Origin of the sequence: Pseudomonas sp. SD17-1 (genome assembly GCF_029201585.1) — a bacterium.
Classification (GTDB): domain Bacteria; phylum Pseudomonadota; class Gammaproteobacteria; order Pseudomonadales; family Pseudomonadaceae; genus Aquipseudomonas; species Aquipseudomonas palmensis.
Genome location: NZ_CP104044.1, coordinates 3,379,652 through 3,436,643 on the forward strand (window position 1 = coordinate 3,379,652; position 56,992 = coordinate 3,436,643).

Here is a 56,992-nt window from a genome sequence, read left to right on the forward strand (position 1 = left end):
TGAGCTGACGGGTGTCGAGTTCCTTTTCGTTCTCGTAGTACTTGATGCCCAGGCCGCCGCCGACGTCGACCATGCTCAGGTCCAGGTCGTAGCGAAGGGTGAGGTTGCGGTACAGGTCGAGGATGTAGCTGGCATTGTCATACACCGACTGGGCGTCGAGGATCTTGGTGCCGTTGTAGACGTGAATGCCCTTGATATGCAGATTGGGCAGCGCCAGGTACTGGCCGAAATTGGCCACTGCGGTGTCTTCCTCGATACCGAAATGGGTCGGGCGCCCGCCCATCTTCCAGGGCGAGCCCGAGGCCGAGAAATTGGGATTGATGCGAATGGCCACCGGTGCGGTACAGCCCAGCGAGCCGGCCAGGGCAGAAAGCGCGCGCAGTTCGGTTTCGGATTCGACGACGATGGCGAACACCCCCACTTCCAGCGCCCGGCGGTGTTCCTCGGGCTTCTTGTAGGGGCCCAGGAAAATGATGTCCTGGGGTGCAACGCCCGCCTTCAGGGCGATTTCCAGCTCGCCCAGCGAACAGACCTCGGTGTTGCCGCCGTACGAACGGATCAGCTTCACCAGCGACAGATTCGGATTGACCTTGAGCGCGTAGAAGATATCCACGCAGTCGGGCAAGGCGTCGCGCAGTTCATTGAAACTGCTGCGCAGCACCGCCTCGTCATACAGGTAGGTAGGCGTACCGAATGTCGCCTTTGCCTGGAGGACCAATTCTTTGGAAAGCTTCATCTGTTGCTCCCTTCGTTATTATATTTTCCGGTGCCGAATGCGTGCGCGGGATGCGCACCTGCGTCGTCCCGTTAGCCCTGGCGCGTTAAGTGTCGTATCGGATCGCGCAACGCCTGCAACAACGACAGAAAGCCCCTGCCTGCAAAACTTTGCGCGCAAAGTTTGTGAAATTCTCTACTGCGTTTCGCGGTGATGTCAAGATAATTCCAATGAACCCTGGCTGCGGCCGATGGTCACCCCGTTGACGGCGATTTAGGCCGCATAACAGCGTTCAAATGTCGCACCTGTTACAGATCAGTAGCGCTTTTTCCCAATGAATACAGGGCTTTTATCTGATCCGTATATAAGGCCTGTTTCTGAGTCTGTTTTGTCTGCGGCAGGCTTTCTAGAGTCAGCGCCTGTGCTCGTCCCGTCGGGGGGTGGGCTAGGAAGGAAACGCGGATAAACAGCCATGAGTACTCATCAACAGGCACAGGCCTACAACTACAAGGTGGTCCGGCAGTTCGTGGTCATGACGGTGGTGTGGGGCATCGTCGGCATGGCCATGGGCGTATGGATCGCCTCGCAACTGGTCTGGCCGGAGCTCAACCTGGACCTGCCCTGGACCACCTTCGGCCGCCTGCGCCCCCTGCACACCAGCCTGGTGATCTTCGGTTTCGCCGGCAGCGCGCAGTTTGCCGCCAGCTACTACGCGGTGCAGCGCACCTGCCAGGTACGCCTTTACAGCGACTGGCTGACGGCCTTCACCTTCTGGGGCTGGCAGGCAACCATCGTGATCATGCTGCTGAGCCTGCCCCTGGGCCTTACCACCACCAAGGAATACGCCGAGATCGAATTCACCGGCGCGGTGTGGATGGCGATCGTGTGGGTGGCCTATGGCGTGGTGTTCTTCGGCACCCTGCTGCGCCGCAAGGGCACGCACATCTATGTCGGCAACTGGTTCTTCGGGGCCTTCATCGTGGTCATCGCGATGCTGCACGTGGTCAACCACCTGTCGATTCCGGTCAGCTGGTTCAAGTCCTACCCGGTGTACGCGGGGGCCACCGATGCGATGGTGCAGTGGTGGTACGGCCACAACGCGGTGGGCTTCTTCCTGACCACCGGCTTCCTGGGGATGATGTACTACTTCGTGCCCAAGCAGGTCGGCAAGCCGGTGTATTCCTACCGCCTGTCGATCGTGCACTTCTGGGCGCTGATCACCCTGTACATCTGGGCAGGCCCGCACCACCTGCACTACACCGCCCTGCCCGACTGGGCGCAGTCGCTGGGCATGGCGATGTCGATCATCCTGCTGGCCCCGAGCTGGGGCGGCATGATCAACGGCATGATGACCCTCTCGGGCGCCTGGCATAAGCTGCGCAGCGACCCGATCCTGCGTTTCCTGGTGCTGTCGCTGGCGTTCTACGGCATGTCGACCTTCGAAGGCCCGATGATGGCGATCAAGACCGTCAACGCCCTGTCGCACTACACCGACTGGACCATCGGCCACGTGCATGCGGGTGCGCTGGGCTGGGTGGCGATGATCACCTTCGGCGCGCTGTACCACATGATTCCCAAGGTGTTCGGCCGCGAGAAGATGTACAGCATCGGGCTGATCAACCTGCACTTCTGGCTGGCCACCATCGGTACCGTGCTGTACATCGCCTCGATGTGGGTCAACGGCATCACCCAGGGCCTGATGTGGCGCGCGATCAACGACGACGGCACCCTCACCTACTCGTTCGTGGAGGCACTGGTGGCCAGCCACCCTGGCTTCATCGTGCGCTTCGTCGGTGGCGTGTGCTTCCTGAGCGGGATGCTGCTGATGGCCTGGAACACCTGGCGCACGGTACGCGTGGCAGACCCGAAACTGGCACTGGACAACGCGCAGATGGCGTAAGGGGCAGCGAATGAACGGCTGGACATATGGGTTGTATTGCGTGACCGGACTGGTGTTCTTCTACCTGATCACCAGCGCCTGCCTGAGGCGCCATAGCGACCAGGTGGATGACCAGGCAAGCCTCATACCCTTTGCCGATGACCCGGTGGTGGCGCGCCGGGTCGAGCAGGCCATCGGGCGACCGGTGCCTGCCGAGGCACCGGAGGCCTTGCTGAAGGCTTGAGGGGGGTGCTGCACCGGCATGTCCGCAAGAGCGGGTTGATTCGCTCTTGCGGCTTGGCCTATTGATGACTGACCCAGTAAACCGCCGTCACGACCACCAGTACAATCAGGCAGAGTATCGCCCACGCATCGACACTGCTGTCCGGCTTGCTTGCCTTGCTTGGATTTCCCATTGCATTGCCTCTTGTTGTGGTTATGGGAATGCACTGCACCTGATGCAGTTAAGTCCAGCAATGCCCTTTGCTCAAGCAGGGTTTTTGTACAGCTCGTCGGTTAGTAGTCCATCGCGTCCTTCAGGAACGGGTATCGATACCCTGGCGCCTTGCCAACGGCGCTGAACCCCTTGAAATCCAGCCCATAGTCGCCCTGCTGTTCAAGCGTGAGCCAGCGCCGCGCCTTGACCGCATCGATCAGCTGAAGCACCGGCACCGGCCGCGGCCGGGCGAGCAACTGACCGATCGGCACGCCCTGCGCATCATCGTGCAGCAGCACCATGGCCCACCCGCCCAGAGAAAAGTGCCCGCCCATCAACACGCTCAATCGACCCTCGATTCGCGCCTGCAGGGCCTGCGGCGAACTGTTCACCGCACTGAACAGCACATCCCGGCCCGGCACCCGCCCGGCCTCCTCGAATGCCTGCATCGCGCCGAACGCCATCTCGTCATTGGCCGACCACACCAGCTGCGTACGCGGATAACGCGCACCCAGCAACTGCGCCTGCTCATAGGCGCGCTGGCGACTCCATTCCCCATACACCAGCTGGCGCAGGTGCACGCCGGGCAACTCGGCCAACGCCCGGTGCATGCCCTGCTCACGCAACTGCGCTGCCGGGGTGTGCTTCAACCCAGAGAACGCCAGCAGGTCCACGCCCTGCTCTAGGGCAGCGGGCGGCAACTGCTCGACCAGCGTCTTGAGCATGCGGTAGCCGGCCTCCTCGTCGTTGCCGGTCAGGGTGCCGAGGACCGGCGGATAACGGTCCGGATACTCGTGCACCTGGCGCGCCTGGTCGACCGTCAGGCCGTTGTTGACCAGAAACAGCCTGACCCCGCTGCCGCGCGACAGGCGGATGATCTCCGGCGCCACGTACTGCTCGTTGACCAGCACCAGGTAGTCCGGCCGCTGCGGCCCCTGGAGCGCCTGTCGCGCCTGATGCAACACACGCTGGCGATCACGCCCGCTGTACTCGACACGCAGGGACATGCCCAGGTTCTGCGCGGCGCCTTGCATGAAACGCGAGTAACTGACCCAGAAGGTCTCGTCGGCATTGCCCGGATTGAGAAACACCACCGAGGCCGCCTGGGCGCCACTCACCAGCGACAGGCCCAGCCACACCGACAGGCACAAGGCCTTGAGCATTCGAGTACGCTCCTGCAACGCAAAGCGCCGAGTATAACCGCGACGGCACGGGCAACGCTCAGGTGACAGCCAAACGCTAGCCAGTCTCACTTAGTCCATATAGTTCTTTTCATATGCAAAAACATCACTTTTGCGCATAAACGCAAACTGCTATCTTGCCTCGGCTCCGCCCCGGAGTGCGCGGCCGTGCGCGCGATTAGCTGCAAGCAGCCTGAGAACAGGACCCCTATGTACGTATACGACGAGTACGATCAGCGGATCATCGAGGACCGCGTCAAGCAGTTCCGAGACCAGACCCGACGCTACCTGGCCGGTGAGCTGAGCGAAGAAGAGTTCCGCCCCCTGCGCCTGCAAAATGGCCTCTATATTCAACGTTTTGCCCCGATGTTGCGGGTAGCCGTGCCCTACGGCCAGCTGACGTCGCGCCAGACCCGGATGCTGGCCAAAATCGCTCGCGACTACGACAAGGGCTACGCGCACATCAGTACCCGGCAGAACGTGCAGTACAACTGGCCTGCCCTGGAGGACATCCCCGAGATCCTCGCCGAGCTGGCCACGGTGCAGATGCACGCGATCCAGACCAGCGGCAACTGCCTGCGCAACGTCACCACCGACCAGTTCGCCGGCGTTGCCGCCGACGAAGTGATCGACCCGCGCCCATGGTGTGAAATCGTGCGTCAGTGGACCACCTTCCACCCCGAGTTCGCGTACCTGCCGCGCAAGTTCAAAATCGCCATCAATGGCTCGGCCAGCGACCGTGCGGCCATCGAAGTGCACGACATCGGCCTGGAGCCGGTGCACAACGCGGCCGGCGAACTGGGCTTTCGCGTGCTGGTCGGCGGCGGCCTGGGCCGTACCCCGGTGGTGGGCGCCTTCATCAACGAATTTCTGCCCTGGCAGGACCTGCTCAGCTACCTGGACGCGATCCTGCGCGTGTACAACCGTTACGGTCGCCGTGACAACAAGTACAAGGCGCGCATCAAGATCCTGGTCAAGGCCCTCACGCCGGAGGTGTTCGCCCAGAAGGTCGACGCCGAAATGGAGCACCTGCGCGGCGGCAGCACCACCCTGACCGATGCCGAAGTGCATCGCGTGGCCAAGCACTTCGTCGACCCCGACTACCTGGCGCTGGACAACCTCGACAGCCAGCTGGCCGAGCTCGACCAGCAGCACCCCGGCTTCGCCCGCTGGCGCACGCGCAATACCCTGGCGCACAAGAAGCCGGGTTATGTGGCCGTTACCCTGTCGCTCAAGCCGACCGGCGTGGCGCCGGGCGACCTGACCGACAAGCAGCTGGACGCGGTGGCCGACCTTGCCGAACGCTACAGCTTCGGCCAGTTGCGCACCTCCCACGAGCAGAACATCATCCTGGCCGACGTCGAGCAGCGCCAGCTGCACGCGCTGTGGCTGGAGCTGCGTGAAAACGGCTTCGCCACGCCGAACATCGGCCTGCTGACCGACATCATCTGCTGCCCGGGTGGCGACTTCTGCTCGCTGGCCAACGCCAAGTCGATCCCGATCGCCGAATCCATCCAGCGCCGCTTCGACGACCTGGACTACCTGTTCGACATCGGCGAACTGGACCTGAACATCTCCGGCTGCATGAACGCCTGCGGCCACCACCACGTCGGCCATATCGGCATTCTCGGGGTGGACAAGAAGGGCGAGGAGTTCTACCAGGTGTCCCTGGGGGGCAGCGCCAGCCGCGACGCCAGCCTGGGCAAGATCCTCGGCCCCTCGTTCGCCCAGGACGACATGCCGGACGTGATCGAGAAGCTGATCGATGTGTACGTCGAGAAACGTACTGAAGACGAGCGCTTCATCGACACCTACCAACGTATTGGCATCGACCCTTTCAAGGAGCGCGTCTATGCAGCGAATCATTAAGGGCAACCAGATCGTCGACGAAACCTGGCACCTGCTGCCCAAGGACGTCACCCTGGACGAACTGACCAACTGCGACGACTACATCGTGCCGCTGCACCTGTGGCGCGAGCACGCCCATGCCCTCAAGGCCCGCGACGGCGGCCTGGGCGTGTGGCTGGATGCCGACGAGGAAGCCGAGGAAATCGGCGATGACGTGGCCAGCTTCCAGGTCATCGCGTTGAACTTCCCGGCCTTCACCGACGGGCGCAACTACTCCAATGCGCGCCTGCTGCGTGACCGCTACAAGTTCACCGGCGAGCTGCGTGCCATCGGCGACGTGCTGCGCGACCAGCTGTTCTACATGAAGCGTTGCGGTTTCGACGCCTTCGCCCTGCGGGCCGACAAGGACCCGGTCCAAGCGCTGCAGAGCCTGCAGGACTTCTCGGTGACCTACCAGGCCGCCACCGACGAGCCGCAGCCGCTGTTCCGTCGACGCTGAACACCGCCCCATGAAAAAGGCCCCTTGCGGGGCCTTTTTTTGTGGCGTCGAATTTACAACCGGGTGACCTGGTCGGGCACGCTGTTCCAGATTTCCGCCGTCAGCGTCTCCAGCAACTTTTTCTCCTCCTTGGCCAGGTTGGCTTGCAGTACGTGGCTCTGGCGCAGGTACGCCGCTTCGGTGATGTGCCCGGCATCGGCATCTGCCTGCAAGGCCTCCATGCGGGCGTGCAGCGGCTTGGCGATGCGCTGGTAGCGCTCGGCATACTGCACCTTCAGGTAACTGACCCAGAAGTCGCGCTGGGCAATCGAAGCCTTGAGCACTGCCGGCGTCTCGCCCTCTTCGATCTCCTTCTGCGCAGCCTTGATATCGGCATCGGTGACCTGGGCAGTGGCTCGGTAGCGCATGGTGTTGGGCTGCCCCGGCAGTTCGAGCGGCTCGGTCAGCGCGGTACGGTAAGCCAGCCGCACTTCGACCTCGTCCACCACCGTGCCAGCACGCACACGTGCATCGATGACCCGCTGGGCAATCAGCTCGACCTGCTCCAGACGATACAGCCCGCGCGCCAGCTTCATCAGTGACCACTCGGCACCCAGCTGGGTACCCAGCGCCAGGGCCTGATTGATCAGCACCTGCACCTCAAGCTGGCTGAACACCAGGATCACCGCATCGCCACAGTTGCGCACGCTGTCCAGGGTCTGCAGTACCTCCTCGCGCAGCGCCGTGTTGGCGCTCACTGCCTTGATCAGCGCCCACACCCGCTGCTTGAGGTCGGCGTAGGTCTCGCGAAAATCGGACGTCTCCCCCAGGTCATCGAACAGCCGGAACAGTTCGCCGGTGCCCGGTTCGGCCTTGAGCGCATCCCACATCGCCTGCAGTTCGGCCGCCTGCACCGCATCTGCACCGGCAAGCCAGGCCGTGGCACCGGCAGCCATCGGCTCGGGCGCAAAATGGACGCGCAGGTTCGGCGTCACGCCAAAGCTGATACGCGTGCGCTGACGATAGACCGTCAGCCTGACCTGGCTGTCGGCATCGATCGGGTTGCCGTGCAGGCTGGTGACCCGATTGATCCTCAACACCCGATCGACACGCTCGGCTGCGGGCGCCAGCACGTCCTGCGGCACCACCTGAATGTTGTTGGCGCGCAGGTCGACCTCTTCGAGCATGTCAAGGTCCATCAGGCCGGTCGGCCAGGTACTGATGCCCGTGTTCTGCAGCCTGAGCCCGCGCAGGTCAGCCAGGGTCGAAACATCGGGCGCGGTTATCAAGGGGTTGTGGTCCAGGTTGAGGATTCTCAGGCGAACCAGTTTGGCCAGCACCGCATTGGCAGCAGCATCCATGACCAGGCTGTTGTAGCTGAACGTCAGCCGGGTGATGCGCGGTATGGCTTCCAGCGCGGCAGGCAGGGTGCTGAACAGGTTGTTGGAAAGGTTGAGCCAGCGCGTATTGGCAAACTGCTCGATAAAGGCCTCGGGCAACTCACTCAACTGCATGTCGCGCATGAACAGCGACGCCACATGGCTGAAATCGGCACTCAGAATCGGCAGACCGTCAAGGCGCGTCTCCGACAGGTTGAGGGTGTAGCCGACGGTTCGCCCTTCAACGGATATCACCGGGCTGGACTGGCGCCGCCAGCAACGCTCGATGCGATCGGCCGCCACCTCCCGGTGGCCACGGGCGGCGAAACTCACGGACTGATCGTTGCGCCAGGCGGTCAGCTCATCGATCAGCTTGAACAGTTCCTGGCGCCGCCCCTCAAGCTTGACCAGCAGCTCCTCCTCACTGAGCCCCTCGCCTAGCTCCTGCAAAAAGGCCTGCACCTCGTCCACGGTCAGGTCGGGGTACAGCGCCCGGGCCCGCTGCACCGGCGTCTGCGGCCTGCCGAACGGGCGCCGGCCACTGAGCGGATAACCGATCTGGCCATCGAGCATGCGCATTGGCGGCTTGAACCAGCGCGTGCGCGGACGCACGCCGATGCTGCTACGCACCGCAGCCGTATCCTTGGCGGCGTTCTCGGCCAACATCAGGCGCAACGCGTCGGCCTGGTTGATGTTCAGGCCCAGCAGCACGCGCTCGCTGTCGGGCAGCGCATGCAGCATGGCGGCGCACAACGGCTCCACCCCGCCCAGCGCGTTATGCTCGCTGTCATAGGCCTGATAGCCTTCGTCCAGCCGCGCGAGAATACGCTTGGTGCCGGTGGCCGTGCTGCGCCCGACCGCCTTGAGTTCATCGCCCCACGGGCTGCCTTCACGTACCTGCAACAGCACATCGCCAGACCAACCCGGCAAGGCCTGCAACTGGTCCATGGCAACCTTCAGGCAGTCCAGGCGATCGGTGTAGCCCAGGTAGAGGCCCTCACGGGCACGCACCACGCGCGCCTGCTCCACCAGCCAGCGGGCCTGTTCGGCCAGGCGCAACGGCACCCGCGGCGGGTTGGCGGTGAGCTGCGCTCGCTCGCTGACGCTGGCACTCTCGACCAGCTCTCTGGCCTGCCGCCACGCCAGCCCGGCAAACTGCTTGCGTACCACCGCCATGCCCGCCACCTCCTGCACCGGGTCGGCGCGGTAGAGGCTGTCGAACACCTGGCTGCGGTTGACGCTGGCGTAACGGGCATAGGCTTCACGCAATTGCGTCAGGCGACCAGCCTCGGTCCTGGCCAGGTAGGGGCCGAACAGGGCCTTCTCTTCCTGTTCGGTCAAGCCCTGCAGCAGCGTTGTCAGGAAGCGACCGTCGACCAGTTCCTGGCGCGTGATCGACAGGGTCCGGTTGTCGGCGCTCAGCGGCGTACCGTACTCCTTGACCAGCTGCCCGTCCTCCATCACCCGCACCAGCACGCCGGCCGGCCAACCCGGCATGCGTGTGAGCAAGGCCAGGGGCAAGGCATCGAGCTCGGTGGCCAGTGGTTGCCCGTCGCGCATGGCCGCAATCACATCCGTCACCCTGCGGCTCATCTGCCAGCGCACCAGGCTGTCGCCGAGCAACGCCGGCAAAGGCTCGTTGTTGCTGTGCAGGCGGCGCAGGCGTGCCTCGTCGATGCCGGTGATGGCGGCCATGTTCAGCAGGTCCTCGTCACCCATGCCGTCCACCAGATGGCCCAGGCGCCGCCACAACGTCAGGCCTTCCCACTGCTGCGGGTCTTCGGCCTCGAGGCGCCAGGCCCCGGCGCCGTTGTGCACCACCGGCGGCTGGTAGGCGTCATCGCGAGGATGGCGGACCTGGTACTGGCCCGCTTCGGTGCCGACCACCTCGTAGGCGCGGCCCTGCACACGAATGTAGGTCTTGTCGCCCACGCTGTAGCGCCCCTGAAGGTCCGGCACGACCCCCGACAGATCGACATCCGCGGCATAGGGCTCCAGCTGCGGCTTCCACAGCCGGTACTGCCCGTTGGCCAGCCTGATCTGGACTGTGCCTTCCAGCAACTCGCTGCCCGGCCCGACGGCCAACGGCTTGAGGGCAAGCCCCAGGCCCACGGCGAATGCAATGTTCAGTGCCACCGACTGCAGGTGCGCCATGGCCAGCTCGCGATCACCCACCTCCCAGTCTTCGATGCCCTCGACCACCTCCCCGATCAACTGGCCGGCCGCCACCACCGCCATCACCTCCCCCAGCCCGGGTACGAAGAAGGCGGCGCTGTTGAGCACGTTCAGACCGATGCTTTCCCAGTACGCCAGGCGCGCCTCGCGGGCCGCTTCGTCCGCGTCGGCACTGGGCACGGCCAGGTGCCGCGCATCAGCCTTGGCCTTCTCGATCAGGCGTCGATGCTGCAACTCAAACAGGTCTTCTTCCACCCGGTGTTCACGCAGGTACAGGTCCGCCTCCAGGTTGGGCTGGCGCTCCAGCAGCCCGTGCTGGCCATCGACCAGGTGAAACAGATTGCTTTCCAGCAGCCCGAAGAAGCGCTCTTCATCGGCCCGTGCCACACAACCGCGCATGGCCTGCTGATAGGCGGGCGAAATCAGGTTGATGCGCAGGTCGCGCTTGAACGCCTCGATGCTCGGGTATTCCTTGAGCGGGTACAGGGGCGCGCCAGGCACATACACCAGCACAGGCTCGGTCTGCTCGCTGAGCAGGCGGTCGGCACTGGCCACCCAGATACCGGACAAGCCAATGCCGAACATTTCCAGGGTGCTGAACACCAGCGGCTTGCCGTTGTACTGGGCGGCACCGGTGCCATCGAGCCAACCGAGCAAGGCGCTGCGGGCAGCCTCGCCAATCTCGCCCTTCATCGCCGCAATCCAGGTGCGCACGCGCAGGCGCGCCTTGTAGGCCTCGATGGACTGCCGGCGAACCCGATCATGGGTGGCCGGCGCCTCGTACACCGCAGCCAGGTGGTCCTGGTACTGCTTGCCCAGGTCCAGCTCATGGCACACGCGGGCAAAGTCGCGCGGGGCCACCGCCAGCTTGCTGCTGTAAACGTAGCGATAGCGCGGCGCGTGCTCGCTGCCAGGTACCAGCGTCATGGAAAATGCGCCCTTGGCCGCCAGGGCCGTACCGTCGTCGAATTCGGCATCCCGGGCAAAGTTCTGCAGCGCCGCCTGCAGCAGGCTCTGGCGCCTGGGCACCACGCGCACCAGCGCGCCCAGCAGTTCGGTGTCGTGGGTAACGTGCACGAATTCGTGGGTGTTGACGTCGTCGTCGCGCTGCAAGTCGCGCTTGAGCCTGGCCTTGAGCAGCGGCTCGGCGAACTCGACGATGCCTTTGAGGGGGCGCAGGGTACGCGCCAACGCGTCGGCGCAGGCGCGGGCGCGCTGCTGGCAGGCGAGCAGTGCCTGGCGCTGGTCCTCGCGGGCATTGCTGAACCAGGGCGCCGGCGCATCCCCTGCGCCCTGGTGCTGTTCGGCGCCCCAGGGCCGGCTCAGGGCCGCGAAACTTGCAGGGGTGGAGTGCTTGAGCCAGTCAGGCATGCGCTGATGGATGAAGGGGCCATGCGGCCCCGGGGTGACATAGGTGTGGGTGGAATCGGTGGGAGTGGTCATGATGGTCCTCGGGGTAGATTGAACCCCAAGCAGACCCCATCATGACGCAGGTGAAGTGCTACATATTGCTCAGCGCCAGCGGCCCAGACGGCTCCACAAGCCCACCAGGGTGTTCTCGATGGAGGCGCTGGCAGCCAGGCCAACGCGCTCCTGCAGGCTCTTGCGTTCGGCAAAATGCAGGTGATACAGGTTCGAATCGCGAGCGCGTTCGCTCAGGTATTCGTCACTGGTGCGCAGCTCGTCCACCAGTTGCTTGTTCAATGCCGCCACACCCAGCCAGACCTCGCCGGTGGCCACCTCATCGATGTGCAACTGCGGGCGGTAACGCGAGACGAAATCCTTGAACAGCTGATGAGTCACGTCCAGGTCTTCCTGGAACTTCTCGCGGCCCTTCTCGGTGTTTTCGCCAAACACGGTCACGGTGCGCTTGTACTCACCCGCCGTGAACACCTCGAAGTCTACATCGTGCTTTTTCAGCAGGCGGTTGACGTTGGGCAACTGCGCCACCACCCCGATGGAGCCCAGAATGGCGAAGGGCGCACTGACGATCCTGTCACCGATGCAGGCCATCATGTAGCCGCCGCTGGCCGCCACCTTGTCGATGCACACCGTCAACGGCACGCCGGCCTGGCGGATACGCGCCAGCTGCGAGGAGGCCAGGCCATAGCTGTGCACCATGCCGCCACCGCTTTCAAGGCGCAGTACCACTTCGTCCTTGGGCGTGGCGAGGGTCAGCAGCGCGGTGATTTCATTGCGCAGGCTCTCGGTGGCCGAGGCCTTGATGTCGCCGTCGAAATCCAGCACGAACACCCGCGGCTTGTCCTCGGGCTTTTTCTTCTGCTGCTTGTCGCGCTTGGCCTGCTGCTTGCGCAGGGCCTTGAGCTGGGCCTTGTCGAGCAGACCCGACTCCAGGCGCTCGCGCAGGTCCTTGTAGAAATCGTTGAGGCGAGTCACATGCAACTGCCCCCCGGCCTTGCGCCGGCCCTTGCCGCGCAACCCGGCAATGGCCGACAACACCACCAGGAGCGCGATCACCAGGGTCGCGGTCTTGGCCAGAAAGCTGGCGTATTCAGCAAGAAAATCCACAGTAGCTCCTTAACATGTCTGCGCCCGTACGGCGCCAAACGTGGCCCAAGCATACCGGCGCGGCCACGCCTCCACCAGCGTGGGCAACGCCCCGAAACGCAGTTCAAACGACCTTTTCAAACGCTTGTATGTTTTTTCGTTGACAGGCCGCCATCGGCCACCTACCCTCGCCAGAACCTTCACTCCAGGCATACGACGTGGGCAGCATCTACCTCATTCGACATGGCCAGGCCTCCTTTGGTGCCGACGACTACGACGTGTTGTCGCCGACCGGCATTGCCCAGAGCGAAGCACTGGGCGATCACCTCGCCCAGCTGGGCCTGCGCCTGGATCGCTGCGTGGCCGGCGACCTGCGCCGCCAGCAGCACACCGCACGCCTGGCCCTGGCCCGCCTGCAGGCTGCCGGCAGCGCGGTACCCAGCCTGGAAACCGACCCTGCCTTCAACGAATTCGACGCCGACGCCGTCATCCGCGCGCTGCTGCCCGGCCTGCTGCCGGACGAGCCCGAGGCGCTGCACATCCTGCGCAATGCCCGCGACAACCGCAGCGAGTTCCAGCGCCTGTTCGCCCTGCTGGTGCAGCGCTGGCACGGCGGCGAGCACGATGTCGACGGCCTGCAAAGCTGGCAGGGCTTCGTCGAGCAGGTGCACGACGGCCTGCAACGCCTGCTGCGCGAGGCCGGGCAAGGCGACAACATTGCCATCTTCACCTCCGGCGGCACCATCACCGCCCTGCTCCACCTGATCACCGGCATCACCCCCAGCCAGGCGTTCGCGCTGAACTGGCAGATCGTCAACACCTCGCTCAGCCAGCTGAAGTTTCGTGGCCGCGAGGTGGCGCTAGCTTCCTTCAACAACCAGGCCCACGTGCAGTTGCTGAGGGTGCCGGCGCTCATCACCTACCGATGAGCACCGGCCTGTTGCGGCCCCAGGGTCGCTTACATCACTTAATAAGGAATACACCATGACCGACGTAGCTAAAGCCGTTCAAGCCATGCAAGAGAAGTTCAACCCTGCCGCCGCTGCCGGCCTGGACCTGGTGTTCGGCTTCAACATCACCGACGAAGACAAGCACTTCTCGCTGATCGTCAAGGACGGCACCTGCGACCTGCAGGAAGGCGAAAATCCTGACGCCAACTGCACCCTGGTGCTGGACAGCGAAACCCTCAAGGGCATCGTCAGCGGCGAAACCGACGGCATGCAGGCCTTCATGGGCGGCAAGCTGCGCGTCGAAGGCGACATGATGCTGTCGATGAAACTCAGCGAGCTGTTCCCGGCCTGAGCCTTGCGCTGATGCCGACCAGAACCGAAGCCTTGTGCTTCGGTTTTTTTTCGCCCGGCATCAGGGGTGGTGATCGTGGTGCAACACGCTGGCCTATAACACAGTCAAACACTTGTTCGGTTTATCCACGAGAATTAGATTAAACAATAATCAGCGACTTTCAGAATAAGGGAAAAGCATGACGCTCACCGACCAGTCGACCCAGGTTCGCCCCGGCGAAGAACTCGATGCTGCCCTCATCGACCCTTATCTCAAGGCCAGCATTCCAGGCCTGAGCGGCACGCCGGTGATCAGCCAGTTCCCCGGTGGCGCGTCCAACCTCACCTACCTGCTCAGCTACCCGGACCGCGAGTTCGTGCTGCGCCGCCCGCCGTTCGGGCAAAAGGCCAGGTCGGCCCACGACATGGGCCGCGAGTTTCGCATCCTCAACCAGCTCAACAGCGGCTTCCCCTATTGCCCCAAGGCCTACGTGCACTGCACCGACGAATCGCTGATCGGCGGCGAGTTCTACGTGATGGACCGGGTCAAGGGCATCATCCTGCGCTCGGACCTGCCCCCCGAGCTGGGCCTGGACAGCCAGCGCACCGAAGCCCTGTGCAAGAGCTTCATCGACCGCCTGGTCGAGCTGCACCAGGTGGACTACACCGCCTGCGGCCTGGCCGACCTGGGCAAGCCCGAAGGCTATGTGCAGCGCCAGATCGAAGGCTGGAGCGCACGTTATGAAAAGGCCCTGACCCCGGATGCACCGCGCTGGGAAGCGGTGATCGCCTGGTTGCGCGAGAAGATGCCGGCCGACCACCCACGCCCCGCCATCGTGCACAACGACTACCGCTTCGACAACGTGATCCTCGACGCCGACAACCCCATGCGCATCATCGGCGTGCTGGACTGGGAAATGACCACCCTCGGCGACCCGCTGATGGACCTGGGCAATACCCTGGCCTACTGGATCGAAGCCGGCGACCCTGCGCCCGTGCAGCTGATGCGTCGCCAGCCGAGCAACGCACCGGGCATGCTCACCCGGCGCCAGTTCGTCGACTACTACGCCGAACGTGCCGGGCTGCAGATCGACAACTTCGACTTCTACTACACCTACGGCCTGTTCCGCCTGGCCGGCATCGTGCAGCAGATCTACTACCGCTTCTTCCATGGCCAGACCCAGGACAAGCGCTTCGCCCAGTTCGTGCACATGAACAAGCTGCTGGAGCACATGAGCCTGCAGGTCATCGGCAAATCCACGCTCTGACGCCCTACAACTACAAGGAACCCGCCCCATGTCCAAGACCCAGTTGTTCGACCTCGACGGCAAGATCGCCTTCGTGTCCGGCGCCAGCCGCGGCATCGGCGAGGCGATTGCCCACCTGCTGGCCCAGCAGGGTGCCCACGTGATCGTGTCCAGCCGCAAGCTCGACGGCTGCCAGCACGTGGCCGACGCGATCATCGCCGCCGGCGGCAAGGCCACGGCGGTGGCCTGCCACATTGGCGAGATGGAACAGATCGGCGCGGTGTTCGCCGGCATTCGCGAGCAGTTCGGGCGCCTGGACATCCTGGTCAACAACGCCGCCACCAACCCGCAGTTCTGCAACGTGCTGGACACCGACCTGAGCGCCTTCCAGAAGACCGTCGACGTGAACATCCGCGGCTATTTCTTCATGTCGGTCGAGGCCGGCAAGCTGATGCGCGAAAACGGCGGCGGCAGCATCATCAACGTGGCGTCGATCAATGGCGTATCGCCGGGGGTGTTCCAGGGGATCTACTCGGTGACCAAGGCGGCGGTGATCAACATGACCAAGGTGTTCGCCAAGGAATGCGCCCCCTTTGGCATCCGCTGCAATGCGCTGCTGCCGGGGCTGACCGACACCAGGTTCGCCTCGGCGCTGGTCAAGAACGAAGCGATCCTGAACACGGCGCTGCAGCAGATCCCGCTCAAGCGCGTGGCCGATCCGAAGGAGATGGCGGGCGCGGTGCTGTACCTGGCCAGCGATGCGTCCAGCTACACCACCGGTACGGCGTTGAATGTGGATGGGGGGTTCCTGTCCTGATACCGCAAAGCGGGTCAAGCCCGCTCCCACAAGGATCACCGCTATTTCTGTGGGAGCGGGCTTGACCCGCGATAGGGCCCTGACAGGCACGCACCATCTCCTTTACCATAGCGCCCCTCAGGCGCAGCTTTACCGTTCTGCGCCCCAGTCGAATAAGCCCAACACCATGCCCTTCGAACTCAGCGTAGATCTCACCACCCTAGCCATTCTTGCCGCCGTGGCCTTCGTGGCCGGGTTCATCGACGCCATCGCCGGCGGCGGCGGCCTGCTCACCACCCCCGCCCTGCTCACCGCCGGCATGCCGCCGCACCTGGTGCTGGGCACCAACAAGCTCAGCTCCACCTTCGGCTCGGCCACCGCCGGCTTCACCTACTACCGGCGCAAGCTGTTCCACCCCGCACAGTGGCGACATGCCCTGGTCGGTACCCTGGTAGGGGCCTTCATCGGCGCCATCGTTGCCCACTACCTGCCGGCCGAATGGCTGAACAAGATGCTCCCGGTGGTGGTGTTCGCCTGCGGTGTTTACCTGCTGTTCGGCGGCACGCCCAAGGCGCCGCTGGACGCCGATGCGCCGATCAAGAAGAAGTGGCAACTGCCCCAGGGCCTGACCCTGGGTTTCTATGACGGCGTGGCCGGCCCGGGCACAGGCGCGTTCTGGACCGTCAGCACCCTGCTGCTCTACCCCATCGACCTGGTCAAGGCCAGTGGCGTGGCGCGCAGCATGAACTTCGTGAGCAACGCCGCAGCACTGTCGGTGTTCATCTTCTCCGGCCAGGTAGACTGGGCGGTGGGCCTGGCCATGGGCTCGTCGCTGATGGTCGGCGCGTTCTTCGGCGCACGCACCGCCATCAGCGGCGGCAGCAAGTTCATCCGCCCGGTGTTCATCACCGTGGTGCTGGCCCTGACCGTGCGCCTAGCGTGGCAGCACTGGTTCGGCCAGGCCTAGGCGGCGCGCCACGTACAGGTCGATCAGGTAACGCGCAATCGAGCGGCCCGCCGGCAACGGCGGCAGCGCATGCACGCTGAACCACTGGGCATCCTCGATCTCGTCGGGCTGCATCACGATCTCGCCGCCGGCGTATTCGGCATGAAAGCCCAGCATCATCGAATGCGGGAACGGCCAGCACTGGCTGCCCACGTACTGGAGGTTCTTCACCTCCAGCGCCACCTCTTCACGCACCTCGCGCACCAGGCAGTCCTCGGCCGACTCGCCCGGCTCGGCAAACCCGGCCAGGGTGCTGTACACGCCGGTCACGAAGCGTGGCGAGCGCGCCAGCAGTATCTCGTCGCCACGGGTGATCAGCACGATCATGCTCGGCGAAATGCGCGGGTAGCTGCGCAGCTCGCAGCCGGCGCAGTACATCGCGCGCTCCCACTGGATCTGCACCATCGCCTGCCCGCAACTGCCGCAAAAGCGGTGCTCGCGGGCCCAGGTGGCGATCTGCGCGGCATAACCGAGGAGGGTGTAGGTATCGGAATCGCCTTCCAGCATGAACTGGCGCAGGCCGCGCCAGCTGCAGCCCTGCGGCGCCTGTGCCGAGCGCAGTTCGAGCAGAAACACCGGCTGGCCGTCGAAGTGGCCGATGCCGTGCTCGCACACCACGTCCAGGTCCTGGCGCCTGAGCCAGTCCCGCGGGAACAGCGCGCCGTTGGCGTCCACCAGAAAGCCCTCGGCACAGTGGGCGACGGCCAGGCCGCCGGGGGTGTTGGGGTCCAGTACTGCAGTGGTCCAGCGCGCTGACATGTTGCGTTCCTTGAGGGTTCGCGACCGGGCTCAGTCGTCGAACTGCGGTTTCTGTTTGCTCATGCTGGCGGCCATCGCCACCCGCAGGTCGGTGGATTGCAACATGGCAGCGTTCCAGGTGGCAATGTATTCCAGCCCGTCGTCGATGCGGTGATCGCGCATGTAGCTGAGCATCTCCTTGGTGCCGGCCACGGCAATCGGGGATTTGCCCGCGATCTCGGCGGCAATCGCAAAAACCCCGTCCAGCAGGCTGGCCTGATCGTCGAAGGTGCGGTTGACCAGGCCGATCTGGCGCGCCTCGTCGGCGCCGACAGTGCGCCCGGTGTAGGCCAGCTCGCGCAGCATGCCGTCGCCGATGATGCGTGGCAGGCGCTGCAGGGTGCCGACGTCGGCGGCCATGCCCATGTCGATTTCCTTGATCGAGAACTGCGCATCGGCAGCCGCGTAGCGCATGTCGCAGGCGGCGATCAGGTCGATCGCGCCGCCCAGGCAGTAGCCCTGGATGGCTGCCAGCACCGGCTTGCGGCAGGTATCCACGGCGTTGAACGAGGCCTGCATCTGCAGGATCTTGCGCCGCAGCAGGCGCGCGTTGCGGCCTACGTCCTTGCCCATTTCGTTGGCCACCGAGGCCAGCAGCATCAGGTCTATGCCGGAAGAAAAATGCTTGCCAGCGCCGCTGATCACCACCACGCGCACCGCGTCGGTCTCGTCGATCCACTGGAAGATCTCGACGATCTCGCTCCAGAACGCGGCATTCATGGCGTTGATCTTTTCCGGGCGGTTGATCTGGACGTGGGCGATGCTGTTCGACAGTTCGACCTTGAACGCGGTGTAGTCGGTCACGTGGCACTCCTTGGGCTGACGCGGGATGAGGTGGCTGGACTATATCGCAGACCGTAGGCGGCGCTTGTGCCAAAGGCTGGGCTGTTGCTCCTGCACTGCAGGAGCCGGCCTTGCCGGCGAAGCGGCCGCCGCAGTCACCCGCAGCGGGCCCTGTCGCGCACCGGACACTGCGCCCGGTGCAGGTTCAGCGCCGTGTTGATGATGCCGATATGGCTGAAGGCCTGCGGGAAATTGCCCAGCATGCGACCACCTTGCGGGTCGTACTGCTCGGCCAGCAGCCCCACATCGTTGCACAGCCCGCACAGGCGCTCGAACAACGCCTGGGCCTCTTGCTGACGCCCCAGCAGCACGTACACGTCCGCCAGCCAGAACGAGCACACCAGAAACGTACCCTCCCCCGGCGCCAGCCCATCGCAGCCGCTGTCGCTGTCGTAGCGGCGCACCAGCCCGTCATGCAGCAGGCGCTTCTCGATCTGCGCCAGGGTTGCCAGAAACCTCGGGTCGTCGGCAGGCAGAAAACCGGTCAGGGCAATCTGCAGCAGGCTCGCGTCCATCTCCTGCGAGCCATAGGCCTGCACAAAACAGCCCAGCTGCGCATCGACGCCCTGCTCGCACACCTGGCGATGGATCTGCGCGGCCACCTCGCGGTAGTGCGCAGCCTGGGCCTTGCCCTCCTCGGTCGGCTCGCTCAGGCTGGCCGCCCGATCGAACGCCACCCAGGCCATCACCTTGGAGTGGGTGAAATGCTGCTGCGGCCCGCGCACCTCCCAGATGCCCTCGTCGGGCTGGCGCCAGATGGTCTCCAGGTACGGCATGATCACCCGCCCGATCGCCGCACTGCGCGGCAAGCGCGGCAGGCCGCCACGCATCGCCTGGCACAGCGCATCGGCCACCTCGCCATAGATGTCCAGCTGGTGCTGCACCGCCGCGGCATTGCCCACCCGCACCGGCTGCGAACCGGCATAGCCGGCCAGCCAGGGCAACTCGTACTCCGGCAGCCGGCGCTCGCCGGCCAGGCCGTACATGATCTGCATCTGCTCGGGGTTGCCCGCCACCGAGCGCAGCAGCCATTCGCGCCAGGCCTGGGCCTCCTCGAAGTAGCCCAGGTTCATGAACGCCAGCAAGGTCATGGTGGCATCACGCAGCCAGCAGTAGCGGTAATCCCAATTGCGCTCGCCACCCAGGTGCTCCGGCAGCGAGGTGGTGGCCGCGGCCACGATGCCGCCGGTGGGTGCATAGGTCAGCGCCTTGAGGGTGATCAGCGAGCGCTTGACCCGCGCCGTGTGCTCGCCCACCTGCGGGCAGCGCGCAGCAAACTCGCGCCACTTGTGCGCGGTGTCCAGCAGCGCCTGCTCCGGCTCGAAGGCCGGCTGCAACGGCAGGTGCGATGGCTGGTGGCTCAGGCTGAAGGTATGGCGCTGCCCGGCCTTCACGCTGAAGCGGCTGCCGGTATGGTGATCGCGTGCGTGGGTGCTTACCGTGCTGCGCAGGGTCAGGCGGTCCGGCCCGGCCAGGCGGTCAGGGTCAGCGGGTCGAGCTTCTCGACCCAGGGCACGCTGCTGCCATAATCGAAGCGCATCACCAGGTCCATGTCGAAGGCCACCTCGCCCTCCAGCCCCTCGACGATGCGCAGCACGCTGTGGTGCGCGTCGTCCAGCGGCATGCAGTCGATCAGGCGCGCACGGCCGCTGGCAGTCACGAAGGTGGTGTGCAGGATCAGGGTGTCCTGCTGGTACTCGCGGGTTACCTCCAGCGGCGCTTCACGCGGCGCGATCTGCCAGCGCCCGTTTTCTTCGTCGCCCAGCAGCGCGGCAAAGCAGGCCGGCGAGTCGAAGCGTGGAAAGCACAGCCAGTCCAGCGAGCCGTCACGGCCCACCAGTGCTGCGCTGCGGCAATTGCCCAGTAGTGCGTAGTCTTCGATGGCGCCCGTCATGAACCTCCCGTCAACCAATGCTGTGCCAGACCCGCCGATCGCGGGCCAGCAGTTCGTCGGCCGCCTGCGGCCCGTCTTCCCCGGCCGCATACGGCTGCACCTCGCCGCCCTGCGCCCAGGCGTCCAGGAACGGCTGCACCGCACGCCAGCCGTTCTCGATGTTGTCGGCACGCTGGAACAGCGTCTGGTCGCCCGTCAGGCAGTCGTAGATCAGGGTCTCGTAGCCCGTGGAGGGCTGCATCTTGAAGAAGTCCTTGTAGGCAAAACCCAGCTCGACGTTCTCCATGGCCAGGGTCGGCCCCGGGCGCTTGGCCTGCAGGTCGAACCACATGCCTTCGTTGGGCTGGATCTGGATCTTCAGGTAGTTGGGCTTGGGCCGCTCGGCGTCGCTGTCGCGAAACTGCGCATAGGGCGCCGGCTTGAAGCAGATGGCGATCTCGGTGTCACGCACGCTCATGCGCTTGCCGGTGCGCAGGTAGAACGGCACGCCCACCCAGCGCCAGTTGTCGATCATCACCTTGAGCGCCACGTAGGTTTCGGTCTGGCTGTCGGGGTCGACCCGTGGCTCTTCGCGGTAGCCGGCCAGCTTCTTGCGCCCCTGCTTGCCGGCGGTGTACTGCCCGCGCACCGAGTTCTTCAGGGCCATGGCCTTGGACCACGGGCGAATCGCGCCGATCACCTTGGCCTTTTCACTGCGCACCGCGTCCGCGCCAAAGGCGGCGGGCGGCTCCATCGCCACCATCGCCAGCAGCTGGAACAGGTGGTTGGGCACCATGTCGCGCAGTGCCCCGGTGGTGTCGTAGAAGGCGCCACGGGTTTCCACGCCCACCGTCTCGGCAGCGGTGATCTGCACGTGATCGATGTAGTGGTTGTTCCAGAACGCCTCGAACAGGCCGTTGGAAAAACGGCTGACCAGGATGTTCTGTACCGTCTCCTTGCCCAGGTAGTGATCGATGCGGTAGATCTGCTTTTCGCTCATCACCTTGAGCAGGCAGGCGTTCAGCGCCTCGGCGCTGGCCAGGTCCGAACCGAAGGGCTTCTCCACCACCACCCGACGAAAGCCGTTGGCCTCGTCCAGCAGCCCGGCCGCCCCCAGTTGCTGCACCACGCCGCTGAAAAAACGCGGCGAGGTGGCCAGGTAGAAGATCGCGTTGCCGGTGCGCCCCTTGTCGATGCGCTCGGCGATGGCCTGGTAGGTGGAGGGCTCCATGAAGTCGCCGGTGAGGTAGCCGATGCCCTTGGCCAGGCGCTTCCACAGCTTGTCGTCCAGGCACCGGGTGGCGCCCTCGCCCTGGTCGCGTTCACGCATGAAGGTTTCCAGGCGCTCGGCGAATTCGCCGTCGGTGGCCGGGTTGTGGTCGACCCCGACGATGCGCATGCCTTTGTCCAGCAGGCCGTCGCGGTGCAGGTTGTACAGCGCCGGCATCAGCAGGCGTTTGACCAGGTCGCCATTGGCGCCAAACAGGAACAGGGTACAGGCTGGTGCCGCTTCGACGTCATGTTCACTCATTCGGGCTTCTCGACATGGCCACCAAAACCGAAGCGCATCGCCGACAGCAGCTTGTCACCGTAGGTGCCCTGCTGCTGGCGTGAACGAAAGCGCGCGAACAGTGCGCTGGACAACACCGGTACCGGCACCGCCTGCTCCACCGCCGCATCGATGGTCCAGCGCCCTTCGCCGCTGTCGGACACCGAGCCGCTGTAGCTGCCCAACTGCGGGTCGGCCACCAGTGCATCGGCGGTCAGGTCCAGCAGCCACGAGGTGACCACGCTGCCGCGGCGCCACACTTCGGCGATTTCGGGCAGGTTGAGGTCGAAGCGCTGGTCGGCCGGCAGGCTCTCGCTGGCCTTGGTCTTGAGAATGTCGAAGCCCTCGGCATAGGCCTGCATCAGGCCGTACTCGATGCCGTTGTGGATCATCTTGACGAAATGCCCGGCGCCGGGTGGCCCGGCATGGATATAGCCCTTTTCGGCGCGCTCGCTGGGGCCGGTTCGGCCACGGGTACGTGGAATGTCACCCTCACCCGGTGCCAGGGTGGCGAACAGCGGCTCGAGGCGTTCGAAAATCGCCTGCTCGCCGCCGATCATCATGCAGTAGCCGCGCTCAAGGCCCCACACGCCACCGGAGGTGCCGACGTCCACGTAGTGCAACTGGCGCTCGGCCAGGTGCTGGGCGCGGCGGATGTCGTCCTTGTAGAAGGTATTGCCGCCGTCGATGATCACATCGTCCGCTTCCAGCAGGTCGGCCAGTTGCGCGATGGTCTGCTCGGTGGCCTCGCCCGCCGGCAGCATCACCCAGACCGCGCGCGGCGCGTCCAGTTGCTGCACCAGTGCGGCCAGGTCGGCGGCGCCTGTGGCGCCCTCGGCCACCAGCGTATCGATGGCGGGCGCGTTGCGGTCATGCACCACGGTGTGGTGCCCCTCGCGCATCAGGCGCCTTGCAATATTGCCGCCCATGCGGCCCAGCCCCACGATTCCCAGTTGCATGTGCCGATGCTCCGTAAAGTGTAGAAAGCCTGCTCAGGCCTTCAAGGTTAGTCCAGGCAGGCCCGGGTTGGTTTCATCGACCAACGGCACGACAGCGATAAACAAAAAAGTTCCCATGACAGGAAAAAGAATTCAGAATCGCGGCCGATCGAGCGTCTACGCTCAAACCATGTACCAAACCAATTGCGAGGTGTGCAATGGGAACCTTGATGTCAGCGAGCCCACCCCAGACCCTTTACGTGAGCGTGCGCCGCGACGAACTGCGCCGCCTCAAGGAAGAACGCGACCAGTTGCAGCGTCAGGTGGCGCAGCTGAGCCTGCTGTTGCAACAGGCCCAGGGCAGCGACAAGGCTGTAGTCACCCTCTAGGCGGCCAGCAGCGCCCGCGCCGAATACACAGCGCCGGCCACCGCCACCAGCAACAGCACCAGCCCCGACAGCCGGGCCACCAGCGCCCGGTGCCGCTGCGCCAGGGCGCCGCGCATCAGCGCGATGTACAGCGCCAGCACCCCCAGGTCGACCACCAGCCACAACGCCGCCAGCACCCCGATGCTGGTGCCGAACGAGGCCGTGACGTGGATGAACTGCGGGAAGAACGCCACGAAGAACAGAATGTCCTTGGGGTTGGCGATACCCACCGCAAAGCCGTGCCACCAGCCACTTGCCCTGGGCGGCGGCGCATCCTCCACGGCTGGCGCACGCAGCGCCCCCAGCCCCAGCCAGGCCATGAACACGCACCCCACCAGCGCCACCGCATTGAGAACCATCGGGCTGAGTGCCAGGCTGCCGGCCAGGATCAGCGCAGCGGCGGCCACCAGCACCAGGGAGGCGGCATTGGCCCCCAGCGCCGTGCGTATGGCCGCCCCGGTGCCCGAACGCCCGCTGGTGCCGACCACCAGCGCCACCACCGGCCCAGGGGTGGCGATCAGAATGAGTACAGTGCCCAGGTAGGCTAACAGCAGCGTGGTGTTCAAAAGAGGCTCCTTTGTCGTCAATGCAGGTCAGGTGCAGAGTGTGCGCAGCTGCATGGCCCTTGAAAAACGCAAAATGCTCTGCCCTACTACGACAAATACTCATCATGGACTACCCCTGGCATGGTTGAACGTCTGCCCCCGTTGTATGCACTGCGCGCCTTTGAAGTGGCGGCGCGCACCTGTTCGTTCACCCGCGCCGGGGAAGAGCTGGCGCTGACCCAGAGCGCCATCAGCCGCCATATCCGCACCCTGGAAGCCCAGTTCGGTTGCCGCCTGTTCGAGCGCCACGGCCCGCGCCTGCGCCTCACCGATGCCGGGCGGCGCCTGGCCGAGCAACTGGGGGCCGGCTTTGCCCTGATCGAACAGGCCTGCCAGCCGTTTCGCAGCGCTTCGCGCCACCTGCGCCTGAAGGCGCCCTCCACCCTGACCATGCGCTGGCTGCTGGGCTGCATCCAGCGTTACGCCCAGGCCGACACCGTGCAGCTGGCAAGCGTGTGGATGGACGTCGACAGCGTGGATTTTGCCAGCGAGCCCTACGACTGCGCGGTGCTGCTGGGCAATGGGCAGTTCGGTGGGCAGGTCGAGGTGTGCAAGCTGTTCGATGAGCGATTGATCCCGATCTGTGCGCCGGGGTTGCTGGGGGAAGGCGTGTGGGATGCGCAGCGGCTGGCCGGGGTGGCGTTGCTGCACCCGTCCAATGACCGGCGGGACTGGCAGCGCTGGCTGCGCGGGGCGGGCCTGCTCGAGCAGCTCGACCTGCAGCGCGGCACGCTGTTCGATACGCTGGAGCAAGGGATTGCGGCGGCCATGGCCGGGCATGGCGTGTCGATCGGCGACCTGGCGCTGGTGAGCGACGATGTCCGCGCCGGGCGGCTGGCGTTGCCGTTCGAGCAGGCGGTGGCAACGGGAGATGCCTACTACCTGGTGTGGCCGGTGGGCAGTGCGTGGCGCGAGAGCATCGAGCGGCTACGGGTGTACCTGCTGGGGCAGTTGCCGGCCTGAAAAACTTCGCGGGTCAAGCCCGCTCCCACAGGTACGGCGCTGGTTTCGAGAACGGCGCTGTACCTGTGGGAGCGGGCTTGACCCGCGACAAGGCCCTCAAGCCCGACCTCAGTTCGAACAGGCGGTGGCAACGGGAGATGCCTACTACCTGGTGTGGCCGGTGGGCAGTGCGTGGCGCGAGAGTATCGAGCGGCTACGGGTGTACCTGCTGGGGTAGTTGCCGGCCTGAAAAACTTCGCGGGTCAAGCCCGCTCCCACAGGTACGGCGCTGGTTTCGAGAACGGCGCTGTACCTGTGGGAGCGGGCTTGACCCGCGATAAGGCCCTCAAGCCCGACCTCAGTTCGAACAGGCGATGGCAACGGGGGATGCCTACTACCTGGTGTGGCCGGTGGGCAGTGCGTGGCGCGAGAGCATCGAGCGGCTACGGGTGTACCTGCTGGGGCAGTTGCCGGCCTGAAAAACTTCGCGGGGCAAGCCCGCTCCCACAGGTACGGCGCTGGTTTCGAGAACGGCGCTGTACCTGTGGGAGCGGGCTTGACCCGCGATAAGGCCCTCAAGCCCGACCTCAGTTCGAGCAGGCGGTGGCAACGGGGGATGCCTACTACCTGGTGTGGCCGGTAGGCAATGCGTGGCGCAAGAGCATCGAGCGGCTACGGGTGTACCTGCTGGGGCAGTTGCCGGCCTGAAAAACTTCGCGGGTCAAGCCCGCTCCCACAGGTACGGCGCTGGTTTCGAGAACGGCGCTGTACCTGTGGGAGCGGGCTTGACCCGCGATAAGGCCCTCAAGCCCGACCTCAGTTCGAACAGGCGGTGGCAACGGGAGATGCCTACTACCTGGTATGGCCGGTGGGCAGTGCGTGGCGCGAGAGCATCGAGCGATTGCGGGTGTACCTGCCGGCGAAGAGGCCCGCAAGAGCGACCTCAGAACCGCGTCGTGGCACTCACCCCGAAGGTCCTGCGATCCCCCCGCGCATCCCACGCCACATCGAACGGCAGCGGCACGCTGTCGGTCTTGTACTGCTTGTCGGTGAGGTTGTTCACGTAGGCGGTGAAGTCCAGGTCATACTGCCCGCCCACATGGTACGTGGCGCTGGCATTGCCCAATGTGTAGCCACCCTGCGACACGCTGTGGTCGGCCTGCGCGGTGGGCAGAAAGAAGATCCGGCTCTGGTAGCGCCAGTCGGTGCCCAGGGTGATGTCGTCGCCGTTCTCCAGCGCAATGCGATAACTGCCCCCCACCGCCAGCGTGCGCGACGGCGAACGTGCAATGCGGTTGCCCGAGTAGTCCACACCCCCCGATTCGAAGTCCTGCAACTCGGTATGCAGCAGCCCCAGCGAGCCATGCAGTTCCAGGTTGGCCAAGGGCAGCGCCTGCAACTCGAACTCGGCACCGCGTATCACGCCCTGGCCGCTGTTGGTCAGCAGCGACACCACCTGCCCGTTGCGCACCGACACCGCGTTCACCTGGATGTCCGAATAGTCGTAGTAGAACACGTTGGCGTTGGCGATCAGGCGCTCGTCGAACCACTCGCTCTTGACCCCCAGTTCGTAGGCGTCGACGTTCTCCGGCGCCACCACCGAGGCCTCGGCCTGCACCTGCGCCCCGCCGCTGAAGCCGCCGGAACGAAAGCCCTTGGCATAACGAAAGTACACCCGCGCGTTGTCGTTGAGCTGGTATTCGGGGGTGAAGTCGTAGGTCAGCTTGTTCCAGGTGCGCTTCTCGTCCTGCACCACCGTGGTCGCCAGCGGCCCGCTGTAATGCTTCCACCAGTCGTTGCGGTTGCTGAAGTCGACACTGGCAGCATCCGGCGCGGCCACCCGGCGCAGGTCGATGTCCTTGGTTTCGCGGGTCCAGCGCAGGCCGGCGGTGAAGCTCAGGTCGTCGGTGGCCTGCCAGGTGCTGCTGCCAAACAGCGCGAAGCTGTCGGTCTTCTGGTCGATGTCGGTACGCCCGAAGTCGGCCACGCCGAAGGCCTGGTTGTAGGCTTCGGGGAACAGCGCGTTGCTGTTGTGGCTGTCGAGCTGTTCGTGGAACAGGTGGGTGCCGACGATCCAGCTCACCGGCTGGTTCTTCGCCGACGACAGGCGCAGCTCCTGCGATACCTGCTTCCAGCGGTCGTCGTTATAGCCACGGCCGAACTCGTAGATGCTCATGTTCGGGCTCTGGGCCTTTTCGTGCACGTCGTCGAAGGCGGTGATCGAGTCCAGTTGCAGCTCGCCAAGGTCCCACTTGAGCGCCAGTTGCAGGCCGTTGTGCTCGATGCGGTCATCGGCCTTGCCGGTGAAGGCGACCTTGTCGGAGGCAGGCTTGGGCGCGGGCCCGAACAGCGTGCTGCCGCCCGGCCCGGCACCCCAGGCGCGGGCCACGATACCTTGCCCCTTGTAGTCACGGGCGTGCAGCTGCAGGGTGGCCTGCAGGTCGTCGTTGACCTGGGCCAGCAGTTGCAGGCGCAGGGCCTGGTCGTGGATGTCGCCGGCGGTATGGCCATCGACCTCGTTCTTGAGCTGGCCGTCGCTGCTCTGGTCGATGAACGCCACCCGCGCGGCCAGGCGGTCCTTGACCAGGGTATCGCCGTAGGCACCTTCGTACAGGCGCGAATTGTAGTTGCCCAGGTCGAGCTTGAAGTAGCCGTTGGCGCCGTCTTCGAAGCTTGGCTTGCGCGACACGAAGTTGATCGCGCCACCGGTGGTGTTCTTGCCCCACAGCGTGCCTTGCGGGCCGCGCAGCACCTCGACGCGCTCCATGTCGTAGAGCGGGAAGCCGGTGGCCACGTGCGGGTCGATGTACACGTCATCGGTATAGATGCCCACCGGGTACACGGTGGTCGAGGCCATGTCGCCCGAGCCCATGCCGCGGATGTACCAGCGCGGGCGCTGGTGCCCGGCGAACTCGGGGGCGATGGCGTTGGGCACGTTCTGCAGGGCCTTGCCGGCACTGAAGCCGCCGCCACTGCGGTCGATCTGGCGGTCACTGACCACCGAGATCGCCGAGGGTACGTCCTGTACCGATTCTTCGCGCTTCTGCGCGGTCACGGTGACGGTGGGCAAGGCGTCGGCGGGCGGTGCGGCGGCAAGCGCAGCGGCGCCGTGCAACGTGGCGGCAATGGCCAGGGCAAGGGGTAGATAGGCGGTAGGGGCAGGCATGGCTGGGGTTCCGATGAGTCAGGGTAAGCGGACTATCGCAAGCGGCGTGCCAATGAGACATGTACTTGATTTATATGAGTTTTATGGATAAACAGCGAGTGTACTGCTGGCCAGGCAACAGTGAGGCAGCAGTGGGTTGTGTGCCAGGCATCAGGGCCTGTTCACCGGCAAAATGCTGCCCTGCGACAACGCCTTGATTTAAGGTAGGCGCTTGCTGCCACCCACCAGGAGCCTGCCGATGATCCGCCCCGCCACCGCCCACGACGTTGCACCTGTACAGGCACTGATCGAGGCTGCCTATGCGCTGTACATTCCACGCATCGGTGCCAGGCCGGGGCCGATGCTGGAGGATTACGCCGCGCTGATCGCCCAGGGTCGGGTCGAGGTATTCGAAGAGCAGGGTCAGGTGCTCGGTGTGCTGGTGCTGATCGCCCAGGCCGATGGCCTGTTGCTCGACAATGTCGCGGTAAGCCCGGCCGCTCAGGGCCGCGGGCTGGGGCGACAACTGATGGCGCATGCCGAAGCGCGGGCCCGGCAGTTGGGGCTGGAGGTGGTGCGGTTGTACACCAATGAAGCGATGAGCGAAAACCTGGGGCTGTATGAGCGGCTGGGTTATCGCGAAACCCACAGGGCCGTGCAGGCGGGGCTTCGGCGGGTGTTCATGGAGAAGCGGCTGGGCGACTGAAGTGCCTGGCCGGCAAGGCCGACGTCTACAGGCGTAGCGCTGAACCTGTAGGCGCCGGCCTTGCCGGCGAAGGGGTGTCTCAGTCTTCCAGCGGCTTGGGCGGCGCAGCCGGCTTGGCGGGCTTGGCCGGTTTGGCATGCTTGCCCGGCTTGCCCTCTGGCGCAGGCTCGGCGGCGGGCGCTGCGACCGTCGGCGCCACAATGGCCTTTTCGCTGGCCGGCAACTGGTCGACCGCCGCGAAGATCTGCTCCGGCTCCACCGTGCCGTCATGCTCGATGATGTGCTTCTCGCCGTCCTTGCCCACCAGCACCACCTGGGTGCCCTTGCGCGCGCCCAGGCTGAGTTCGCGAATCAGTGCCATGGTGGTCTGCTGCTCGAGGTTCTTGTCGTCACGCTTGCCGACCATGCCCGCCACGCTGTAGAGCACCAGGTTGCGCTCCTCGAACTTGCTCTTGGTCGCCGGGTCCTTGAGGGCCTCGTTCAGGGTGCGCAAGGTCGGGTCGGCGGTGCTGGGGGCAATCACGATCAGGGGTCTGGACTTGCCCAGGTCAACGGCCAGGGGCGCGTCGTCGGCGAGCAGCGGGCTGGCGACTGCCAGCAGGGTGGCGAAGGTCAGTGACCGAACAAGCATGTGCATCTCCTTCTTGTTTCCATGCACCAAAGACTACAGATCAAAGCGAAAGATCCGAGCGAGCCTAAACGACTGCCCGCGTGTGTGGACGTTTACAAAAGTAACTTTCGGTTTCAAGGGTAGCTGTGCATGTGCAGAGGATAGCTGAAGGTCAGGGATGTGTCGGGCCACTGGCCCCTTCGCCGGCCAGGCCGGCTCCTGCAGGTTCGCTCAATGGTGGTGTGCAGGGGCGCAACAGCCCCGTCAGAACAACCCCATCTGCCGATCGATCAGGGTGCTGAAGTCATCCCCCACAAACGGCAGTATCGCATCGGCCACCGGCTGCAGCTGCCGGGTCAGGTAATGCTCGTAGTCGATGCCGTTGCGCCGGTTTTCCAAAGGCTCGGGCCCGGCCAGGGTCATCACGTAGCTGATCCACCCGCCATTCTGGTACTGGCGTGGCCGCCCCTGGCTGTCGTTGAACTCGTCGGCCATGCGCGCCGCCCGCACATGCGGCGGCACGTTGCGCTGGTAGTCGTCCAGGGGCCGGCGCAGGCGTTTGCGGTAGACCAGCTGATCGTCCAGCTCGCCGGCCAGGGTGCGCTGCACGTAGTCCTTCACATAGGCCTGGTGCGGCCTGCGCTCGAAAATGCGCTGGTACAGCTCCTGCTGAAAGTGCTGGGCCAGCGGCGACCAGTCGGTGCGCACGGCCTCCAGGCCCTTGTAGACCATCTCGTCGGGCCCGCCCTCGCGGTGTACCAGGCCCGCATAGCGCTTCTTGCTGCCCTCCTCGGCACCGCGGATGGTGGGCATCAGAAAGCGCTTGTAGTGGGTTTCGTACTGCAGCTCCAGCGCACTGTCCAGGCCGTACTCATCGCGCAGGTGCTCGCGCCACCACTGGTTGACCTGCTGCACCAGGGCACGCCCGATCTCCCCCGCCTGCGCCTCGTCATGGGCCCGCTTGAGCCACACGAAGGTCGAGTCGGTATCGCCGTAGATCACCGTGTAGCCCTGGGCCTCGATCAGCTCGCGGGTGCGGCGCATGATCGCGTGCCCGCGCATTGTGATCGACGACGCCAGGCGCGGGTCGAAAAAGCGGCAGCCACTGGAACCAAGCACCCCGTAGAAGGCGTTCATGATGATCTTCAGCGCCTGCGACAGCGGCGCATTGTGTTCGCGCTTGGCCTGCTCGCGGCCCTGCCACACGCGCTCGACGATGGCCGGCAGGCAATGCCGTGTGCGCGAGAAGCGTGCGCCGCGAAAACCCGGCACCGAGTGTTCGTCATCCGGTTCGCGCAGGCCCTCGACCAGGCCGATGGGGTCGATCAGGAAGGTGCGGATGATCGACGGGTACAGGCTCTTGTAGTCCAGCACCAGCACCGACTCGTACAGGCCGGGGCGCGAATCCATCACGAAGCCGCCGGGGCTGGCCTCGTCCGGGCGCCCGCCCAGGCTTGGGGCGACGAAGCCCTGGCGGTGCATCAGCGGTATGTACAGGTGACAGAACGCCGCCACCGAACCGCCGCTGCGGTCGGCCGGCAGGCCGGTGACCGTGGCGCGTTCGAGCAGAAAGGTCAGCAGCTCGGTCCTGGCGAAGATGCGCGTGACCAGCTCGCAGTCCTTGAGGTTGTAGCGCGCCAGGGCCGGCTTGTCCTCGGCGAACATGCGGTTGATTTCGTCCATGCGCTGGTACGGCGTATCGATGGCCTTGCCTTCGCCGAGCAGGGTCTGGGCGACGTTCTCCAGGCTGAACGAGGGGAAGCTCCAGGTCGCCGACCGCAGCGCCTCGATGCCGTCGATGATCAGGCGCCCGGCAGCGGCGGCAAAAAAGTGCGTGCGGCTGCCGTGCTCGCGCCACTCCATCACCTCGCCGCCGCGCCCCAGGCGCAGCGGCACCTGCAACTGCTGGGCATGGGCGTGCAGCACGCGCAGGTCGAACTGCACCAGGTTCCAGCCGATGATCGCGTCGGGGTCGTGCCGGGCCATCCAGTCGTTCAGGCGCTCCAGCAGCTGGGCACGGCTGGCGCAGTACTCCAGGTCGAAGTCCACGCCATTGGCGTCGCCGTTGGCCGGGCCGAGCATGTACACCTGGCGCTGGCCACAACCTTCCAGGGCAATCGAATACAGCTCGCCGCGCTCGGTGGTCTCGATGTCCAGCGACACCAGGCGCAGGTTCGGCCGGTAGTCCGGGGCCGGCTTGAGCTGGGCGTCGAGTAGCAGGCCGTCGGCATCGGGGCGGCCGCTGAACGTCACCGGGGCAGTGATGAAGCGCTCCATCAGGTAGCGCTCGGGCGGGCGGATGTCGGCTTCCAGCAGGTCGACGCCCGCGGCGCGCAGGCGTTTTTCCAGCTGCATCAGCTGGCGATGCTGGCGGCAGTACAGGCCCAGCACCGGTCGGTGGCGGAAGTCGCACAGCGCCAGCTCGCGCAGCTCGACGTCGCGTTCGGTGCGCAGCACCGCCTCGACATGGGCACGCTGGGTGGCGGCGACGAACGCCACCGACGTCTGCACGGGCAGGCGCAACTGGCGCGGGCCCTGGTCGGTCGCCAGCCAGAACTCCACGCATGTGCCCTCTGGCGTATCCCGCCAGTGCCGGGTCAGGACAAAGCCCTGTTGAACCTCCACCGCTGCAACCTCGTACCCCTGTCAATGCGCCGATTCTACCTGATAGTGCCGGGCTTACCCGGCATTGCGCCGCCCCAGCGGAAAACCGTGCCGGTGCGAACGCAGGGTCAGGGTCAACGCCAGCCCCACCAGCGCCAGCAGCAGCCACGGGAAACTCTGCACGCCCCAGTGGCTCAGCAGCACGCCGCCCACCAGCCCGGCCACGGCGATGGCCAGGTTCCACACGGTGACGATCATCGACTGCGCCACGTCCGCGCCCTCGCCCGCCGCATCGGCACTGGCGGTCTGCAGCAGGGTGCCGGCGCCGCCGAAGCTCAGGCCCCACAGCGCCACACTGAAGTACACCAGCAGCGGCGCACCGGTAGCCAGGCCCAGCAGCACCGACGCCACGCCGAAACCGACCAGGCTGCCCAGCACCAGCCGGCGCAGGTGGCGGTCGATCAGCACGCCCACCACGCCAATCCCCACCAGCGCGGCGCAGCCGAACAGCAGCAGTACCGGGCCGGTGCTGCCGGCCATGCCGCCGGCCTGCAGAAACGGCACGATGTAGGTGTACAGCACGTTGTGCGCCAGCACCCAGGTGAAGATCACCGCCAGCACCGCGCTCACCCCGGGGGTGGCCAGCACCTGGCCGATGGCGGCACGCCGGCCGGCCGGCAGGCCGTCGAAGTCCGGCACGCTGAGCAGCACCCAGCCCATCAGCACCAGGGTCGCCAGCGACACCAGCACGAAGGTGCTGCGCCAGCCCAGCAGGTCGCCCAGCCAGGTGCCCGCCGGCACCCCCAGCGACAGCGCCAGGGGCGCGCCGATCATGGCCACCGCCATCGCCCGACCCTGCTGGCTCACGCTGACCATGCGCCGTGCGTACCCGGCGATCACGCCCCACGCAAGGCCGGCCGCCACCCCGCACATGAAGCGCGCCGCCAGGGTCAGGCTGTAGTGCTCGGACACCGCCGTCACCGTGTTGAACACGCCGAAGCCGAGCACCGCCAGCATCAGCACCCTGCGTCGGCGCCAGCCCTGGGTCAGGGTCACCAGCGGGATCGCCGCCAGCAGCGAGCCCAGCGCATAGGCCGTGACCAGTTGCCCGGCCATCGCCTCGCTGACCTGCAGGCCGCTGGCGATGTGCCCCAGCAGGCCGGCCGGCAGGGTCTCGGTGAGAATCGCGATAAAGCCGGCCATCGACAACGCCAGCAGGCCGGACAACGGGAACGCCGGTTCGGCCTCCACCCCTGCTGCGGCCTGGGCCGGGCAACTGCTCTGGGACATGGTGCAAACTCCTGAAATAAAAAAGTGACTGCACGGTAATCCTTCCCGCCACTGCGGAAAAAGACGGGTAGAATTCCGCACAATCCGGACACACCTGTCCGCAATCGGAGAACGACCATGGACAGCCTCAGCGGCTTCGTGGTGTTTGTGAAAGTGGCCGAAACCCGCAGTTTCGTGGCCGCCGGCAAGGCCCTGGGGGTCAGCGCCTCGGCGGTGGGCAAGCGCGTGGCGCGGCTGGAGAGCCGGCTGGCGGTACGCCTGTTCCACCGCAGCACCCGCAGCATCACCCTCACTGCCGAGGGCGCGCTGTTTCTGGAGCGCAGCCGGCGCATCCTGGCCGAAATCGAAGCCACCGAAGCCGAGCTGTCCCAGGCCAGCCAGGCCCCGCGCGGCAAGCTGCGGGTGAGCCTGCCCCAGGTCAGCAGCATGATCGTGCCGCTGCTCAGCGACTTCATCGGGCAGTACCCGCAGATCGAACTGGACCTGGACTTCAGCGACCGCATGGTGGATATCGTCGGCGAAGGTTTCGACGTGGTATTGCGGGCCGGCGAACCCTCCGATTCGCGTCTCAATGCCCGCCGCCTGGGCGACTTCCGGCATGTGCTGGTGGGCTCGCCGGCCTACTTCGCCGAGCACGGCACACCGCGCCATCCCCGCGAGCTGGCCCGTCACGCCGGGCTGCACTACCGCTTCCTGACCACCGGCAAACTCCAGCGCTGGCCACTGCGCCGCGCCGACAACGGCGCCGACCACGAGGTGCCGGTGTCGATGGTGTGCAACCACCTGGAAACACGCATCTGCTTTGCCATGCGCGGCCACGGTATCGCCTGCCTGCCGGACTTCACCATCACCCAGCAACTGGAACGCGGCGAATTGGTGACGGTACTGGATGAACACCTGGACCACGGCGGTTGTCTGTACCTGTTGTGGCCATCGGGGCGACAGATGTCGCCCAAGCTGCGGGTATTCATCGACTTCATGGAGCAACGGCTGTTTGCCCCGGTGCCGCCAACCGCTAGAATGCCGACCCAGGAGCCCCACCCAACCATGGATAGCCGGATACCGACATGACCAGCGCTGCCCTTTTTTCGCGGATGGAACGTTAACGTGTTTTCTGCCTGTCGCTACATCAGCCTGCTCTGTCTGCTGCCCGCCCTGGCCCTGGCCGATGAGGTGCGCATCGACCCCCACGCCGACCTGCTGTACCGCCAGGCCCTGCCGTTTCTGGAGCAGGCCGATGCACGCAGCCGTGCCCTGCCACTGACCCCCGAGCCCGGCGACCAGGAGCTGATCGGCGAGGTCGAGGCGCTGGGGCGCATCCTGGAACCGGCGGTGGCGCTGCTGCGCAAGGCGGCCGAACTCGACCACCCGGTGGCGCAGTACCGCCTGGCGCTGTTCTACATCACCTACCTGCCGCAGAACGACATCGCCAGGTCCGCCTGCCCGCTGCTCGAAGCCAGCATTCGCCAGGGCTTCGCCCCGGCCGCCCTGGGCATCACCACCTGGTGCCCGGCCTTCAGCGACAGCGCCGACTACCGCCAGGCGCTGGAACGCATACCGCTGAACAACACCCTGTACGCCCCCTATTACCCGCAGCCGGCGGTGCGCCTGGAATGCAATCGCCAGCAGCCCCAGGGGCTGAACATGCAGTGGGGGCGCCAGCGTGACTTCCAGGCCGAGGTCTACCGCCTGCTGGGCACCATCGACCCGGGCCAGCGCCTTACCTACTACCAGAAGGCCGTCGACATCAATGGCTGCCTGCCGGCGCAGCGACGCCTCACCAGCCAGCGCTGAAGTACGCGGGCACCGCAAGATCGTACAAGGCAAGCGCCCACGGCTCTGGCATCCTGTGCAACCGACCCCAAGCGTGTGTTGTCATGTCCCGTTCTGCCGTTGCCCGCACTGCCTACATCCAAGGCTCGATCGCCTGCCTGCCGCTGTCGCTGGCGGTGGCCCCCTGGGGGCTGCTGGCCGGTTCCATGGCCATCGAGGCCAACCTCACCCCGCTCGAAGGCCAGGGCCTGTCGGCCATCGTGTTCGCCGGCGCCGCGCAACTGGTGGCCATCGGCATGCTCAAGGGCGGCGCCAACCTGTTCTCGATCCTGCTCACCACCCTGCTGCTGACCTCCCAGCACCTGCTGTACGGCCTGTCGATGCGCCCGGTGATCGCCGACCTGCCGCTGCGCTGGCGGCTGGGCCTGGGCTTTCTGCTGACCGACGAATTCTTCGCCCTCACCAGCCAGTACGACCGCCAGCAGTTCAACCGCTGGTACGCGCTGGGCGTGGGCCTGACCTTCTACATTGCCTGGAACCTGTTCACCCTGGCCGGCATCGTGCTGGGGCGCAACATCCCGCACCTGGACCAGCTGGGCCTGGACTTCTCCATCGTCGCCACCTTCGTGGCGCTGATAGCGCCGCTGGTACGCAACCTGGCCACCGTGGTGTGCGTGGCCGTGGCCCTGTTCAGCTCGGTGCTGTTCAGCTACTGGCACTGGGAAACCGCGCTGGTGCTGGCCGGGCTGCTGGGCATGAGCGCAGGCTTCATCTGCCAGAAACTGACCGGAGCACGCACATGATCATGCTGCTGATCGTTGCCATGGGCCTGCTGGTGTTTCTCAACCGCTACGCCTTTCTCGAACCCCGCCTGCCGTTGCGCCTGAGTTCCAATGCGCGGCAGTTCCTGGGGTTTGCCGTGCCGGGCATGCTCACCGCCATCTGCGGGCCGATCGTGTTCATGCCTGACCACCAGCTCGACCTGAGCCTGGCCAACCCCTACCTGCTGGGCGCGGTCGTGGCCGTCGTGCTGGTGCTGTGGACCCGCAGCGTGCTGCTGAGCATGTTGCTGAGCATGGGGTTGTTCTTCGTGCTGCGCTGGTGGTTGAACGGCGCCCCATGAAAACCGTGCTGCGTGAACAGACCCGCCTGTGGCAGGCCCAGGCGCTGGGCGACATCGAGATGCTGCATGCGCGCTACGTGCAGCAGCGCTTCGCCCCGCATGTGCACGAAGGCTACGTGATCACCATCATCGAGTCCGGTGCACAGCGCTTCTGGCACCGTGGCAGCGAGCACCTGGCGCCCGAGGGCAGCATGGTGCTGATCAACCCGGATGAGCTGCACACCGGTGCCAAGGCGCATGCCCATGGCTGGCGCTACCGTGGCTACTACCCCGAGCAGGAGCGCATCACCTCGGTGCTGGACGAGCTGGAGCTCAAGCGCGGCGGCCTGCCCATCTTCAAGGCCAGCGTGCTGCACGACCCGCAGCTGGCGCGTGCCTTCAGTGGCTTGCACAGCCTGGCCGAGCATGGCGCCAGTGCGCTGGAGCAGCAGACCGCCTGGCGCGAGGCGGTGTTGCTGCTGGTGCAGCGTCATGCCGGGGCGCGCGAGGCGCGGGCACCGGGGCAGGAGCCGCAGTCGGTGGCCAGGGCCAAGGAGCTGATGGAAAGCCGGCTGGCCTACCCGCCGTCGCTGGAGGAGTTGGCGGTAGCGGTGGGGTTGTCGCCGTTTCATTTTGCCCGGGTGTTTCGCCAGGCTACCGGCCTGCCGCCGCATGCCTGGCTCAAGCAGCGCCGGCTGAGCCGTGCGCGGGAACTGCTCAAGGCTGATTGCCTGCCGTTCAACGTTGCGTTTGCGCTGGGGTATTCGGACCAGAGTCATCTGAACCGGCAATTCAAGCAGGCGTACGGCGTGACGCCGGGGGAGTATCGGCGGGCGTGTTCGATGTAAGGTGCCGGGCTGCCCCCACGACCTGGAGCCAATGCAGGAGCCGGCCTTGCCGGCGAAGGGGTCAGCCCCTCACCCATGCACCCAGCGCCGATGCAGCCCTCGCGCCAGTGCATCCAGCATGAAGCCCAGCACCCCGATCACCAGCACCATCGCCATCAGCTCCGAGTACGCCAGCCGGTCGCGGGTATCCAGAATGAAATACCCCAGCCCCGCACTCACCCCGAGCATCTCGCACGGCACCAGCACGATCCACAATATGCCGATGGCCAGCCGCACGCCGGTCAGCACATGCCCCACCACCCCCGGCAGGATCACCTTGCGCAAGGTCTCCCAGCGCGTGGCGCTCAGGCTGCGGCTCAACTGCAACCAGCGCGGGTCGAGCTGACGCACACCCGCCGCCGTGTTGAGCAAGATCGGCCACAACGCGGCAAATGCCAGCAGGAAGTAGATCGGCGCATCACCCACCCCCATCAGCATCACCACCACCGGCATCCACGACAGCGGCGAGATCATGCGCAGGAACTGGAACGCCGGGGTGGTCGCCGCGTCCAGGCGCCGGTAGCTGCCCACCAGCAAGCCCAGCGGCACGCCCACCAGCAACGCCAGCACCAACCCCACCAGAATGCGCTTGAGGCTCACCGCCACATGCTCGTACAGCTCGGCATGCCCCAAAAGCTCCAGCAGGCTGGCAAAGGTGGCCTGCGGCGCAAACCGCAAGGCCAGCCCGTCACCGCCGAACAGCACGATCCCACCCCACCACAGCAACAACAGCACCAGCAGCCCGGCGATACCCAGGGCTGCGTGTTTGACTGGCTTGACCATCAGACCGCGAACTCCTCGCTGCGCTCGAAGCTGTCGGGCAAGCCGAAGGCCTTGAGCCCGCCAACGGCACCGATGGCGTTGCGCACGAAGCGGTCATCCACCAGGTCGCGGGCGGTCTGTTGCGGGTCCAGTGCGGCCAGGAAGCCCTTGTCGCCTTCGATCAGTGTGTCCTTGAGGCGGCGCACCAGTTCCTCGGTGTAGCTGGGGAACGGGTACGGCTGGAAGTCGATGCGCTGCTCGTCCCACTGCGCATGCCGGATCGCCCCGCTCTGCACATACTGTTCGCGGCTGTCGGCAGCCGGCGTGAGCACCCGGCCCAGCACCTCGGGGGCATGCGGGGTGTAGCGGTTGGCACCGCTCTTGGACAGAATCTGCGCCGCCTCGGCGCGGTGGTCGCGGGTCCACAGCTGGGCCTTGACGATGGCGTTGACCACCTTCTGCGACCACTCGGGGCGGTTGTTCAGGTCGTGCTCGTGCATGAACACCACGCAGCACGCATGGTTGCGCCACACGTCCCCGGTAAAGCGCTGCACGCGCCCGACCTTGAGTTCCTCGGCCAGGGCATTGAACGGCTCGGCGACGATGTAGCCGGCAATGCGCTTGCTGGCCAACGCCGGCGGCATGTCCGAAGGCGGCAGCACCACCAGGTTGACCTCGTTGGCCGCCACCGCAGCCGTCGCCGCCCGCGACACCGGCTGCAAGCCGTTATCACGGAACAGTTGCTGCACCACCACGTTGTGAATGGAGTACCAGAACGGGATAGCCACCGTCTTGCCGCCCAGCTGCTTCACCTCGGTGATGTCCGGGGCCACGGTCAGCCCCGAGCCGCCCACGTGGTTCCAGGCCACCACCTTGGCCGGCACCTTGCTGCCGTAACGCGCCCATACGGTCATCGGCGACAGCAGGTGGATCACGTTGACCTGCCCGGAAATGAACGCCTCGATCACCTGCGCCCAGCTGCGCAGCAGCACCGGGCGCTCGGCCTTGATGCCCTCGGCCTCGAACAGGCCGTTGTTGTGCGCCACCAGCAGCGGCGTGGCGTCGGTGATCGGCAGGTAGCCGATGCGCACCGGCGCATCCGGCTCGGCGGCGGCACGCGCCTGCAGGCTGCTCAGCAGCGGCATCGCACCGGCGGCACTGAGCACCGCGCTGAGTTTGAGAAAATCACGACGAGTGTGGGTGAAGTCGTCCAGGCACATGGGCAGTCTCCGACGGCGTAGGCAAAGAATCGGTTGGGGAAGTGTGGGTGCGGCTCGCCCGCCGAAGGGTCTTGAGAATCTCGATGCGCAACGCGCCCAGTGCCTCGACCTGCTGCTCACGCGGGTGCGCCAGGTCGATGGGCCATTGGCCGAGGGTCCGCGCCGGGTGGTCGCCCAGTAGCAGGATGCGGTCGGACAACAGCAGGGCCTCGTCGATATCGTGGGTGATCAGCACCGCAGCGGTGCCGTGTTCGGCGATCACGCTCAGCAGCAGTTGCTGCATGTCGGCGCGGGTCACTTCGTCCAGCGCGCCAAAGGGCTCGTCCAGCAGCAGTACATGGGGCTGGCGCGCCAGGCAGCGCGCCAGCGCGGTGCGCTGGGCCATGCCGCCGGACAACTGCGCCGGGTAATGCTGGCGTGCATGCTGCAGGCCCACGGCGGCAATCGCATGGTCGATGCGCGCCTCGCGCTCGGCCTTGGCCAAACGCGGCTGGCGAGCGAAATCCAGGCCGAAGGCGACGTTGCTTTCCAGGCTCAGCCAGGGCAGCAGGCTGGGGTCCTGGAACGCCACCGCCACCCGTGGATGCGGGCCGTCCAGCGGCTCGCCGAGCAGGCTCACGCGACCATCGCGCGCCGCCTGCAAGCCGGCCAGTACCCGCAGCAGGCTGGACTTGCCCACCCCGCTAGGGCCCAGGATCGACACCACTTCGCCCGGCGCCAGGTCCAGGTCGAAGCCTTCGAGCAGGGTTTGCCAGCCCTGTTCGCGTGCGTAGCCCAGGCTGATACCGCGGGCCTGCAGTACCACCTTGCTCATGCTGCGCGTGCCTGGCGTTGCAGCTCGGCGCGCAGTTGCACCAGGCTCGGGGTCACGATCGGCACGAACGCCGACTCGCGCCAGCGCCGCGCAAAGCCTGCGCCGTACTCGCTCAGGTAGGCCTTGCCGCCGCTGGCCTGCAGCTCCAGTTGCAGCGCCTCGCCAACGATCTCGGCCAGGCTGATGCGCACCTTGAACAGCGACGCCGGGTTGCCCAGGAAGCGCCCGTCGAGCAGGCCGGCCTTGAGCTCGCTCACCACATCGGCCAGCAGCTCGCGCTGCGCCTCGAGGGTTTCAGCCAGCACCGAACGCACCCCCTGCAGGTGCCCCTGCGCTTCCTGCAAGGCGCGCCGCGCCAGGCCGATGGCCATGCCGCACTGCAGGCCCAGGAACGCCGGGCGCACCGCCGGCAGGAACTGCCGGGCATCCTCATGCAGCAGCCAGTCGCGGCCCAGGGCCACCTGATCGAAATCCAGCGCGGCGGTATTGCTCGACTGCAGGCCCATCAGTTGCAGGTCGGGGGAGCGCTGCACCCCCGCGATGCCGTCGGGGATCGCCACCACGAACGGTGCACCGCCTTCGGCGCGGTCGATGGCGGCGGCCACCACGAAGCCGCCCTTGCGCAGGTTGGTGACCCAGTGCAGGCGCCCGTTGAGCGCCCAGCCCTGCTCGCCGCGCGCCGTGGCGCTGACCTGCAGCGACTCGATGCCGGACAGAAACTTCATTGCGTTGGAGAGCCCGGTGGCACCGGCCAGCTCACCGCTGAGCAACGACGGCAGCAGGCGCTCGCGCAGGGCGCTGTTGGGGCTGTGCAGCAGGTATTCGATAAAGGCCCGCTGGCCCCAGAACACGAAGGCGGCGGCCAGCGAATAGCTGGCAACGCTGGCCACGGTTTCCACGGCGTCGGCCACACTGGCGCCGCTGCCGCCCTGACGCGGGTCCACACCCACACCCAGCACCTTGGCTGCGGCCAGTTGCCCCAGCACCTGCTGCGGATCGCACCGGCCCTGGTCGAGCGCCTCGGCATTGGCCTCCAGCCAGTGCTGCAATACGGGATCAAGCATGTTCTTTCCTCCTTAGAACAGGGCGCCAGCCACACACTGGCGCCACGGGGCTCACTGAGCGTCGGCCTGCCAGCGATACTTGGCCAGCTCGTCATTGAGCGGCGTGCGCGCAAACACGTTGGCGAAATTGCACAGCGTGGCCAGGCTCACCCCCAGGATAACTTCCAGGGCATGGCCTTCGGTGTAACCGGCCTCGCGAAACTCAGCGTAGGTGGCATCGCTCACATTGCCACGGGTGGCAATCACTTCGCGGGCAAACTTGGCCAGGGTTTCGAGCCTGGGCGATGGTAACTCGCCGCGCGCACGCAGGGCCTGCACCACTTCTTCGGGCAGCTTGGCCTTGTTCAGCGCCACCGCCGTATGGCCGGCCACGCAGAAGTCGCAGCCGTGCTGGGTGGCGGCAATCAGCTGCACCACTTCGCGCTCGGCCAGGCTCAGCTCGGCCTTGCCATTGAGCGCCGAAACCGTCACATAGGTTTCCAGCGCGGCCGGCGCGTTGGCCAGCACGCCCAGCAGGTTGGGAATGAAGCCGGAATTCTTCTGCGCGTTCTCCAGGAACGGGCGCGCGGCTTCCGGGGCGCTTTGCACGGTGTGTAGAGTGATGCGTGACATGGCGTGGTCTCCTGCATACTGAAGGTGTTCGCCAAGTCTGTTGGTTATAAGAAAACCGATCCATATTCTACAGTCGCGATTACTTGCTCCTGAGTGTTTCCATTAGATGATTTCTTCCAGCGTTTTGGTCGATTGGTTATTAGAGCGTCTGGAACTGGACGCCAGCCTGTTCCATGTGGGGCGCTACTGCGGTGGCTGGCACGCCAGCACCCAGGGCCTGGCCCGGGCCAGCTTTCATGTGGTGGTGCAGGGCCACTGCTGGCTGCACATCGACGGCCAGCCCGAGCCGCAGCGGCTGGAGGCCGGCGAGGCGGTGTTCCTGCTGCGCGACCTGCCCTATCGCCTGTCCGACAGCGCCGACAGCGACACCGCGCGCTGCCAGCCGCGCATCCCGATGCAGGCGCTCGACAGCCAGGCGGCGGATGGCGTGGGGCTGGTGTGCGGGTTCTTTCACTTCCAGCCGGGGCTGTCGTCGCTGATGGCCGAGTCGCTGGCCGACTGGATCATCCTGCGCACCGGCGACCCGTCGCTGCAGGCGGCGCGGGCGCTGTTCGAGCTGATCCTGGAGGAATGCCAGCGCACCCCCGCACCCTCCTCCACCCTGCTGGAGCGCCTGAGCCAGTTGCTGTTCTTGTACGTGCTGCGCCAGCAGGTGAGCGACAACCAGGACCTTGGCGGCCTGGTCGCCCTGGCCCGTCACCCGGCGTTCGCCCCGCTGCTGGAGCAGTTGATCGAACACCCCGAACAGCCCTGGTCGCTGGAGAGCATGGCCGCCTGCACAGGGCTGTCGCGCTCGGCCTTCTTCAAGCGTTTCAACGAGCTGGCCGGCCAGTCGCCCGGCCAGGTGCTGCTGGCGCTGCGCATGCGTCACGCCTGCCAGTTGCTCAAGGCCAACAACACCGTCGAACAGGTCTGCGCAGCGGTGGGCTACCAGTCCATCGCCGCCTTCACCCGGGCGTTCGGCAAGGCCATCGGCGTGCAGCCCGGCGCCTACCGCCGCCAGCACGAGGGCCGCTGAAACAAAGGCTGTGCGGTAATCGAACAGAACCCGTCGTCGCCCCCTAAAGTCATGCGCCGCGCCTCCGATAGCAGCCTACCCACCGCACAGAGTGGGGGTATTTTTTACTGCCAGGAGTAATGCCCGCATGCTTGCCGACCTCAAGATCCGCACCGGAATGTTCTGGGTGCTGCTGCTGTTCAGCGCCACCCTGCTGTTTTCCACCGTCAGCGCCTGGCGGGCGGCGGTGGGCAGCGACGCGCAAATCAACGAGCTGGACCAGACCGCCCAGCAGTCCGACCGCCTCAACAACGCGCTGCTGATGGCGATTCGCGCCAGTGCCAACGTGTCGTCGGGCTTTATCGAGCAGCAAGGCGGCCACCTCGACAGTGCCAAGGCGCGCCTGGCCATGTCGCAAAAGCTGCTGGGCGACAGCCAGGCGCTGGTCGACGCCTTCGTCACCAACACCCATGAGCCGGCGCAAAAGGCCCTGGCCCAGGACCTGCAGCGCACCTTCGCCGACTACGCCAACGCCGTGGCCGGGCAGCGCGCCGCCACGCTCAAGGGCTCGCTGGACGACTACTTCACCGTCAACGTGGATGCCGGCAACGCCATGCGTGCCCTGCAGGCGCTGCGCCAGCAACTGGTGGCTGCCCTGGCCGAGCGCAGCCGGCAGATCATGGCCGAGTCCGACCAGCGCCTGGCCACGGCCCAGTGGCTGAGCGTGCTGCTGGGGCTGTTGACCCTGGTGCTGGCCGCCGTGTGCTGGGCCTTTATCGTCGCCCGTGTGCTGCGCCCGCTGCGCGAGGCCGGCGTGCATTTTCAGCGCATTGCCGGGGGCGACCTGAGCGTGCCGGTGACGGTACGCAGCCACAACGAGATCGGCCAGCTGTTCGCCGAACTGGAGCGCATGCAACACAGCCAGCGCGATACCCTGGGGCAGATCACCGCCTGCGCCACGCAGCTGTCCAGCGCCGCCCAGGCCCTGGACAGCGTGACCGAGCAGAGCACCCAGAGCCTGCGCCAGCAGGACCAGGAGCTGGAACAGGCCGCCACGGCGGTTACCGAGATGACCACGGCGGTCGAGGAAGTGGCGCGCAATGCGGTGTCCACCTCCCAGGCGGCCAGTGCCTCCAATGCCTTGGCCGAACAGAGCCGCCAGCAGGTGGCCGACAACATCGACGGTACCCAGGCCATGGCTCGTGAAGTGGCGATCAGCGGCGAGCGCCTGCAACAGCTGGCTGTGCAGATTCGCGAGATAGGCACGGTGCTGGAGGTGATCCGTTCGGTGTCGGAGCAGACCAACCTGCTGGCGCTCAATGCCGCCATCGAGGCGGCGCGTGCCGGCGAGGCCGGGCGCGGGTTTGCGGTGGTGGCCGATGAGGTCAGGACCCTGGCCTACCGCACGCAGCAATCGACCCAGGAAATCGAGCAGATGATCAACAGCGTGCAACAGGGCACCCAGGCGGCGGTGGACTCGATGCAGGCCAGTACCGGCCGCGCGCAGTCCACGCTGGGCATCACCCAGGCGTCAGGCCAGGTGCTGGAGGGCATCTACACGGCCATCGGCCAGATCAACGAGCGCAACCTGGTGATTGCCAGCGCGGCAGAGGAGCAGGCCCAGGTGGCCCGCGAGGTGGATCGCAACCTGCTGAACATTCGTGAATTGTCGGGCCGCTCGGCGGCGGGCGCCGAGCAGACCCGCGTCGCCAGCAATGCGCTGTCGCAGCTGGCCACGCAACTGACCACGCTGGTCACGCGTTTTATCGTCTGAGGTGCGGCGCCGGTTCGCCGGCAAAGCCGGCGCCTACAGGGCACCGCGCCCCTTCAGAACCACTCCCGACGCTCCTCGAACGCGGCCCGGATCATGGTCACCAGCACCTGCACCAACGCCGCCTGCGCCGCACGCTCATGCACCGCCAGCCACACCGTGCGGCGCATCGGCGCCTCCAGCAACCCCGGCAATGCCAGCAGGCCACGGTCCAGCTGCGCCGCATAATGCGGCAGCAAGCCGATGCACGCGCTGCACTTGATCAACTGGCTGAACAGGTCGTAGCCCGGCACCCGCGTCACCCCCGCCTCGCGCTCGCTCAACAGGCGGTTCCACGGCGCCAGCGCCGCCACCTGGGCCTCGCCCTGCCACTGCACAAGCATGTAGTCGCGCAGGTCGTCCCGGCACACCGGCCGGTTGCTCTCGCGCGAATAGCGCTTGGCAATGTGCGGGTGATACTCCAGCTGCGCCAGGCGCGTCGGCGCCTCGCCGGCAAACCCCGGCAGCGGCACGCTGCCCGCCTCATCATCGAGCCACAGCACCACATCGGCCTGCGCCAATCCCTGTGCATCCAGGCCGCTGACGTCCAGGCGGATCCCGGCGTTCTGGCGCACGAAGGCCACCAGGTTGCGCGCCAGAATGTCCTGCATGATCGGCTCGGCCACCGCCAGGCGCACCAGCACCGGCGCATCCAGCGCGGTCATGGCCTGTGGCTTGCTGCTCAGGCTCGACTGCAGCAACGCCTGCAACTGGCGCCCCTCACGGCTGAGCACCAGGGCATGGCCGCGGTTGACGAACAATGGATACCCCACCCGCGCTTCCAGCTGCGCCAGCTTCTTGCGCAACAGGGTGGACTTGAGGTTGAGGCTGCGCGCAGCCTGCATGAAGCAGCCGCACCGCGCACTGGCCAGAAAACAGCTGAGCATCTGCTCGTCCTGCACCCAGCCCAGCCCGGCCCGCACCTTGGCCAGCGGCTCGGCCGGCGGATAATCGGGCACGTAGTGCGGCATATCGAACATCGGCATCCTCGCCTCCTGCCGGGCCCCGGCCAGGGCCCGCTCTTCCTTGATCGACGCCGCCTAGCGGCTGGCGTCCATGACCTGATTGAGCGCAGCGCCATCGATACTCAGCGTCGCGCTGTTGACCATGCCGTCCACGTAGGCCCGGGCCACCTGTTCCTGGCGCTGGGCGCGCAACAGGTCACGCAGGCTGTCGCGCACCTCGTCCAGGCTGGCCACACGCGGCGGCTGCACCTCGATGAGCTTGACGATGTGAAAGCCCGCCGCACTCTGCAATGGCTCGCTCACCGCCCCTTCCTTGAGCTGCGGCACCGCATCGCGCACCTGCGGCAGCAACTGGCTCAGCGGCTGCAAACCACTGTCGCCGCCACGCTGCGCACTCTCGCGGTCCTGCGAGTTGGCCCTGGCCAGCGCGGCAAAGTCGGCATTGGCAGCCTGGGCCTGCTTGCTCAGGGCCAGCGCCTGCTTGCGCACGCGCGCCACCGACTGCTCGTCCGGCACCGCCAGGAAGATCTGGCTCAGGTGATAGCGCGTGGGCAGTTGCAGACTGGCCTTGCCGTTCTCGTAGGCCGCCTGCAGTTCAGCCTCGCTGGGGTAGTCGGCCGGTACCTGGCTGACCGAGTTCAGGTAGTCGCGCAGCACGATCTGCTCCACCACCGCATGGGTCTGCGCCTGCACATCGGGACGCTCCGACCAGCCCTGGGCCTGGGCCTGCTGGTACAGCGCCTTTTCCGCCAGGCGCGAGCGAATCCAGCCCTCCAGGGCCTGGCGATTGCCGCTCAGTTCCTCGCGCGCCGGCGCCGGCAGCTTGGCGAACAGCGCCTTGAGCTCCTCGACGCTGACCTGCTGGTCGCCCAGGCGCGCCAGCGCCGGCCCCGCATCGCTCGCCACAGCGGCAACCGCCGGCGCTTTCGCGCTGGCTGCCACCGGGTCATCCCCCGTGCGCAGTGCCAACACCACTGCCACGCCCAGAACGGCCAGCGCGCCCGCGCCGGCCCACAGCGTACGTCGAGTCACGAAGCGCTCACCGCTTCAGCCCCGGCCACCGCCTCGTCCTGCACCTGGGCCACGTTGCGGCTGTAGTCGCGCAGGTACACGATGAACTCCTGCAGCAGGCGGTCCCACAGCACCAGGCTGCCCAGCAGGTGCTTGTGGCTGACGCCGTCGGCCACCATCACGTCCATCTCCATCACCAGGAACTCGCCCTGCACCGACAGCCGCGCGAAGCGGCGCGACACGTTCCAGCGTTCGGCCAGCCCGGCCGGCAGCTCGCCCTGGATGCGCAGGGCGCAGCTGTAGGTGAAGTCGAGGAACTCGCCCTCGCGCTCGGCACGGTTGCCAAAGCGCACCGCATAGCCCACGCCCTGGCTGGCACTGAGCAGTTGCACCACGGCATTCTGCTCGCTGCGATTGACTCGGCAACCTGCATCCTGCAACAGGGTGGTCAGAGAGTCGGCGCTGACGGTTTCGATCAGTTGGTTGTCGCTCATGGCTTCGCTTCCTTGTGTCAATTGACTTGCGGTTTGCTGCCGCCCTGCGCGGCATCGAACTGGGTCTGGTACAGCTGATCGCCGTAGGCCTGGGCAAGTTCCTCGAACTTCACCCGGGCGCCCCCGGCAAAGGGTTGGCGCATCTTCATCACATCCGCCACATCGATCTTTTCGTAGGCCGCAAGAATCCCCTTGGCGACCCCGTACATCTGCTGATTCTTTGCCGAACACGCCAGCACCTGCTGCTCGCGCTCGGCCAGGCTGGCGGCCAGGCGCGCACGCTCGGCTTCCTTGGCCTTGGCCATGCCCAGCAGCTCGTCGTAGGCCTGCTTGTACTTGCCCAGTTGCGCGTTGCTGCTGGCCACCAGCGCCTGCGCCTGGCCGTGCAGGGCCTGCTGCTGGCCCAGCAGCTGCTCGGCCTGGCCACGGGCCTGGGCCAGTTGCGCGGTCAGTTGCTGCACCTGGGCCTGGGCCGCATCGCGTTGCTGCTCGGCGCTCTGGCGCGCCGCCGAAGCCTGCGCCTGTTCGCTCTGCAGCGCCTGCAACTGCTGGGTGGTACTGCGCAGCTGGGTGCGCAGGCGCTCTTCCATGCCTTCGGCCGCAGCCGCCCCCGCCCAGCTCACGCCCAACGCCACCAGCAGGTACGAACAACAGGCCCGATAGGCTCGCTTGTTCATGCTCTTTCTCCCTGTGCGCGCCTGCTAGAAGCGCGTGTTGACTTCAAGTTGTAGCACATCGATATCGAACGGCGCGCCGTAGACCGCCTCGGTACTCATCCAGCGCGCCGTGGCGTACACGTTCTGGTCCAGGCCGTAGTTGGCACCGAGGATGTAGCCCTTGGCGTTGGTGCCGCCCAGGTGGAACGAGGAATCGTTGAAGCCGTCGGGCAAGGCATCGGGCTGGATGTGCTTGTAGCCGGCGAACAGGTTCCAGTCGCCCTGCTTTTTCAGCTCCAGCGCGTTGCCCAGGGTGAACTGCACCATCCACGCATTGGCACCGCTCTTGATGTTGCCGTCGCTGTCGAGGTTGTTGGCCAACTGGCCGGCCGAACGCTTGCGCATCTCGCCTTCGTCGTAGGCCAGGTTGTGGATGTAGTTGGCCTGGCTGCGCAGCTTGAAGTCGTGCGGCAGCTCGGTGTCCCATACCGCGTTCAGGTCCAGCAGGTTGAACTCCGACGCCAGCCCCACGAACTGCGGCTGCGGGGTGGCGGCCGGGTTGGCCGGGTTGGGCGTGATGTCGCGCAGCAGGAACAGCGTGTTGCCCTTCTGCATGAAGGTCGGGCGGCTGCCGTCACTGTCGCAGCCGGGGTCGCCGTTCCACGGCTCGCATGCCCCGGAGCGCTCGCCGGCAATGTCGTCGAAGCGGTAGTAGGCCAGCGCGCCCTTGAGCCGGTTGCTGTCGTTGATCTGCCAGTTGGCGCCCAACTGCGCGCCGTACAGCCACTTGTTGTCGCTGCTTTCCTTGTCCAGCCCGTTGCTGCTGGCGGTGTCGGCGCTGTACTCCACCGGGAACGCGCCGAGGGTCCCGAACAGGCTCAGGCTGTCGCTCAGCGGCTGGTTGAACAGGGCCGCCACGCCGTCGAAGTTGAGGTCGTTGGAATACAGCATGTCGGTGGACATGAACGGGTTGGCGATACGCCCGCCGGTCAGGGTCACGCGCTCGCTCGCCACCCAGCTCAGGTAGCCCTGGTCGAGCCACAGGTCCTTCTTGCCGAAGCCGCCGCCCAGGGTCTGGGTGGTGGACACCGGGCCGTTGTCGCTGCCGGTGCCGATGCGGATACCCGCCGTCCAGCTCGGCGACAGCACCGCCTTCAGGCCCAGGCGCGCGCGCAGGCGCAGCAGGTTCTCGCGGTCTTCGCGGGTATTGAGCAGCGGCGGCAGGTTGCGCCCGTTGTTGGGGTTGACGTCGTAGGGGCCGTCGGCGTTGAGCTTGGCGAAATCGATGATCTGGTTGCTGTTGTTGCCCGAGAAGTAGCGCGACTCGTCGCGCAGGCGCACGTCGCCATCGAAGCTGATGCGCGAGGCCCAGTCGGGGAACGTGTTGGGCGCGGCCCAGTTCTCCTGCCTGGCCTGGGCCATCACCTCGGCCTTGACCTCGTCGCGGATCTGGTCGCGCACGATGGCCGGCACATACTGCACGCGCACCTCGCCATTGGCCGCCGGCACCGCCGCCACGCTGGCGCGGGCCTGCACCGCCTCGCTTTCGGCCTGGTCGATCAGGGCCTGGGCCTGGTCCTGCTTGAGCACACCCTGCTGCACCAGCAGGCGGATCAGGTTGATCGTCGCGTTCTGCGACGGCGCCGGGGTCTGCGCCACGGCCGGACCGACCGCCGCGGCGACCACCAGGCCGACTGCCAGGGTCAATCGGTTCACTGAGCACATCATGGATTTACCGCTCCTGTTGGTAAGTCGTGCGTCGTAGGGATCGGGCGCCGGGTTCATCCGCGGCGCCCCTGCAAGGCGATGCGCACCGGCAGGGTCAGGCTCGCCGGCGGGCGCTGGGTCATGGCCGGGGCGGCGCGCAATGCGGCCAGCACCTGGGCGTCCACCGCGGCATCGCCGCTGGAGCGCACCAGCTCGACGCGGGTCACCTCGCCGGTTTCGCTGAGCCAAACATCGCCCTGCAGGTTGAAGGTCAGGTTGCGCAGCTCGGGGTTGTCGCGCAGCAGGCGCTGGAAGGCATACGCCAGGAACTGGCCGTAGCTGCCGCTACCCAGCCCGCCACCGCCGCCGGCCATGCCGCCGCCCTTGCCGGCACCGATGTTGAAAGCGTCCCCGCCCGCCTGTGCATCGCCGTCGATCTGCATCGGGTTGGCCATGTCATCGGCCGGGCTCGGCGGCGCCTCCTCGGCCGGCTTGACCTCCTCGGCCTCGGGCACCGGCTGCGGCTCGACAATCTTTTCTTCCACGGGCGGCTCCGGTTCCTTGGGGGGCTCGGGGGGCGGCGGCGGTGGGGGTGGCGGCAGCGGAATGATCGCGGGGATCTTCGGTGCCTCGCGGCGCACCCCGCTCATGTCGTTGGCCCACTGCCACAGCAACCAGGCCAGGCCCGCGCCCACCAGTGCCACGACGCCCCACTTGAGCAGGCGCCGGCTATCGAACTTCTGGTTCATGGGCATCCTCAACCCTGGTTCGGCTTGCCGGTCACCAGCCCGACCTGGGCCAGCTCCAGCCGACGCAACAGGTCGAGCACCTCGACCACCTTCTGGTACTGCACCGCCGCGTCGCCGCGCACGATGATCGGGAAGTCCGGGCTGCGCGCCTTCTCGCTGCGCAGGCGCTCTTCCAGTTCGGCCAGGGTCACCGGGTAGGCGTCGAGAAACACCTGCCCGGCATCGTTGACCGAGATCGCCTTGGTCTTGGGCTGGGACAGCGACACCGAGGCACTGGCCTTGGGCAGCTGGATCTGGATGCCCGACACCTGCGCGGTGGCGGTGAGGATGAACATCACCAGCACCACCATCAGCACATCCACCAGCGGGGTGACGTTGATGCTGTCGACGGCCGCGTCGTCGTCATCGTCGTGGGAAGCATTCATGGCTGCCATGGCGCTCTCCTCAGGCCGGTACGGACGGGTGGGCAGCGTGGGCAGCACGCCGGTGGCTGGCCTCGCCGGCCTGGCCTTCGCCATGCAGCTCGGCCAGGCGCGTGATGAACTCGTCGACGAACACGCGCATGTCGGCGCTGACCTCCTTGTTGCGGGTGATCAGGCGGTTGTAGCCAAACAGCGCGGGGATCGCGACGAACAGGCCCATGGCGGTGGCCAGCAACGCCGCGGCCATGCCGGGGGCGATGGCGTTGATGTTCACGTCACCGGCCATCGCGGTGCCCAGGAACACCACCATGATCCCCAGCACGGTGCCCAGCAGGCCGATGTAAGGGCCGCCGGCAATCGCGTTGGACAGGCTCGACAGCTTCGAGCCCAGCGCCTGGTTCTCGCGGGTGCGCACCCCGTCCATCGAACAGCGAATGGCATCGATGGTGGCCGCCGATACCGCCGAGGTGTCGAAGCCCTGGGCGCGGCGGGTACGGATCTCCTTGACCGCCACCAGGTACAGGCGCCACAGCGACGAATGCGTCAGGCGCTCGCCCAGGGTGGTGTCGTCGGCGAACATCTCCAGGCGCGTGCCGATGTTGGCGAACTGCTCGCGAAACAGCCGGTTGGCCTGGCTGACGTGGTTGAGGGTGCGGTTCTTGCGCAGCATGATCACCCACGACTGCACCATCATCAGCACCAGCACCGCGATGATGATCCAGGCGTCCAGCGGCACCGACTTGAGCAGAAAGCCCAGGCTGCCGAAACCGAAACCGGACTGCTCTTCATCCACCCCGTACACCACCAGGCGTGACTCGGCGCCCTGGGCCAGCGCGTCGGTCTGCAGCACCGGCACGGCGCGGGCGATGCGCGACAGGCGCAGCTCGTCCATCGCCCCCACGAACGGCACATAGGCGCCGGCCGGCTGACCCTCGGCCGGCGGCAGGTCGGCGCCGATGGCCAGGGTCGAATTGAACGCCGGCACCGCCGCGGTCAGGCTGGCGACCTGGCGCCCGTCCACCAGCAGGCTGAGCGTACCGCCCTCGCCCACCAGCGCCAGGTGTTGCCACTGGCCGGCATCGAGCACCTGGCCGGCAGCGCTGCGCAGGCCGTTGACCTCGACGAACGGCAGGCCCTGGCTCACACCCAGCAGCAGGCGGTTTTCGCCTTCATGGCGGGCCAGCAGCAACTGATCGCCCAGCAGCTGGTCCTGGCGTACCCAGGCGCTGAAGGTGAAGGCGGCGCCAGCCGGCAGTTGCAGCGACGGGCTGGGTGCCAGCAGCAGCGGCTGGCCGTTGAACTGGATGGCGCGACCGATGATGCCCTCGATGCTCGCCGCACTGCCCTGGGCCTGGTTGCCGTAGGGGCTGGCGTCACGCGGTGCGGCGCCGTCGAAGTGCATCAGCAGGGTGTAGTCGGCATCGAAGGCCGGTTGCGCATTGGCCGGCTGCGCCTTGGGGTTGCCGTAGTACATCCACAGGTCCTGGCGCTGGCCGCCCTGCACGTCCGGCACGTCGACCCAGATCAGCGCCATGCCCATCAGCGGGTCGAAGCTTTCGATCTGGTGGTTGAGCACGGTCTTGTCGTCGCTGGCCACGAAGCGGATGTCCGCGCCGTTTTCATTGACCCCGTCAAAGCTGAAATTGCCGGTGTGCAAGCGTACCAGCAGTGCCGTGCGGCCCAGCGACTGGGTCAGCGCCGCGCCCTGGGGCGTGGTGTCGACGGAAATCTGCTTGCGGAACTGCCAGTCGTCCTGCCACCAGGCACTGGCGCTGCCCGGCAGGGCAAAGCCCAGGCAAATGAGCAGGGTCAAGATGAGGCGTTGCATGGAATATCTCCAGGGTCGATGCCGATGGGGTCAGAAGGTTGCCTGTACGCTGAAGTGCAGACGCGAGTGGTTTTTCTCGGTGTTCGCGCCGTCCTTGAGCGGCAGGCCCCAGTCCAGGCTGCCGGACAGCCAGTCGTTGAGGGTGGCGCGGGTGCCCAGGCCGACGCTGGCCAGGCTGAAGTGGTCGTCCTGCTCGGGCAGCGGGTCCTGCAGCGACAGCTGCGCGCCTTCGGCGAACACATAGAAGCGCCAGTCGCTGATGTAGCTGCCCACGTAGCGGCCCAGCGAGGGCGTGCGCAGTTCCTGGGAGAACAGCAGGCCGTCGTCGCCGGTGCGTTCGGCGGCCAGGTAGCCGCGCACCGAGGTGGCGCCGCCGGCAGCGAACTGTTCGTTGGACACCAGGGCCCCGGAGGCCAGTTGAAAGCCCAGCTTGGTTGCGCTCTGCCAGTCGCCGGCAAACGTGAAGGTGTAGTTCGCATCGCCCTTGAGCGCGGCGAAACTGGAGTCGGCGCGGTAGCGCTTGTAGTCGAAGGCCTCGTCGTCGCTGCCGTAGCCGAACAGCCGGCGTGTGCCGGCCACCAGGCTCAGGCCCAGCCCCAACTGCGAGGCTTCGGTGTAGCGAAAGCCGTTGTAGGCCAGGGTGATCGGTGCGTACTTGAGCGGCACGGTATCGCGCTCGCCGCCCAGTTCGACCTGCTCGTCGAAGTCCTTGAAGTCGATGCCCACGGAAAACGAGTTGGCCCAGTTGCCGTCCGGCACCAGTGAGTAGATCGCCGACAGCCCGTAGGAATGGCCCTTGCCCAGCACGTTGCTGCCGCCCACGGTGGCCACGCTGCTGTCGGACTTGTAGCCGCTGGCCTGCAGGGTCCAGCGCGGGTTCAGGGGCGCGCTGTATGAACCGGACCACACCTGCGCGTTGTCGGTGTCCTGGGGGGCGGTGAACCAGGTCAGCGACACGCTGTGACCCAGTTGCCAGAGGTTGTTGTAGCCCACGGTGGCCACGCTGCGCAGCTTTCTGGTGTCGGCGCTGTAGTCGTTGTTCAGGCCGATGCTGGCGTGCCAGGGCTGCTTGTCTTCGACCTGCAGGTCGACGTCCAGGGTGCCGGGGCGCTGGCCTTCGCGCACCAGTGGCATCACCTGGCGCCCGGGGCCGCGGTTGAGTGCGGCAAGTTCGCCCTGGACCTTGGCAAAGTCCGGCACCTGGCCCTCGCTCAGGGCCGGCACCTGCTCGCGGATCTCCACGGGCGAGTAATGCCTGGCGCCGACCACTCGTACCCGGCCGACCCTGGTTTCGCTGACCTGCAGGTACACCACGCCGCCTTCGACCTGCTGCTCGGGCAGCTCGACGAACACCGACTGATAGCCCAGCGCCTGATAGCGTTTCTGCAGGGCCTCGCGGGCGCCTTCCAGATCCACCAGGGTCTTCTGCGGGCCGAGGTAGGGGTACACCGCCTCCTCGATGGCGCGGGCATCGAGCACCGTGTTGCCGCGCACCACGTACTCGTTGATATCGACGCGACGCTCGGCCTGTTCGGCGCTTGCGTGGTGGGTTCCCAGGGCCAGCAGCATCACTGCGCCGGCTCGCCACCCGTTGAAAAACAAATGCTCCACACCGCCCCCTCGTTCAAGGAAATCTGTCTGGCCCAGGGCCGTGTCTTATGAATGGTTGTCTGCGCCGCCGTGACCGGCGTGGCGGGCCAGCCAGCTGTGCAGCTGGGCCAGGTTGAGGCTGAACTCGGGCATCTGCGCCAGGCCCGCGTTGCACACCTCGTTGACGATCGACTGCAGCAGGCGCGTGGCCTGCTGGCAGGCCAGCAGTGCGTTGAGGTCGTGGCTGAACAGGTTGAAGCTCCACACCCGCGACTTGAGTTCCAGGCCCACGAACCAGCGGAACAGCAGGTTGTAGTTGAGCTGTTCGTAGAGTTGTTTTTCGCTGGGGACCGAATACAGCAGCTGCAACAGCAGCAGGTGCATCAGGGTGTGCGGGGCAATGCTCATCGCGTTGCGCCGGGCCAGGTCGGCCAGCTCCTGCGCGTGGGCGGCCAGCAGTTCCTCGACCCTGGGCTTGAGCATCACCAGCGAATGGCCTGGCGGGATGCAGCTGGAGACTTCCTTGAGCGCGCTTTGCCAGTCGTCCTGGGACACGATCCACACCCAGGGTGCGCCGTAGCGGTACACCGACACCGGTTGCTTGCGCGCGGCTTCGACGATCTTCGCCAGGCGTTGATCGAGTTCCTGCATTCCGACTTTTGCGTAGCGTTCCATGGTTCCCATCGCTCCACTCCCTTCGTCCCTGTGCGGCTGCGCAGTGACTGCACATACCCATGACGGGGGTGGCGCTTTGCTACCGAACTTTTGTCACCAAAGCTTCATGAAGAGAGATGCAGGGCCTGGGCTATCCAGCGCCCTCAGGGTCGTGCGCCGCCTGCGCGGCGCTCGGTTTGAAGAGCGCCACAACTACTTCATCGACTGGCGCCTGCCGGGCCCGCCCCAACCGCCCGCCCCTCACCCCTGCTGCACCCAGACCAACCGAACCGCAAACCCCACCAGCAGCCCACCAAACACCCACTGCTGAACCTTCTGCGCCAGCGCGCGCTGCTCCAGTTGGCGCCCGACCCACCCGCCGGCCAGTGCATACACCCCATCGAACATCATCCCCATCACCACCAGCACCAGCCCCAGCAGCGCGAACTGCTCACCCACCGCCCCCTGTGCGGGGTGGATGAACTGCGGCAACAGCACCGAGCAGAACAGCAAGGCCTTGGGGTTGAGCAGGTTGGTCAGAAAGCCCTGCGCTATCGCCGCCCTCCACGTGCCACGTACCGCTGCACCCCCCGGGCCCTGCACTGCACCCGCCACGGGCCTGAACATCTTCACCCCCAGCCACAGCAGGTAGGCCGCCCCGGTGTACTTGACCACCTCGAACGTCCAGGGCAGTACCTTGAACAGCGTCGCCAGCCCGACGGCGGCCAGGGTCACGTGGCACGCCCGGGCAACCGCCAGCCCCAGCACGGTCGCCAGCGCCGCCCGCCGCCCCTGGCGCGCACCGGTCTGCAGCAGCAGGATCATGTCCGGGCCCGGCATCAGGTAGATCATCGTCAGGGCAGTCAGGTAGAGCAGTTTTTCGTCCATTTCAACGACCTCAGGCTGGGGCAACAGAGTGAAAATTCTATGCCGGAAGGTCGAGGCAGGTGCTTGCGTTATGCGCCCGCAACGGGGCTATTATTGGCAGGATGTACCAATTCAATACCTAGCCACAGGCCACTTATGCCAAACCACGACCCAACCTACCCCAAGCTGGACGGTTACGACCAACGCATCCTTGGCGCACTGCAGCGCGACGGGCGCCTCACCAACGTGCAACTGGCCGAAGAGATCGGGCTGTCGGCTTCGCCGTGCCTGCGACGGGTGAGGCTGCTGGAAGAAGCCGGGGTGATCCGCGGCTACCATGCCAGCCTCGAAGCCGAGGCGGTCGGCCTGGGGTTGACGGTGTTCGTGGGGGTGAAGGTCGAGCGGCACCATGAGGTCGAAGCGGAGAACTTCCGCCTGGCCGTGCTGGCCCTGCCCGAGGTGGTCAGCGCCTTTCTGGTGTCGGGCGAGTCGGATTTCCTGTTGCATGTGGTGGTGCCGGATCTGCGCGGCTATGAGCGGTTCCTGACCGACACGCTGCTCAAGCTGCCGGGGATCCGGGATATCCGCAGCAACTTCGCAATCAAGACGATCAAGCCGCAGGGGGCGCTGCCGCTGGGGCACCTGGGGCGGTAAGCGGGTAGCAACGACCGGCCCACCCGCCCCGAACCGAACCTGGCAACCCTACAGCACCAGATTCCCGCGCTCCTCCTCCGTCAACCGCCCCCGCGCCTGCTCATCCAGCGCCCCGGCCCCCAGCACCTGCACCGGGCTCTGCGGGTTGTACTGCGGCCCCAGGCTCGCGCCCTCCTTGCCCGGCACCAGGCGCTCGGTACCAAACCCCAGCACCTGCACGGTGATCACCGACGGCTGACGCTGGCGGGCCGCGGCCTGCTGCTGGCGCACCGCATCTTCGGCGGCCTGGGTCGCCGACGACGCCGCCGCACTCGCCGACGAGATCGCGCCGGTGTTCACCGCCGCCACCACCGGCATGCCCTTGGCATCACCCTGCACCTGGATGTTGGCCGCGTTCACCACCTGCAACGCGGCAATGTTGACGTTGCCCGACACCCGGATGCCCGCCTCCCCCGCATCGATGGTGCCCAGCGGCGCAATCAGGTCGATGTCCCCCGGCGGCACTTCCACCACCGGCGCCAGGGTGGCGATACCCGCACCGGTACTCGGCACCGTGGGCGACAGGCTGCTGTTGCCCCAGGTGTCGTACAGCCGGCGCGGCGGGGTGTAGACCACCGTGGTCTTGGAACCACGCCCGGCGTTGATGTCGCCCTCGGCCGACCAGCCCAGAATCGACCCGCCAAAGGTGGTCATGATGCGGCTCTGCCCCAGCAGGATGCTGCCACGCGCGTACAGCTGGATATCGCCGTTGCCCTGGGTGATCACCCCGGCACCGGCCGGCGGCGCCTCGCCCTCCACGCCGAACACCTGCTGGCCACCGGGGGTGAGCATCTGGATCGCGCCCCCCACCTGGGTACGCACCCCGGCCCCGCCGAACATCAGGATGTCGCCGTCGTAGCGGATCGGGTTGCCGGCCACGTCCTGCTCGGGGAACAGCGCCGCGATCGCATTGCGCCCGCGCAGGTAGCTGCCCTGGCGCGGCCCGCCCACGGTGTTGTACTCCAGGCCGCCGGCACGCAGCTCGGCAAAGTACACCTGGCGCGCAAACACCGCCTGCTCGGTCGCCGGCAGGCTGGCGAACCGCGCCCGCGCCTG

General features: G+C 66.3%; 50 protein-coding genes and 1 pseudogene (2 of these 51 cut by a window edge). 20 read left to right on the forward strand and 31 right to left on the reverse strand.

The genetic code is table 11. The features are described from left to right. On the reverse strand, nt 1-736 hold the beginning of the coding sequence (locus N0B28_RS15355) for a phosphopantetheine-binding protein (protein ID WP_054915445.1). It extends 881 nt beyond the left edge of the window; only the first 736 of its 1,617 coding nucleotides appear in the window; the start codon lies at nt 734-736; its stop codon lies off the left edge, out of view. A gap of 451 nt (nt 737-1,187) precedes the next feature. Here N0B28_RS15355 and ccoN point away from each other — a divergent pair, with 451 nt between their 5' ends. Beyond that, on the forward strand, nt 1,188-2,615 hold the full coding sequence (gene ccoN, locus N0B28_RS15360; protein ID WP_043863022.1) for a cytochrome-c oxidase, cbb3-type subunit I: 1,428 nt from the start codon (nt 1,188-1,190) through the stop codon (nt 2,613-2,615). Nucleotides 2,616-2,625: 10 nt separating this feature from the next. Further along, the gene (locus N0B28_RS15365) at nt 2,626-2,838 is read left to right on the forward strand and encodes a cbb3-type cytochrome c oxidase subunit 3 (RefSeq protein ID WP_275727272.1); all 213 of its coding nucleotides are present in this window, start codon (nt 2,626-2,628) and stop codon (nt 2,836-2,838) included. 272 nt (nt 2,839-3,110) lie between these two features. Here the strand turns inward: N0B28_RS15365 and N0B28_RS15370 are convergent, their stop codons facing one another. After that, complete coding sequence (locus tag N0B28_RS15370; RefSeq protein WP_058541135.1) at nt 3,111-4,193, reverse strand: ABC transporter substrate-binding protein; 1,083 nt, start codon at nt 4,191-4,193, stop codon at nt 3,111-3,113. 228 nt (nt 4,194-4,421) lie between these two features. Here N0B28_RS15370 and N0B28_RS15375 point away from each other — a divergent pair, with 228 nt between their 5' ends. Then, nucleotides 4,422-6,080 (forward strand): nitrite/sulfite reductase, encoded by a 1,659-nt coding sequence (locus tag N0B28_RS15375; RefSeq protein ID WP_043859916.1) that lies wholly within the window; start codon nt 4,422-4,424, stop codon nt 6,078-6,080. Next, nucleotides 6,064-6,558 (forward strand): DUF934 domain-containing protein, encoded by a 495-nt coding sequence (locus N0B28_RS15380; RefSeq protein WP_275727274.1) that lies wholly within the window; start codon nt 6,064-6,066, stop codon nt 6,556-6,558. The genes N0B28_RS15375 and N0B28_RS15380 overlap by 17 nt, the downstream gene beginning before the upstream one ends. 53 nt (nt 6,559-6,611) lie before the next feature. On the opposite strand, the gene N0B28_RS15385 is transcribed toward N0B28_RS15380, so the two are convergent. Both N0B28_RS15385 and sohB read right to left on the reverse strand, forming a co-directional pair. Continuing rightward, nucleotides 6,612-11,534 carry an NEL-type E3 ubiquitin ligase domain-containing protein gene (locus tag N0B28_RS15385; protein WP_275727278.1) on the reverse strand — a complete coding sequence of 1,641 codons (4,923 nt, stop codon included), beginning with the start codon at nt 11,532-11,534 and terminating at the stop codon, nt 6,612-6,614. A 69-nt stretch (nt 11,535-11,603) separates the two neighbouring features. Then, nucleotides 11,604-12,620 (reverse strand): protease SohB, encoded by a 1,017-nt coding sequence (gene sohB / locus N0B28_RS15390; RefSeq protein ID WP_054915449.1) that lies wholly within the window; start codon nt 12,618-12,620, stop codon nt 11,604-11,606. A gap of 197 nt (nt 12,621-12,817) precedes the next feature. Here sohB and N0B28_RS15395 point away from each other — a divergent pair, with 197 nt between their 5' ends. From N0B28_RS15395 to N0B28_RS15415, 5 genes are all read left to right on the forward strand, one after another. Continuing rightward, on the forward strand, nt 12,818-13,528 hold the full coding sequence (locus N0B28_RS15395; protein WP_043859920.1) for a histidine phosphatase family protein: 711 nt from the start codon (nt 12,818-12,820) through the stop codon (nt 13,526-13,528). Nucleotides 13,529-13,583: 55 nt separating this feature from the next. Continuing rightward, nucleotides 13,584-13,901: an SCP2 sterol-binding domain-containing protein gene (locus N0B28_RS15400; protein ID WP_043859921.1), complete on the forward strand. Its 318-nt coding sequence runs from the start codon at nt 13,584-13,586 to the stop codon at nt 13,899-13,901. A 178-nt stretch (nt 13,902-14,079) separates the two neighbouring features. Next, a complete protein-coding gene (locus tag N0B28_RS15405; RefSeq protein ID WP_275727284.1) occupies nt 14,080-15,147 on the forward strand; it encodes a phosphotransferase family protein in 1,068 nt (355 codons plus the stop codon). Nucleotides 15,148-15,175: 28 nt separating this feature from the next. Beyond that, nucleotides 15,176-15,943, forward strand: a complete 768-nt coding sequence (locus tag N0B28_RS15410; RefSeq protein ID WP_043859923.1) for an SDR family oxidoreductase — start codon at nt 15,176-15,178, stop codon at nt 15,941-15,943. 166 nt (nt 15,944-16,109) lie between these two features. Next, nucleotides 16,110-16,889: a TSUP family transporter gene (locus tag N0B28_RS15415; protein ID WP_043859924.1), complete on the forward strand. Its 780-nt coding sequence runs from the start codon at nt 16,110-16,112 to the stop codon at nt 16,887-16,889. Here N0B28_RS15415 and nudC read toward each other — a convergent pair. From nudC to gnd, 5 genes and pseudogenes are all read right to left on the reverse strand, one after another. After that, nucleotides 16,857-17,687, reverse strand: a complete 831-nt coding sequence (gene nudC, locus N0B28_RS15420) for an NAD(+) diphosphatase (protein ID WP_236176856.1) — start codon at nt 17,685-17,687, stop codon at nt 16,857-16,859. The genes N0B28_RS15415 and nudC overlap by 33 nt on opposite strands. Before the next feature lie 30 nt (nt 17,688-17,717). Then, nucleotides 17,718-18,530: a crotonase/enoyl-CoA hydratase family protein gene (locus tag N0B28_RS15425; RefSeq protein ID WP_043859926.1), complete on the reverse strand. Its 813-nt coding sequence runs from the start codon at nt 18,528-18,530 to the stop codon at nt 17,718-17,720. A 134-nt stretch (nt 18,531-18,664) separates the two neighbouring features. Then, nucleotides 18,665-20,463 (reverse strand): annotated as a pseudogene (locus N0B28_RS15430) (glycoside hydrolase family 15 protein). A gap of 10 nt (nt 20,464-20,473) precedes the next feature. After that, nucleotides 20,474-21,973: a glucose-6-phosphate dehydrogenase gene (gene zwf, locus N0B28_RS15435; protein ID WP_054915455.1), complete on the reverse strand. Its 1,500-nt coding sequence runs from the start codon at nt 21,971-21,973 to the stop codon at nt 20,474-20,476. Continuing rightward, entirely contained in the window at nt 21,970-22,950 is a 981-nt protein-coding gene (gnd, locus tag N0B28_RS15440) for a phosphogluconate dehydrogenase (NAD(+)-dependent, decarboxylating) (protein ID WP_043862637.1), read from the reverse strand. The genes zwf and gnd overlap by 4 nt, the downstream gene beginning before the upstream one ends. 197 nt (nt 22,951-23,147) lie before the next feature. Here gnd and N0B28_RS15445 point away from each other — a divergent pair, with 197 nt between their 5' ends. Then, the gene (locus N0B28_RS15445; RefSeq protein WP_221181553.1) at nt 23,148-23,318 is read left to right on the forward strand and encodes a DUF6026 family protein; all 171 of its coding nucleotides are present in this window, start codon (nt 23,148-23,150) and stop codon (nt 23,316-23,318) included. On the opposite strand, the gene N0B28_RS15450 is transcribed toward N0B28_RS15445, so the two are convergent. Then, nucleotides 23,315-23,923, reverse strand: coding sequence for a LysE family translocator (locus tag N0B28_RS15450; protein WP_275727299.1), 609 nt, complete (start codon nt 23,921-23,923; stop codon nt 23,315-23,317). The two genes, N0B28_RS15445 and N0B28_RS15450, sit on opposite strands and share 4 nt — an antisense overlap. Nucleotides 23,924-24,043: 120 nt before the next feature. On the opposite strand from N0B28_RS15450, the gene N0B28_RS15455 reads away from it, so the two are divergent. Beyond that, on the forward strand, nt 24,044-24,925 hold the full coding sequence (locus N0B28_RS15455; RefSeq protein WP_275727301.1) for a LysR family transcriptional regulator: 882 nt from the start codon (nt 24,044-24,046) through the stop codon (nt 24,923-24,925). Nucleotides 24,926-25,847: 922 nt separating this feature from the next. Here the strand turns inward: N0B28_RS15455 and N0B28_RS15460 are convergent. Next, nucleotides 25,848-28,070, reverse strand: a complete 2,223-nt coding sequence (locus tag N0B28_RS15460) for a TonB-dependent receptor (RefSeq protein WP_054916065.1) — start codon at nt 28,068-28,070, stop codon at nt 25,848-25,850. Between the two features lie 238 nt (nt 28,071-28,308). Here N0B28_RS15460 and N0B28_RS15465 point away from each other — a divergent pair, with 238 nt between their 5' ends. Next, nucleotides 28,309-28,755, forward strand: a complete 447-nt coding sequence (locus N0B28_RS15465; RefSeq protein WP_275727305.1) for a GNAT family N-acetyltransferase — start codon at nt 28,309-28,311, stop codon at nt 28,753-28,755. A gap of 79 nt (nt 28,756-28,834) precedes the next feature. On the opposite strand, the gene N0B28_RS15470 is transcribed toward N0B28_RS15465, so the two are convergent. From N0B28_RS15470 to N0B28_RS15480, 3 genes are all read right to left on the reverse strand, one after another. Further along, a complete protein-coding gene (locus N0B28_RS15470; protein ID WP_043860195.1) occupies nt 28,835-29,386 on the reverse strand; it encodes a DUF4174 domain-containing protein in 552 nt (183 codons plus the stop codon). A gap of 243 nt (nt 29,387-29,629) precedes the next feature. After that, nucleotides 29,630-31,990, reverse strand: coding sequence for a DNA polymerase II (locus N0B28_RS15475; protein WP_275727309.1), 2,361 nt, complete (start codon nt 31,988-31,990; stop codon nt 29,630-29,632). A gap of 54 nt (nt 31,991-32,044) precedes the next feature. Continuing rightward, complete coding sequence (locus N0B28_RS15480) at nt 32,045-33,259, reverse strand: MFS transporter (RefSeq protein WP_116054556.1); 1,215 nt, start codon at nt 33,257-33,259, stop codon at nt 32,045-32,047. Between the two features lie 117 nt (nt 33,260-33,376). Here N0B28_RS15480 and N0B28_RS15485 point away from each other — a divergent pair, with 117 nt between their 5' ends. The 5 genes from N0B28_RS15485 to N0B28_RS15505 all read left to right on the forward strand — a co-directional run bounded on the left by N0B28_RS15485 (nt 33,377) and on the right by N0B28_RS15505 (nt 36,982). Further along, nucleotides 33,377-34,330, forward strand: coding sequence for a LysR family transcriptional regulator (locus N0B28_RS15485; RefSeq protein WP_078480214.1), 954 nt, complete (start codon nt 33,377-33,379; stop codon nt 34,328-34,330). 36 nt (nt 34,331-34,366) lie between these two features. Next, a complete protein-coding gene (locus N0B28_RS15490) occupies nt 34,367-35,053 on the forward strand; it encodes a hypothetical protein (protein WP_043860192.1) in 687 nt (228 codons plus the stop codon). A gap of 83 nt (nt 35,054-35,136) precedes the next feature. After that, nucleotides 35,137-35,835 carry an AzlC family ABC transporter permease gene (locus tag N0B28_RS15495; protein WP_043860191.1) on the forward strand — a complete coding sequence of 233 codons (699 nt, stop codon included), beginning with the start codon at nt 35,137-35,139 and terminating at the stop codon, nt 35,833-35,835. Continuing rightward, nucleotides 35,832-36,155 (forward strand): AzlD domain-containing protein, encoded by a 324-nt coding sequence (locus N0B28_RS15500; protein ID WP_054916070.1) that lies wholly within the window; start codon nt 35,832-35,834, stop codon nt 36,153-36,155. The genes N0B28_RS15495 and N0B28_RS15500 overlap by 4 nt, the downstream gene beginning before the upstream one ends. Then, entirely contained in the window at nt 36,152-36,982 is an 831-nt protein-coding gene (locus N0B28_RS15505) for an AraC family transcriptional regulator (protein WP_043860189.1), read from the forward strand. The genes N0B28_RS15500 and N0B28_RS15505 overlap by 4 nt, the downstream gene beginning before the upstream one ends. Before the next feature lie 69 nt (nt 36,983-37,051). Here the strand turns inward: N0B28_RS15505 and N0B28_RS15510 are convergent, their stop codons facing one another. From N0B28_RS15510 to N0B28_RS15530, 5 genes are read right to left on the reverse strand one after another with little or no spacing between them, the layout of a single operon-like run. Further along, nucleotides 37,052-37,804, reverse strand: a complete 753-nt coding sequence (locus N0B28_RS15510) for an ABC transporter permease (protein WP_054916072.1) — start codon at nt 37,802-37,804, stop codon at nt 37,052-37,054. Beyond that, entirely contained in the window at nt 37,804-39,003 is a 1,200-nt protein-coding gene (locus N0B28_RS15515; protein ID WP_088515433.1) for an ABC transporter substrate-binding protein, read from the reverse strand. The genes N0B28_RS15510 and N0B28_RS15515 overlap by 1 nt, the downstream gene beginning before the upstream one ends. Further along, nucleotides 38,969-39,817 (reverse strand): ABC transporter ATP-binding protein, encoded by an 849-nt coding sequence (locus N0B28_RS15520; RefSeq protein WP_043860186.1) that lies wholly within the window; start codon nt 39,815-39,817, stop codon nt 38,969-38,971. The genes N0B28_RS15515 and N0B28_RS15520 overlap by 35 nt, the downstream gene beginning before the upstream one ends. Then, nucleotides 39,814-40,881 carry an acyl-CoA dehydrogenase family protein gene (locus N0B28_RS15525; protein ID WP_229589295.1) on the reverse strand — a complete coding sequence of 356 codons (1,068 nt, stop codon included), beginning with the start codon at nt 40,879-40,881 and terminating at the stop codon, nt 39,814-39,816. Before N0B28_RS15525 ends, N0B28_RS15520 begins: the two co-directional genes overlap by 4 nt. Before the next feature lie 51 nt (nt 40,882-40,932). Further along, a complete protein-coding gene (locus N0B28_RS15530) occupies nt 40,933-41,493 on the reverse strand; it encodes a carboxymuconolactone decarboxylase family protein (protein WP_043860184.1) in 561 nt (186 codons plus the stop codon). 106 nt (nt 41,494-41,599) lie between these two features. Between N0B28_RS15530 and N0B28_RS15535 the strand changes: the two genes are divergently transcribed. Beyond that, entirely contained in the window at nt 41,600-42,511 is a 912-nt protein-coding gene (locus N0B28_RS15535; RefSeq protein ID WP_043860183.1) for an AraC family transcriptional regulator, read from the forward strand. 127 nt (nt 42,512-42,638) lie between these two features. Next, entirely contained in the window at nt 42,639-44,264 is a 1,626-nt protein-coding gene (locus N0B28_RS15540; protein ID WP_236176847.1) for a methyl-accepting chemotaxis protein, read from the forward strand. Nucleotides 44,265-44,317: 53 nt separating this feature from the next. Here N0B28_RS15540 and N0B28_RS15545 read toward each other — a convergent pair whose 3' ends face one another. From N0B28_RS15545 to N0B28_RS15595, 11 genes are all read right to left on the reverse strand, one after another. Next, nucleotides 44,318-45,286 carry a LysR family transcriptional regulator gene (locus N0B28_RS15545; RefSeq protein WP_078480219.1) on the reverse strand — a complete coding sequence of 323 codons (969 nt, stop codon included), beginning with the start codon at nt 45,284-45,286 and terminating at the stop codon, nt 44,318-44,320. 54 nt (nt 45,287-45,340) lie between these two features. Then, complete coding sequence (locus N0B28_RS15550; RefSeq protein WP_275727322.1) at nt 45,341-46,297, reverse strand: peptidylprolyl isomerase; 957 nt, start codon at nt 46,295-46,297, stop codon at nt 45,341-45,343. After that, nucleotides 46,294-46,770, reverse strand: coding sequence for a YbjN domain-containing protein (locus tag N0B28_RS15555; protein ID WP_043860180.1), 477 nt, complete (start codon nt 46,768-46,770; stop codon nt 46,294-46,296). The genes N0B28_RS15550 and N0B28_RS15555 overlap by 4 nt, the downstream gene beginning before the upstream one ends. Nucleotides 46,771-46,787: 17 nt before the next feature. Then, entirely contained in the window at nt 46,788-47,447 is a 660-nt protein-coding gene (locus N0B28_RS15560) for a DNA repair protein (RefSeq protein ID WP_275727325.1), read from the reverse strand. Between the two features lie 24 nt (nt 47,448-47,471). Continuing rightward, entirely contained in the window at nt 47,472-49,154 is a 1,683-nt protein-coding gene (locus N0B28_RS15565) for a putative porin (protein ID WP_054916077.1), read from the reverse strand. A 53-nt stretch (nt 49,155-49,207) separates the two neighbouring features. Then, the gene (locus tag N0B28_RS15570; protein WP_240619904.1) at nt 49,208-49,882 is read right to left on the reverse strand and encodes an energy transducer TonB; all 675 of its coding nucleotides are present in this window, start codon (nt 49,880-49,882) and stop codon (nt 49,208-49,210) included. Between the two features lie 8 nt (nt 49,883-49,890). Further along, a complete protein-coding gene (locus N0B28_RS15575; protein WP_043860333.1) occupies nt 49,891-50,316 on the reverse strand; it encodes a biopolymer transporter ExbD in 426 nt (141 codons plus the stop codon). 10 nt (nt 50,317-50,326) lie between these two features. After that, entirely contained in the window at nt 50,327-52,132 is a 1,806-nt protein-coding gene (locus N0B28_RS15580) for a MotA/TolQ/ExbB proton channel family protein (RefSeq protein WP_275727331.1), read from the reverse strand. A gap of 30 nt (nt 52,133-52,162) precedes the next feature. Continuing rightward, complete coding sequence (locus N0B28_RS15585; protein ID WP_088515468.1) at nt 52,163-53,701, reverse strand: ShlB/FhaC/HecB family hemolysin secretion/activation protein; 1,539 nt, start codon at nt 53,699-53,701, stop codon at nt 52,163-52,165. A gap of 87 nt (nt 53,702-53,788) precedes the next feature. Beyond that, the gene (locus tag N0B28_RS15590) at nt 53,789-54,406 is read right to left on the reverse strand and encodes a transposase (RefSeq protein WP_173925066.1); all 618 of its coding nucleotides are present in this window, start codon (nt 54,404-54,406) and stop codon (nt 53,789-53,791) included. 231 nt (nt 54,407-54,637) lie between these two features. After that, nucleotides 54,638-55,264: a LysE family translocator gene (locus tag N0B28_RS15595; RefSeq protein WP_078481895.1), complete on the reverse strand. Its 627-nt coding sequence runs from the start codon at nt 55,262-55,264 to the stop codon at nt 54,638-54,640. A 135-nt stretch (nt 55,265-55,399) separates the two neighbouring features. On the opposite strand from N0B28_RS15595, the gene N0B28_RS15600 reads away from it, so the two are divergent. Continuing rightward, a complete protein-coding gene (locus N0B28_RS15600) occupies nt 55,400-55,897 on the forward strand; it encodes an Lrp/AsnC family transcriptional regulator (RefSeq protein WP_058541157.1) in 498 nt (165 codons plus the stop codon). A gap of 48 nt (nt 55,898-55,945) precedes the next feature. On the opposite strand, the gene N0B28_RS15605 is transcribed toward N0B28_RS15600, so the two are convergent. After that, nucleotides 55,946-56,992, reverse strand: partial view of a filamentous hemagglutinin family protein gene (locus tag N0B28_RS15605; RefSeq protein ID WP_275727339.1) — the final stretch only. Its footprint extends 11,586 nt past the window's final position; only the last 1,047 of its 12,633 coding nucleotides appear in the window; its start codon lies off the right edge, out of view; its stop codon occupies nt 55,946-55,948.

Coding starts and splice junctions, on each gene's coding strand:
- ccoN (WP_043863022.1), top strand. CDS start 1,188: ATGAGTACTCATCAACAGGCACAGGCCTACAACTACAAGGTGGTCCGG.
- N0B28_RS15365 (WP_275727272.1), top strand. CDS start 2,626: ATGAACGGCTGGACATATGGGTTGTATTGCGTGACCGGACTGGTGTTC.
- N0B28_RS15370 (WP_058541135.1), bottom strand. CDS start 4,193: ATGCTCAAGGCCTTGTGCCTGTCGGTGTGGCTGGGCCTGTCGCTGGTG.
- N0B28_RS15375 (WP_043859916.1), top strand. CDS start 4,422: ATGTACGTATACGACGAGTACGATCAGCGGATCATCGAGGACCGCGTC.
- N0B28_RS15380 (WP_275727274.1), top strand. CDS start 6,064: ATGCAGCGAATCATTAAGGGCAACCAGATCGTCGACGAAACCTGGCAC.
- N0B28_RS15385 (WP_275727278.1), bottom strand. CDS start 11,534: ATGACCACTCCCACCGATTCCACCCACACCTATGTCACCCCGGGGCCG.
- N0B28_RS15400 (WP_043859921.1), top strand. CDS start 13,584: ATGACCGACGTAGCTAAAGCCGTTCAAGCCATGCAAGAGAAGTTCAAC.
- N0B28_RS15405 (WP_275727284.1), top strand. CDS start 14,080: ATGACGCTCACCGACCAGTCGACCCAGGTTCGCCCCGGCGAAGAACTC.
- N0B28_RS15410 (WP_043859923.1), top strand. CDS start 15,176: ATGTCCAAGACCCAGTTGTTCGACCTCGACGGCAAGATCGCCTTCGTG.
- N0B28_RS15415 (WP_043859924.1), top strand. CDS start 16,110: ATGCCCTTCGAACTCAGCGTAGATCTCACCACCCTAGCCATTCTTGCC.
- nudC (WP_236176856.1), bottom strand. CDS start 17,687: ATGTCAGCGCGCTGGACCACTGCAGTACTGGACCCCAACACCCCCGGC.
- zwf (WP_054915455.1), bottom strand. CDS start 21,973: ATGAGTGAACATGACGTCGAAGCGGCACCAGCCTGTACCCTGTTCCTG.
- gnd (WP_043862637.1), bottom strand. CDS start 22,950: ATGCAACTGGGAATCGTGGGGCTGGGCCGCATGGGCGGCAATATTGCA.
- N0B28_RS15445 (WP_221181553.1), top strand. CDS start 23,148: ATGGGAACCTTGATGTCAGCGAGCCCACCCCAGACCCTTTACGTGAGC.
- N0B28_RS15455 (WP_275727301.1), top strand. CDS start 24,044: ATGGTTGAACGTCTGCCCCCGTTGTATGCACTGCGCGCCTTTGAAGTG.
- N0B28_RS15460 (WP_054916065.1), bottom strand. CDS start 28,070: ATGCCTGCCCCTACCGCCTATCTACCCCTTGCCCTGGCCATTGCCGCC.
- N0B28_RS15465 (WP_275727305.1), top strand. CDS start 28,309: ATGATCCGCCCCGCCACCGCCCACGACGTTGCACCTGTACAGGCACTG.
- N0B28_RS15470 (WP_043860195.1), bottom strand. CDS start 29,386: ATGCTTGTTCGGTCACTGACCTTCGCCACCCTGCTGGCAGTCGCCAGC.
- N0B28_RS15480 (WP_116054556.1), bottom strand. CDS start 33,259: ATGTCCCAGAGCAGTTGCCCGGCCCAGGCCGCAGCAGGGGTGGAGGCC.
- N0B28_RS15485 (WP_078480214.1), top strand. CDS start 33,377: ATGGACAGCCTCAGCGGCTTCGTGGTGTTTGTGAAAGTGGCCGAAACC.
- N0B28_RS15495 (WP_043860191.1), top strand. CDS start 35,137: ATGTCCCGTTCTGCCGTTGCCCGCACTGCCTACATCCAAGGCTCGATC.
- N0B28_RS15500 (WP_054916070.1), top strand. CDS start 35,832: ATGATCATGCTGCTGATCGTTGCCATGGGCCTGCTGGTGTTTCTCAAC.
- N0B28_RS15505 (WP_043860189.1), top strand. CDS start 36,152: ATGAAAACCGTGCTGCGTGAACAGACCCGCCTGTGGCAGGCCCAGGCG.
- N0B28_RS15510 (WP_054916072.1), bottom strand. CDS start 37,804: ATGGTCAAGCCAGTCAAACACGCAGCCCTGGGTATCGCCGGGCTGCTG.
- N0B28_RS15515 (WP_088515433.1), bottom strand. CDS start 39,003: ATGTGCCTGGACGACTTCACCCACACTCGTCGTGATTTTCTCAAACTC.
- N0B28_RS15520 (WP_043860186.1), bottom strand. CDS start 39,817: ATGAGCAAGGTGGTACTGCAGGCCCGCGGTATCAGCCTGGGCTACGCA.
- N0B28_RS15525 (WP_229589295.1), bottom strand. CDS start 40,881: ATGCTTGATCCCGTATTGCAGCACTGGCTGGAGGCCAATGCCGAGGCG.
- N0B28_RS15530 (WP_043860184.1), bottom strand. CDS start 41,493: ATGTCACGCATCACTCTACACACCGTGCAAAGCGCCCCGGAAGCCGCG.
- N0B28_RS15535 (WP_043860183.1), top strand. CDS start 41,600: ATGATTTCTTCCAGCGTTTTGGTCGATTGGTTATTAGAGCGTCTGGAA.
- N0B28_RS15540 (WP_236176847.1), top strand. CDS start 42,639: ATGCTTGCCGACCTCAAGATCCGCACCGGAATGTTCTGGGTGCTGCTG.
- N0B28_RS15545 (WP_078480219.1), bottom strand. CDS start 45,286: ATGCCGATGTTCGATATGCCGCACTACGTGCCCGATTATCCGCCGGCC.
- N0B28_RS15555 (WP_043860180.1), bottom strand. CDS start 46,770: ATGAGCGACAACCAACTGATCGAAACCGTCAGCGCCGACTCTCTGACC.
- N0B28_RS15560 (WP_275727325.1), bottom strand. CDS start 47,447: ATGAACAAGCGAGCCTATCGGGCCTGTTGTTCGTACCTGCTGGTGGCG.
- N0B28_RS15565 (WP_054916077.1), bottom strand. CDS start 49,154: ATGATGTGCTCAGTGAACCGATTGACCCTGGCAGTCGGCCTGGTGGTC.
- N0B28_RS15570 (WP_240619904.1), bottom strand. CDS start 49,882: ATGAACCAGAAGTTCGATAGCCGGCGCCTGCTCAAGTGGGGCGTCGTG.
- N0B28_RS15575 (WP_043860333.1), bottom strand. CDS start 50,316: ATGGCAGCCATGAATGCTTCCCACGACGATGACGACGACGCGGCCGTC.
- N0B28_RS15580 (WP_275727331.1), bottom strand. CDS start 52,132: ATGCAACGCCTCATCTTGACCCTGCTCATTTGCCTGGGCTTTGCCCTG.
- N0B28_RS15585 (WP_088515468.1), bottom strand. CDS start 53,701: ATGCTGCTGGCCCTGGGAACCCACCACGCAAGCGCCGAACAGGCCGAG.
- N0B28_RS15590 (WP_173925066.1), bottom strand. CDS start 54,406: ATGGGAACCATGGAACGCTACGCAAAAGTCGGAATGCAGGAACTCGAT.
- N0B28_RS15595 (WP_078481895.1), bottom strand. CDS start 55,264: ATGGACGAAAAACTGCTCTACCTGACTGCCCTGACGATGATCTACCTG.
- N0B28_RS15600 (WP_058541157.1), top strand. CDS start 55,400: ATGCCAAACCACGACCCAACCTACCCCAAGCTGGACGGTTACGACCAA.